This window comes from Roseobacter sp. CCS2 (assembly GCF_000169435.1).
In the GTDB taxonomy this organism is placed as follows: Bacteria; Pseudomonadota; Alphaproteobacteria; order Rhodobacterales; family Rhodobacteraceae; genus Yoonia.
Genome location: NZ_AAYB01000006.1, coordinates 1 through 56,704 on the forward strand (window position 1 = coordinate 1; position 56,704 = coordinate 56,704).

Sequence of the window (56,704 nt, forward strand, 5' to 3'; positions counted from 1 at the left end):
ACTAAAATATTCCGGCGGGTCATGCTGGCCCGCCTACCCCAAGGCATATCCCGCGCCGCGCACGGTGCGCACAGGATCGCTACCGCCATGTTGTGTCAGCACCTTGCGCAACCGGCCCACATGAACGTCAACGGTGCGCGTATCGACATAGATATCGCGCCCCCAAACCCGGTCCAACAGCATATCGCGCGACCAGACGCGGCCGGGCTTTTCCATGAACGTAGACAGCAGGCGAAATTCGGTTGGTCCCAGTTTTAACGGGTTATCGTCGCGCGTCACACGGTAGGTTTCGGCATCCAGCACAATATCTTCATAGGTCAGCACCTGCCCCACAGTCGCCGGACGGACACGTCGCAATTGTGTGCGCACGCGTGCCATCAGCTCTGACACGGAATAGGGTTTGACGACATAATCGTCCGCCCCGGTTTCCAGCCCGCGCACCTTGTCCACCTCCTCGGATCGGGCGGACAGCATGATAATCGGAATGCTGCGCGTCTCTGGCTTGATCTTAAGGCGGCGACAGACCTCGATGCCTGACAGGTTTGGCATCATCCAATCTAAGACGATGACATCGGGGGCGTTTTCTTCAACACAAAGAAGCCCCTCGTCACCGTTTTCGGCACGGGTAACCCGGAACCCCTCGGCTTCCAGATTATAGGCCAACACTTCTCGTTGGGCTGCCTCATCTTCAACGATCAGAACGTGAGGTTGTTGTGCCATTACCCTAGCTCGGAGCTGTCACGAAAGCGGTCTTGTCACCCTTGGGGCGGGCGTCATCCGGCATCTCGCCTGTTACCTGATAGATCACCTGTTCGGCCATGTTTGTGGTCAGATCACCCATGCGTTCGATGTTCTTGGCCATGAAATGCAAATGCATACAGGCCGTGATATTGCGCGGGTCCTCCATCATGAAGGTCAGAAATTCGCGGAACAGCGCGTTATACATCTGATCGACCTCATGGTCGCGTTGACGCACGTCTTCGGCCAGTGCCGCATCGCCACGCACATAGGCATCCAACGTGTCCTTCAACATCCCCTCAACCTCGCGGGCCATGCGGCGCAAGGCGGCGTCAGATCCGTTGACCGGGGTCATTTCGACCAGCACACTTGTGCGTTTGGCAATATTCTTGGCGTAGTCGCCAATGCGTTCCAGCGATGCGGCCAAACGCAAGACCGACAGCACCGACCGCAAGTCTTTGGAAACGGGCGCGCGCAGGGCAATCGTGCGCGCCGCCTCTTCGTTGATCTGCATTTCGATGGCGTCGATGATTTTGTCGCCTTCGCGCACTTCTTCGGCCAATTCAACATCGCGGTCAGCCAGCGATTTGGCCGCTTTCAAAATCGCTTCTTCGACAAGACCACCCATCTTCATGATCAGTGTCGTGATCCCTTCAAGATCGCGATCGTAAGCTGATGAAATATGTTCGTTCATTCTGGCTGCTCCTTACCCGATCCGGCCGGAAATATAGCTTTCCGTGCGCGGGTCCTGCGGGTTGGTAAAAATCTTGTCGGTGTCGTCGTATTCCACAAGGTTGCCAAGGTGGAAGAACGCCGTCTTTTGACTAACGCGCGCCGCCTGCTGCATCGAGTGGGTGACGATCACAACAGAAAAGCTCTGGCGCAATTCATCAATCAATTCCTCGACCTGGGCGGTGGCGATGGGATCCAGCGCCGAACAGGGTTCGTCCATCAACAGCACTTCGGGGGCCGTCGCAATCGCGCGCGCGATGCACAGGCGCTGCTGTTGGCCACCTGACAGGCCGGTGCCGGGCGACGCCAACCGATCTTTGGCTTCGTTCCATAGGGCGGCCTTGCGCAGTGATTTTTCCACGATCTCATCCAGATCGGCCTTGTTGCGGGCCAATCCGTGGATTTTGGGGCCATAGGCAACATTGTCATAAATCGACTTTGGGAACGGATTTGGCTTTTGAAACACCATGCCGACCTTGGCCCGCAACTGCACCGGATCAACCTTGGGATCATAGATATCTTCGCCGTCAATACGGATATCACCGGTCACCCGTGCCACATCAATTGTGTCGTTCATCCGGTTGATACAGCGTAAGAAAGTTGACTTTCCACACCCGGATGGGCCGATAAAAGCGGTGACTGTCTTGTCATCAATTTCAACATTCACGTCTTTGATGGCGTGGTTGTCACCATAATGGACTTGCACGCCCTTTGCGGAAATCTTGATGTCTTGGGCGGTGCTCATAGCGCGATCCACATGTGTTAAATCTTCCATTTCTTCACTCCTCTACCAGCGCCGCTCGAACCGGCGACGCAGGTAAATCGCGACCGCATTCATAATAAGCAAAAACACCAGCAATGTAATGATCGCACCTGATGCACGTTCGACAAACGCCGGGTCAGAGCGTTGGGTCCAGTTATAGACCTGTACTGGCAGCGCAGTAGATGCTTCACCAAACAGCCCTGCTTCTGGCGTGTAAGCTGCCGGGTATTCGCGCACGAAGGCCACCATACCGATTAACAACAACGGCGCCGTTTCGCCCAAGGCCTGTGCCAAGCCGATAATCGTGCCGGTCAAGATGCCGGGTGCGGCCAGTGGCAAGACATGGTGAAACACCGACTGCATTTTCGACGCCCCAACACCCAATGCCGCATCGCGGATCGACGGCGGCACGGATTTAAGCGCTGCACGGGTCGAGATGATGATCGTAGGCAAGGTCATCAAGGTCAGCACCAAGCCACCGACCAAGGGCGAGGATTGGTTGAATTCCATGAAGTTGATGAAAATCGCAAGGCCCAAGATACCGTAAACAATCGACGGGACAGCGGCGAGGTTCGATATATTGACCTCAATAATATCCGTGATCCGGTTCTTGGGCGCAAATTCTTCCAGATAAATGGATGAGGCGACGCCGATGGGCAGTGCCAGAAACAATACCACCAGCATCATGTAAAGCGAACCAAGGATTGCCACACCAAGGCCCGCGGCCTCTGGGCGCTGTACGGATGCATCAGGTGCGGTAAAGAAGTTCCAGTTGAACTTGGTCTCGATCACGCCCGCATCGGCCAATGCCTGCGCGACCATCAATGCCTCTGGCGATGTGTTGCCATCCAATGCCGCCGTTTCCAGCGTCACACGGCCTTTGAAATAGCCGTCAATACGGCCAGCGGCCAACAGATCGAACGTGATCGTTTCGCCGACCAGATCAGGGTTGGCCAACACTCGGTTGCGGACCGTCGCTGCCGCCTCTTTTGAGATCATGTCGCCCAGATCTTTGTCTGACAGTTCCGTCGTTAAACCTTGGCGTTCAACCTCTGCAACAATCGCGGCACGCAACAGCGGCGCATATCCGATGGTTGTGGTTCTTGCCATCTCAGCCGGGTCACGGTTGCCTTGTTTGTCAACACGTTCCTCTGCCAGCTCAATGGGCAGCGAAATAAAAGTCTGCTGAAATGAACTCAGGCCGTTTGTCAAAACAGAGGTCAGCAAAATCGCCAAGGCCAACATGGCCACCACAATGGCCGACAGACCGTAGGCCTTGAACCGCGCCTCTGCTGCGTTGCGTTTCTTGGTGCGTGCGTCGCTCGCCAGAAGGGAGGTTTTCATTCGTACTGCTCCCGATATTTGCGCACGATGTAGAGGGCAAAGACATTTAGACCAAGGGTGATGACAAAGAGCGTCAGACCAAGCGCAAAGGCCACGAGCGTTTCAGGGCTGGCAAAGTCTGTATCACCGGTCAACTGGCTGACGATTTTCACAGTTACGGTTGTCATCGCCTCAAACGGGTTCAGCGACAATCGGGCGGCGGCCCCTGCCCCCAACACCACGATCATCGTCTCACCAATCGCGCGGGATGCAGCAAGCAACACGGCCCCCACAATGCCCGGCAATGCGGCGGGGATCACGACCTGACGGATGGTTTCAGATGGTGTCGCACCAAGGCCCAGTGATCCGTCGCGCATGGCTTGAGGGACGGCGTTGATGATGTCGTCAGAGAGCGAGCTTACAAAGGGGATCAGCATGATGCCCATGACCAGACCAGCGGTCATCACCGATGACGCACTTTGCCCGAACCCCATTGGTTCTGCAAAGTAATCCCGCAACAGCGGACCGACGGTGATCAGGGCGAACAGGCCATAAACGATTGTCGGGATGCCGGCCAAAACCTCGATCGCGGGCTTGGCCACCGACCGCAGACGTGGGCCTGCGTATTCGGATAAGTAGATCGCGGCGAACAAACCAATCGGTACTGCAAAAAGCAGGGCGATGAAACTGACGTAAAGCGTGCCCCACAGCAGCGGGATAATCCCAAGATCAGAATCGCCACGGAAATTCGGTGACCACGTCAGTGAAAAGAAAAAATCACGCCAGTCGTATTGGCCGAAAAAGTTGAATGTTTCGAACAGCATCGAAAACACAATGCCAACGGTCGTCATAATCGCGATGCTGGAGGCAAAGATCAGTAGACCCAATATCCAGCGCTCTGCATAAGTGCGGGCACGCGTTTCTGTTTTGATACCGATCAGCGACAGCGCACAACCGGTCACGCCAAGCCCCAGAATGACCAATGAAAACAGCCAGTTCGGTTCTCCTTCCGACAATCGGGCGTAAAGCGCGAACAAAAGAACGGCAGCAGCGGGTGGCACAGCAGTCGAAAGTGCCGTGTTCAACGCATGCTGATTGGGAAGGGACACAAGCGCACGCACGTCGCCGCCTGCCACTTTAAGGGCCCGGGACTTTGCCAGGAAATAGCCAATGACGGCCAGCGCAAAGATCAAAAGAAGCGGTGTCGTCAGCGATTGCATGGGGTGTTTTCCATAACATGTGGTGTTTCGGGGGCATCCTGCGACGCCCCCGAAAGATGCGTTTAGTTTACGAGCCGGAACCGATAACGGTTTCGTTCATGACAGTTTCCTGAACCTCTGACAGCTCTGGATCGGACACGAGGCCGTATTCAGCCAATGGGCCATCTGGACCGGCGATATCGTCAGAAACGAAGAATTCCGCGAATTCTTTTACACCAGGGATGACACCGATGTGCCCTGCCTTGATGTAGAAGTAGAGCGGACGCGACACAGGATATTCGGCCGCTGCGATGCTTTCGGTTGTTGGCACAACACCGTTCATTGTCGCCACTTGCAGCTTGTCAGTGTTGTTTTCATAGAATGACAGACCAAAGACGCCGATACCGTTTGTGTCAGCTTCGATACGTGCAAGCGTTTCGGTGTAATCGCCATCAATATCGACGGAACGGCCGTCTGTGCGGATCGCCATACATTTGCCTTCGGCAGTGTCTTCATCAACACCCGCATCCAGCATGGCCTGAAAAAAACCACCGTCTTCACAACCAGCAAGGATGACTTTTTCTTCAAACACTTCGCGTGTGCCGTGTTTGGTGCCAGGAATGAAGGCCTGAATGGGTTGTGCCGGGAAATCAGGGTTGACCTGGTCCCATGTCTCAAACGTGTTGGCAACAAGTGCGCCGTCGATGAAATGCTCGTTTGCCAGCGCCTTGTACCAATCCTCTGGCGTGAATTCGAACGAGTTCCCGTTGATGTCGGATGCAAACACAATGCCGTCATAACCGATGCGCACTTCGATAATATCTGTCACGCCATTTTCGGCGCAAACTTCGATCTCGGCGGGGCGGATCGCGCGGGATGCGTTGGCGATGTCCAATGTGTTGGCGCCAATGCCTTCACAGAACCGCTTGAGACCGGCGGAAGATCCGCCTGATTCGACAACCGGTGTCGGGAAATCAAAGTTCTCGCCGAAAATCTCGGCGACGATGGCTGCATATGGCAGCACCGTGGAAGACCCGGCAACCTGTACGTTGTCGCGTGCAAAAGATGTTGTGGCAGTAAGGGCAATGGCCGCTGTTGTCGCGGTCAGCTTCATGAAAGACATCCGTTTACTCCTGTCAGTCAGACATCGGCAGAGCGCGAGCCGCCCCACCATCGCGATCCGTTTAGGCCCCGCGCCCGAACCTTTTGTGACAGGAATGTAAAAGTTTCATGACAGTGGGCCGGTAGGCAGAAAAACAGAGACCTGCGTGCCCTGCCCTTCGTCACTTTCGATCAGCAACCGACCACGGTGCCGGTTGATAATGTGCTTCACAATGGCAAGCCCCAGACCGGTGCCGCCTACTTCGCGGGACCGGTGATTATCGACGCGGTAAAAGCGTTCCGTCAGCCGCGCGATGTGATGCGCCGGGATGCCGTCACCTTTGTCGCTGACGCTGATCTGAACAGCATCACACCGCAATCGTTGGTTCATCGCACGCGGAAGCAGCCGAACGGTGACGACCTGACCAGAGGCACCGTATTTGATCGCGTTCTCAACAAGATTGGTAAACACCTGCACCAACTGCCCTGCATCGCCCGGCACCATTTCATCAGTGGTGACCAGATTAAGCGTCACGGTCACACCAGCCGCATTGGCCTGTGGTTCCAACCCTTTGATCACTGACGACAACAGCGCGCCCAAATCCACGTGTTCGCGCGGGCGCACCCGTTCGTCCTCTTCCACCCGGCTCAGCGACATCAGATCATCCACCAGCCGGGTCATGCGGTTTGCTTCGTTTGCCATGATGCCAAGAAAACGGTCCCGCGCCACGGGATCATCTTTCGCCGCCCCGTTCAACGTCTCGATAAATCCCAACAACGCGGTCAGCGGTGTGCGCAATTCGTGGCTGACATTCGCAACAAAGTCGCGGCGCATCTGACTGGCATCTTCGGCAGCTGTCTGGTCTTCGAATGTCAGCAGGATATCATCGTCTGTTGCGGCAATATTGATCTGATAAACCGTATTCTTGGGCCCATTGCGCCCGGTATAGCGGACCACACAGGCCTCACGCTTGGCGATGGCATCAGCAATAGCCGCGATCAATGCCGGTTGGCGCAAAGCAGTGATGTAATGCATGCCCACAAGACCAGCACCCAGAATCGCATCAACCAACCCATTTGTCGCCCGAACACGTTCATCCGGGCCGATCAGCAACACAGGCAGCGAAAGTGCGTCAATAACGGAGGCAATACGTTCAGAGGTCATTCTGCTTTCTTACGGTTTTTCAATACCATGTGAAGAGCTGAGACAAAATGTCTCGCACAACAAAGCAAATTTTGCGGATGATATGGTTGCTTATACCTTTACGACCCTTAGGTGATATCCCACGGTTGAGAGTGAGGTAGATTGAGTAGACTGGATAGCGAGTATGGACAAAGCAACTAAACGGCGCGGGACCCAGTTGAGGGCGCAAGCCGATGCGGATTTTGACGAAAAAACCTTGGTGATAGGTAACCTTGCGCGTTGGAATGCCGAAGGTCGTCAAACTGCGTCTTCTGCACATATCCAGTTTAGTGAACTGCGCGCTTTGACGAAAACGACCCTTGATGATCTATCGCCATCGGTCATTCTATCCCCGCTTATGGGTGATGATTTTGACGTGCTGGACGTTGCGATGCGTCTGGTGACTTTCGGTTACGACGGACGTTACCGCGCCATCACCGAAAACCTGCCTGACGCCGAAATGATCCGCAAAGAAGTGCGCGCGCATGCGCCGGACCTGGATTTTGATATTCTTGTCATGCCGCCCGTTGCGAACGACAACCGGATTATAACGGACTAAGGTCGCGTGCAAAGCGGGCTGCGTTTTCCTGATAATTCAGTGCGGACAGGCGCAAACCGTTTATGGCCGCCTCATCCAGGTCCCGCACCACCTTGCCGGGTGCACCCATCACCAAAGACCCGTCTGGAATAACTTTGCCTTCGGTGATTAACGCGCCTGCGCCAATCAAGCAGTTCTTTCCGATCACAGCGCCATTCAGCACAGTCGCCCCCATGCCAATCAGTGAATTGTCGCCAATCACGCAGCCATGCAGCATCGCTTTATGCCCAATCGTACAGCCCGCACCGATGGTCAGCGGACATCCCATGTCTGTGTGCAACACAGCATTTTCCTGCACATTGGTGCCTGCCCCGACCGTGATCCGCTCATTATCCCCGCGCAGTGTGCATCCAAACCAGACTGATGACTTGTCGTCCAGAACGACATCACCCACCACATAACACCCCGGCGCGACCCAAGCGTTTTGCGCCACAACAGGTTTTACATCACCAAGGGCATAAAGGCTCATGTCCGTTCTCCGAATTGCGATTGCAAGCTGCGCACGTGGTCGACCAACTGTGGTTGCTGCGATCTGCGCAAACGTTCTGCACTGATGATGGTTTTCAACTGCATTTCCGTGGCGTCCAGATCATCATTCACAAGAACATAATCATAGCCATCCCAATGGCTGATTTCATCCCAGCTTTTCTGCATGCGCCCTTCGATGATATCCGGCGCATCCTGTCCCCGGCTGACCAACCGGCGATGCAATTCCGTGATTGAGGGCGGCAAGATAAAGATCGACAGCACATGTTCCTGCAAGGCCGAGTTGCTGATTTGCTGCGCCCCCTGCCAGTCGATATCAAAAAGCACATCTCGTCCGCTTTCGATGGCGGTCTGAACCGGTGCTTTGGGTGATCCGTAATAGTTGCCAAAGACGCGCGCGTGCTCAAGCATGCCTGCTTGTGCGACCTGATCCTGAAACTCCGGGACCGACACAAAGAAATAATCCGTCCCGTCCACCTCGCCTGCGCGGGGGGCGCGGGTGGTGGCGGAAACAGAAAATTGCAGCGTTTCATCCCATGTGCGCAACCGACCTGCCAAGGTAGATTTGCCAGCCCCTGAAGGTGACGACAGGATGATCAAAAGGCCGCGTCGGGTCATCAGTTACTCCACATTCTGAATTTGCTCGCGCATTTGGTCGATGACCGCCTTGAGGTCAAGGCCGATGGCCGTCAGCGCGGGCGCTTGTGCTTTGGCGCACAGCGTATTCGCTTCGCGGTTAAATTCCTGTGCAAGAAAATCAAGTTTGCGGCCCGCGGGTTTATTTTGCGCCAACAGATCGCGGGCGGCCGCAACATGGGCCTTCAACCGGTCAATCTCTTCGGTGACGTCCGATTTGACGGCCAGCAGCGCAAGTTCTTGCGCGACCCGGGCTTCTTCAATCTCTGCGACATCATCCATCACCCGGCGCAGGGCTGCTGTCAGGTTTTCCTTGACCTGCGGTGCCCGTGCTTGCGCCGCTTTTTCTGATTGCGCGACTAATTCGGCAATCTGATCCAATTGATCGGCAATCACGGTTTTAAGGGCCGAACCCTCGGCCTGACGCATCGCCACAAAGTCGGCGACCAAAGGGCCGATATCAGCAATCAATGCCGCGGCCAGTGCGCTGGTTTCATCGTCGGTTTTGCCTGCAACAAGCACCCCGCGCTGCGCCAAGACGTCCGCCGCTGTTGGCTGGCCCAACGTTACACCCATTGCAAAGGCGCGCTCCTGCACCTGATCCAAGGCTTTCAGCACCTCGTCCAAATAGGTCTCATCAACGGCCAATGCCCCGCCCGTTTCTTCCCGGTGCAGCCGCAGGTTCACCGTGACGTTGCCGCGCGCCAACGCTTTGGTCAGCGCGCCGCGCAGCGCAGGCTCCAACCCTTCGATGCCATCGGGTGTCCGCAAACGCAGATCCAGACCGCGTGCATTCACACCCCGCATTTCCCAGCTCCATGATGCGGCCCCAAGGGTGCCGGTACGGCTTGCAAATGCTGTCATGGAATAGGTCATCGGGTCTGGCCGCCTGTCATTTATTGCCCCCGCACCTAAAGCCAATCTGAGGGGCGGAGCAAGAGGGTGCGACCTCTGCGCCGTTAACCACTTAACACTTTGTTAAATGGTTAACGCGAAAGAGTTTGTTAAAAACTTATTAAAGCACAACCAGTCTACCCCCGATCGGGGCAAGGAACGAGGACACGAGTATGGATATCAGTGATCAATTAAAAGAGCGCCGCCAAGCCCTGAAGCCGGGACAGAACGCACCTGTTTTGCAAAGCCTTGAGCAGTATTGGCAAACATTGCGCCACGCCCAGCAACTGCCAGCCCGCACCGAAATTGCACCCAGCAAGATCGACCGCGCCCTGCCCCACGCCTTTATCCTGCAACGGGTGGCCCCCGGCACGGCACGGTTCCGGGTCGCCGGGCAGCGGTTGCATGATCTGTTGAAGATGGACGCGCGCGGCATGCCGTTGACCACACTTTTTCAGGCAGAGGCCCGTGATCAGGTGCAAAACCTTCTTGAGGCGGCGTTTACCGGCCCGGCGATCGTCAGTATTCCGCTTGCGTCACCGGGCACAATGCTGCGCCCGCCACTGACCGGAACGATGCTGCTTTTGCCGCTGCGCGACCGCGAAAACAACGCGACGCGCATGTTGGGCGCCTTGGTGACAGATCAGGACGGTGGCACCCGGCCCCGGCGGTTTATAATCCCCCAAGGTGCGCGCATTCGGCATGAACCGATTGGCGTACAACTTGCCACTACCCAACTGATCCCGCGCGTCCATGCAAAAGGGCCAGACGCTGCACGCCCGGCCCTGAAACTTGTGGTCAATAACGGTTGATCAGCCTGCTTTGGCCTGCGCGATTGTATCGCGACGGGCCGAAAGCTCTTCCGCGACAAGAAACGCAAGTTCCAGTGATTGCGATGCATTCAGGCGCGGATCGCAGGCTGTGTGGTAGCGGCTGGACAGATCTTCATCCGTCACAGCACGCACGCCGCCGGTGCATTCGGTCACGTCCTTGCCTGTCATTTCAAAGTGCACACCGCCCGGCACAGTGCCTTCCGCGTTATGGATTGCGAAGAATTCCTTCACCTCGCGCAGCACGCTTTCGAACGGGCGGGTCTTATAGCCAGAGGAAGATTTGATCGTATTGCCGTGCATCGCGTCACAGGTCCAAACAACATTGGCACCTTCTTCTTCCACAGCTTTGATCAGGCGGGGCAAATGTTCACCCACAGACCCGGCCCCAAAGCGTGCGATCAATGTCAGACGCCCTGCTTCGTTTTCAGGGTTCAACGATGCCATTAGCGCCTTGAGGTGGCCACTGGTCATCGACGGGCCGCATTTCAGACCGATGGGGTTCTGCACACCTTTGCAGAATTCCAAATGCGCGCCATCAGGCTGGCGTGTGCGATCGCCGATCCAGATCATGTGACCGGACCCGGCCAGCCATTTGCCGGATGTCGAATCCAGACGGCACAGCGCCTCTTCATACTCCAGCAACAAAGCCTCGTGGCTGGTGTAGAAATCGACGGTTTGCAGTTCGTGGTTGGTATCCGTCGTCAGACCCGCCGCTTCCATAAAGTCCAGCGTGTCGCTGATGCGTCCCGCCATATCGCTATATTTTTGCACTTCATTGCTGTCGGTAAAACCAAGGGTCCACTTGTGCACTTCATGTACATTGGCAAAACCACCGGTCGAAAAAGCACGCAGCAAGTTCAGCGTCGCGGCGGCCTGCATATAGGCTTGGCTCATCCGCTCTGGATCAGGAATGCGACTTTCAGGGGTGAAATCAAACCCGTTGATGATGTCACCACGGTAGCTGGGCAATTCCACACCATCCATCGTTTCGGTTGGGGCCGAACGTGGTTTGGCCATCTGTCCCGCCATGCGGCCCACTTTCACCACTGGCACTTTCGCGCCATAGGTCAGAACCATCGCCATTTGCAGCATGACCTTGAAGGTATCGCGAATGCTGTCTGCACCAAACTCGGCAAAGCTTTCGGCGCAATCACCGCCTTGCAGCAAGAATGCCTCGCCGCGGCTGACAGCACCCAATTCGGCTTTCAGTTTTCGGGCCTCACCGGCAAAAACCAAGGGCGGATAGCTGGCAAGACGACCTTCAACAGCGCTTAGCGCTGCTACGTCAGTATACTCAGGCATCTGGACCCGGGGCTTTTTGCGCCAGTCAGATTTTTGCCAGTCAGTCATCATCTTGCTCCATATCGAGGTCGGTTAGCGTTATCAGGCTTTGCGTATAGCGCGCAGCGGGCGGCGCGCCAATGGGAAAATAGCGTGCAACAACAGGGCAGACAAAGCACAGCATGCGTGACTTTTTCCTTGTCGCCAGCTTGCAAACCTGATGAGGTCTTTTTCGGAATACGCGACCACGGAATACGGCGATGTCAATGGAACCCCAAATTGTGGAAGTTGATCACGAAGGCAAGCCTCGGCGGTTTGTTTTTGTGCTGATGGAAAACTTCACAATGCTATGCTTTGCCGCCGCGGTTGAAAGCCTGCGCATCGCCAACCGCACCGCTGGCAAGCCGCTTTATAGCTGGACCATCATGAGCGAAAATGGCGTTGAAGCGTCGTGTTCAAACGGCTGTGTGTTCCGGGTTGATAGCGACCTGAGCGAGTTGGACCGTGACGATACGATCATGCTGTGCGGCGGTGTTGATGTGCAACAAGCCACGACAAAACGCATTCTGAACTGGGTCAGACGCGAATCGCGCCGTGGTGTGACCATCGCAGGGCTTTGCACAGCGGGCTATACGATGGCCCGTGCAGGGCTGCTGGACGGCAAGAAAGCGACGATCCACTGGGAAAACCAGGATAGTTTTTCCGAAGAATTTGAAGAGGTCGAGCTGACAAAGTCTGTCTTTGTCGTTGATGGCAATCGGATCACAACCGCTGGCGGCACCGCATCCATTGATTTGATGATCAAGCTGATCGCAGATGATCATGGTGAGGACCTTGCCAATGCTGTCGCCGACATCCTGATTTATTCGTCCATCCGCACCGATCAGGATACACAGCGCCTGTCGATCCCGACCCGTATCGGGGTGCGTCACCCCAAGTTGAGCCGTGTGATTCAAATGATGGAGCAAAACATCGAAGATCCCATCAGCCCAGCGGTCCTTGCCAAAGAGGTTGGTATGTCGACACGGCAGCTTGAACGGCTTTTTCGGCGGTATCTGTCACGCAGTCCCAAGCGGTATTACATGGAATTACGGCTGCAAAAGGCCCGCAATCTGTTGATGCAAACGGATATGACCGTGATCAACGTGGCCTTGGCCTGTGGCTTTGCGTCACCATCGCATTTTTCCAAATGCTACCGGTCGCATTACGACACCACGCCTTACCGCGAACGCGGCAGCCATGCCGCACGGCTTTCGGTCTGATCGGGCGCGATGGTCTTTCGCTTTTTCAAAGTACTCGTCTGGATCGGGGCCATTTTCACGATTGGTCTGGCAATCCATGCCGAGACGACGCAAGACGGTGACTTGCGGCTGACGGCCCTGAGCCTGCTGTCTATCGTTGTGGCTGCTGCTTTTGCGCTGGGAATGTTTCGGGGGGCACCAAAAGGGGCGCAGTCCACCCCCAAACCCCTTGGGCGGCCGACCTATACACCAAAACCGGCACAGCCGGCTGAAAAGGCCAAACCTGAACCCAGACCTGAACTGGAGGAAGACCACGAAGAGATTAAAGACGATGAGCTTTACATCGTCTTTTCGCGTCTGGCGGGCTATAAAACCGGTGAAGCGTTTCGCGATAATGTTGACAAGATCGTCGCTGCAAATCGTCTGGCCCCCTTACCGCCCGAAGATATCGAAAGGCTCGCCAAAGAGATTGATCGCCGTGATCTGCGCGGCAAAACCTTTGTGCGCACACCTGGCGTCGCACTTGTACGTCTGCAACGCTTTGATCTGGATGTGGAATTTGGCGGAACAAGCTGGCTTGGCGGTCTTCCCATCTTGGGCGACACGCCTTGGCCACGTGACGAGTTGGGCCGCGCAATGCATCATCTGGCGCAAATTGATCTTGGCACCGTGCCCAATCCGCTTTTGCCCGAAGGCATGCCAACAACGGGTGCCATGGCATTTTTCATGACAACTGCAACCGACGGGCCGCGCAACGGCAAAGTGATCTACCTGCCAACAATCGGGAATACGGCAACGGAACCGCCGCGCGATCTGGTTCCAATCTATGACGGGCCGAACTGGGGCTACTATGTCAAGGGTCATGCACGCGAAAACGCCCCCGACACCTTTCCGCGCTGGCCTGTTGAGTTTGTGCTTCTGCCACTGACGGACCAGAAGAAAGACGATGATGCGCATGAACTGATAGCCGATCTTCTGCCGCATCAATCCTCAGAAGACCTTTCGCCAACAAACTATCGCAAGTCCCTGCCCGAATTTGCGCGGCCTTGGTTTTGGGACACAGCGCATCGGTTTACCATGTCAATTCGATTGGCACGCGACGACATTGTCAAAACCATTGCCCAAAACGAACGACGGGTCACGGATTATGGCGCGACTTACGAGCCAGCGCTTTATACGCTGCTGAACAAGCAAGATGAATTTTCGGCCTTCGTGGATGAGGTCAGTATATGGGCAGTGTCGCACGAGCCATGGGACCGTATGCTGCCAGACGATGTTGCCACGCTGGAAAGATACTTTGCACAGGTGCGCGACATCGGCGGGCAACCGGCCCCCTTCAAGCCCTTTTATCAGTTCACCCAAGGCGAATTGCTCAGCGGGCAAGAGGCCACAACCGCCACTTTGGTTGCCGCCGCCAATGCCAGCCCCGACGTCTTTGCGGAATTACCCTTTATTGTGCGCGATGACATCGACACAAAGTATCGGATTGCGTCCAAAGGGCGCTGGCACCAGATGTTCGGTCTGGGCTCTGAAATCCAGACAGCCGTTTCGGACCACACCCATCACCACCTGCTGTTGCAGTTGCATTCAGACCAGTTGGTAAATTGGATGTGGGGCGACAAAGGTGTCGTGCAGTTCTGGATCACCGAAGAAGATATGATTGCCCAAAACTGGGACGCGGTCGAGATGACACTGGAAAGCAACTAGCCGCAATTCAGGCCAAAGTCGTGGGTCGCAGTCCAATCGCCTGCCGCAGCCTATCCTAAAGGAAGAATGACCTATGGTTCCGACTTTCCTTTTGGAAACGGCCTGCTAGATTGGCGCGCAGGATAAAAAATCCAACTTGGGAGAACGATATGAGAAACCTACTTTTGGCGACATCTGCTGTCGCTATGATGGCTGGCGGTGCCTATGCTGACGGGCACACCGAAGAAGTCAAAATCGGTGTGATCCTTGGCTTTACCGGCCCGCTTGAATCCATCACACCCGCCATGGGTGCCGGCGCAGAACTGGCCATGGCAGAAGTCACAGAATCCGGCGCACTTCTAGGCGGTGCGACCGTCACATCCGTCCGCGGTGACAGCACATGTATCGACGCAGGTGCAGCAACGGCTGCGGCCGAACGTCTGGTCACTTCAGACAACGTTGATGCCATCATGGGCGCTGACTGTTCCGGTGTCACAGGTGCCATTCTGCAAAACGTGGCCCGCCCCAACGGTGTTGCGATGATTTCGCCATCCGCCACATCGCCCGGCCTGTCCAGTGCAGACGACGACGGTCTGTTTTTCCGCACAGCACCGTCCGATGCCCGCCAAGGAGTGATCATCACCGAGATCCTGCAGGATCGTGGCGTGAACGAAGTGGCTTTGACATATACAAACAACGACTATGGCAAGGGTCTTGCCGATGCGTTCCAGGCTGAATTCGAAGCTGCGGGTGGCACCGTCACAATCTCTGCGGCACATGAAGACGGCAAAGCCGATTATTCTGCGGAAGTTGGCGCATTGGCATCTGCCGGTGGCGAAGTGCTGGTTGTTGCAGGCTACGTTGATCAAGGTGGGTCCGGCATCATCCGTTCGTCACTCGACAGCGGCGCGTTTGACACATTCTACCTGCCAGACGGCATGGTTGGTGCGGTTCTGAACGACAACTTCGGCGCAGAACTGAACGGGTCTTACGGTGCATACCCCGGCACAGATAACGCAGGCGCTGGTATATTCGTTGAACTGGCCGAAGCTGCTGGTTTTGACGGCACAGGCGCGTTTTCGCCAGAAAGCTATGACGCGGCAGCGTTGATCATGCTGGCCATGCAAGCGGCAGAATCCAAAGATTCCGCCGACTACAAAGACCACGTCTTTGATGTGGCCAACGCACCGGGCATCCAGATCATGCCAGGCCAGTTGGCCGAAGGCCTGACACTGGTCGCCGCTGGCTATGACATCGACTATGTTGGTGCATCGGCGGTGGAACTAATCGGACCCGGCGAAAGCGCTGGCAACTATCAGGAAATCGAATTCGCTGATGGTGTCTATTCCACAATCAACTACCGTTAATCGGTTGATCTGACAAAAAACGGCGCGGGTTCTTCCCGCGCCGTTTTGCAAAACAAGACGGGTCCAAAGGCCCGCGCGCGAGGGGATAAGACATGATTGTCGTGGAAGATGTGGTCAAAACCTTTGGTGGTTTCCGCGCCGTAGATGGCGCGACAATGACCATTGAGGAAGGCACAATCACCGGTTTGATCGGCCCTAATGGCGCTGGAAAAACGACCCTTTTCAATGTGATCGCAGGTGTTCTTAAGCCAACATCAGGGCGCGTCACCATGAAGGGTGAAGATATCACCGGCCTGCCCCCACATGAGCTGTTTCACAAAGGATTGCTGCGGACCTTTCAAATCGCACATGAGTTTTCATCCATGACAGTGCGCGAAAACCTGATGATGGTCCCCGGCGGGCAATCAGGTGAGGCGCTTTGGAATACATGGTTCGGCCGCCGCCGCATCGCCGAGGAAGAACGCGCATTACAAGCCAAGGCCGATGAGGTCATCGAATTTCTGACGATTGATCACCTGAAAGAAGAAAAAGCAGGCAACCTGTCAGGTGGGCAGAAAAAGCTTCTGGAACTGGGGCGGACCATGATGGTGGACGCCAAAATCGTGTTTCTGGATGAGGTCGGCGCAGGCGTGAACCGCACCCTGCTGAACACCATCGGCGATGCAATCATCCGTTTGAACAAAGAACGCAACTACACATTCGTCGTGATCGAACACGACATGGATTTCATTGGCCGCCTGTGTGACCCGGTGATTTGCATGGCAGAAGGCCACGTCTTGGCCGAAGGCACCTTGGCCGAAATCAAAGCCAATGAGCAGGTGATCGAAGCCTACCTTGGCACTGGTTTGAAGAACAAGGAAATGGTATCATGATGCGCGCATTGCTTGTCACAGCCGCAGTTTCGCTACCAACGCTGATCCATGCGCAGAACGTCTTGGGGCGTTCCATGGTTGAAGGACGCGGCATTGTAATTTTTGCTGACGGCACATGGGACTATGACGACACCGGCACCACGGAATGCGCGCTTATTTCTCGTGGTGTTGAATTCTGTGGTCAGGCATCACGATGGCAACCCATCCCACCACAAACGCCCGAAATTACGGCATCTTATCGGTTCGATGATCGCCACTATGGCCAGATGATAATCGAAGGTTTGGGCGAAGAAGATGGTTTGACGTTTAAAGCAATGCGCCAAATCGTAATCCAGAACGCAGCTTCGGTGACTGGCATGTCTGTCGCGGATATCCCGGTGCTTGATGTTTTTCCCTCCGAGGTATCCGGACAGAAAATTCAAACAATCGTCTACCTGGTCGACTTTGAAGGTATGGACGTAGTGTTTGCCAACGGCGTCAGCACATCGCCACGCGAAACCATGCAGCTGATGACCTACGCAATCGGCGCAGAATTCACCGATCAGCACCGGGAATTACACGAAGAATTCCTGTCCAACATCAAAGTGCAGGATTAAACTTTGCCAATTTCACCACACGAACCGCATCACGATAAGGGAACGATAACATGAAATTTCTCCTGACTGTCCTTCTGGGGGCGATCCTCGGCTCTGCTGCGACCTTCTATTATATCTATGTCAATCACGCGGATGTGGGCGAACAAGCTTTGATGCGCGATACGCTGCTGACCTATGCGCCCTTCCTGGAAGAGTATATTACCCCGTGACCAAGAGCCCCTATCAAGATGACCGGGGCAATAAGGACCGGTCAATCACCAACACGGGTGGCGGCACGCTGACGGCAGCCAAAAATGCCGCCCGCGATAGCGTCGCCCAGACGGGTGAGCCGTTTTTGATCGGTGACGCCATGACCGGTGGTTACGGCAAGGGTCCTGACATTCTGCATGCCTGTACCATTGCCGCCGAAAAAGGCGAAATTGCTGTCATTGTCGGGCCCAATGGCGCGGGTAAATCAACAGCCATGAAAGCCGTTTTTGGCATGCTGAACGTCAACGAAGGTGCTGTGCGGCTGGATGGTGAAGACATCACCCATCTGTCACCACAACAGCGTGTGGTAAAAGGTATGGGTTTTGTGCCCCAGACCTCGAATATCTTTACGTCGATGACGGTTGAGGAAAACCTGGAAATGGGCGCGTTCATCCGGCGCGATGATTTCAAGGATACGATGACACAGGTCTACGACCTGTTTCCCATCCTGAAAGACAAGCGCAACCAGCCTGCGGGTGAACTCTCAGGCGGTCAGCGCCAACAGGTCGCCGTCGGGCGCGCGCTGATGACCCAACCCAAGGTGCTGATGCTGGATGAACCGACAGCGGGTGTATCGCCCATCGTGATGGACGAACTTTTCGACCGAATTATCGAAGTGGCCCGTACGGGTATTCCAATCCTGATGGTGGAACAGAACGCCCGGCAAGCGCTTGAAATTGCAGATAAAGCCTATGTTCTGGTGCAGGGGCGTAACGCACACACCGGTACGGGCAAAGAACTGCTGGCCGACGAACAAGTCCGGCGGAGTTTCTTGGGCGGATGAGGATGCCAGCGCTTCTATGTGCCACAATGGCAAGTCCGATGATGGCCGAGGTTGTGTCTTGCGATCTATCCGGCGTGCCGGTCCGGTTTGAGATCGACCGCACACAGTTTGCACCTGCCATCAATCAAAACGAACCGACGCAACGCTGCGCGACGACCGTGCAAATGGGTAACGCCGCCTTTCCCGCCGAACCGATTATCATGGGTGACGTGCGTGGGTTCTGGGCCGAAGGCATGGGCGGATCGGACGTAATGATGGTGATGCAAAGCGATGGGTCAGCGGTTTACGCTGACACGCGCGCGGGCGAACGTCTGACAGGCACCTGCGAGGTGCTGCAATGAATAAAGTAATGATTTTCAAGGGTAATCTATAACAATGGACTTCCTTAACGCGATTGTCGCCTTTGCGAATTTTGTCTTCGTGCCTGGCCTTGCTTACGGTGCGCAGCTTGCCATTGGTGCGCTGGGTGTCACGATGATCTATGGCATCCTGCGGTTTTCGAACTTTGCCCATGGCGACACGATGGCCTTTGGCACTGCGATGACTATCTGGATCACTTGGGGCTTTCTTGCTTTGGGGATTTCCTTTGGTCCGTTACCAACCGCCCTGCTGGCCCTGCCCTTTGGGATCATCGCGACCATCCTGCTGCTACTGGGCACGGATTGGGCGGTTTACCGGTTCTACCGCGAACAAAAGGCGTCCCCGGTTATCCTTGTCATCGTGTCAATGGGTGTGATGTTTGTGATGAATGGCGTCGTGCGGTTTATCATTGGTGTGCGCGATATTCGGTTCGCTGATGGTGAGCGTTTCATCATCACCGCGCGGGAATTCAGGGATATGACCGGCCTGAACGAAGGTTTGGCGATCAAGACAACCCAAGCGATCACCGTCGTTGTCGCACTGATCGCTATGGCGCTACTGTTCTGGTTCCTGAACAAAACGCGGACCGGCAAATCGATGCGCGCGTTTTCGGATAACGAAGACCTCGCCTTGCTTTCCGGCATCAATCCGGATTGGGTTGTCAAGGTTACATGGATGATTGTTGCCGCACTCGCCACCACGGCTGGCGTGCTTTACGGGCTTGATAAATCTTTCAAGGCGTTCACCTATTTCCAGCTGCTGTTGCCGATCTTTGCTGCGGCTATCGTTGGCGGCCTTGGTAATCCCTTGGGCGCTATCGCAGGTGGTTTTGTCATTGCATTCAGCGAGGTCACGATCACCTATGCGTGGAAAAAGGTGCTGGTCTATCTGATGCCCGAAAGCCTTGAGCCGGATGGCCTGGTCCAACTTCTGTCCACCGATTACAAATTCGCCGTCAGCTTTGCGATCCTGATCATCGTGCTGCTGTTCAAACCTACGGGCCTGTTCAAAGGACAATCGGTATGAGTACCAACGTCAGAGATACCGCCCTTTTCGGGCTTGTCGCCGTTCTGCTGATTGGGACGGGGATGATCCAAGGTTGGAATTCGGCCTTGTTGATCCTGAACATGGGTCTGATTTCGGCCATTATGGCGCTAGGTGTGAACCTGCAATGGGGTTTTGCGGGACTGTTTAACATCGGTGTCATGGGCTTTGTTGCCTTGGGTGGATTGGCCGCCGTGCTGGTCTCAACCGATCCTGTGCCAGAAGCGTGGCAAGCCGGTGGTCTGCGCATCTTTGCCGGTCTGGCACTGGGTGCGCTGACGGTTGTTGCTGCCGTCCAAGCCCAAAAGCGGCTGGAAGGCCGAACCAAAACGATTGCGACGCTGGTGATCCTTGTCGGTGGTTTCTTTCTTTATCGCGCCGTGTTCGATCCCGGCAAAGTTGCCGTTGAAGCGGTGAACCCGGCCGTCAGCGGCAATCTTGGCGGTCTGAACCTGCCGATCCTGCTTAGCTGGCCTGTGGGCGGTTTGCTGGCCGCCGGTGCGGCTTGGGTCATTGGCAAAACGGCTCTTGGTTTGCGATCCGATTATCTGGCGATTGCCACGCTGGGCATCGCCGAGATCATCATCGCTGTTCTCAAGAACGAAGACTGGCTGGCGCGGGGCGTCAAGAATGTCATCGGTCTGGACCGGCCTGTGCCTTACGAAATTGACTTGCAACAGGACCCCGGTTTTGTGGAACGCGCCGCCAGCCTTGGGTTGGACCCAGTGACAGCGTCGACCCTCTATACCAAAATTGGCTATGCGATCCTGTTCACGATCGTTCTGCTGATCATCCTTTGGCTGGCCCAAAAGGCGTTGAACAGCCCATGGGGCCGGATGATGCGCGCGATCCGTGACAACGAAACCGCAGCCGAGGCGATGGGCAAAGACGTCAAAGGCCGCCATTTGCAGATCTTCATCCTCGGCTCTGCTGTGTGCGGCGTGGCGGGTGCGATGATGACGACGCTTGATGGGCAGTTGACACCCGGTACCTATCAACCGCTGCGTTTTACCTTCCTTGTCTGGGTCATGGTGATCGTCGGCGGGTCAGGTAACAATTTTGGCGCAGTCCTTGGTGGTATGCTGATCTGGTGGCTTTGGGTGCAGGTCGAACCGCTGGGCCTAGGCATGATGAACATCCTCAGCAGCGGGCTCGAAGATGGCAGCGCATTGAAAGAACGGATGATCGATTCCGCTGCGCACATGCGCCTGCTGACCATGGGTGTTGTTCTGCTACTGGTCCTGCGGTTCAGCCCGCGTGGCCTGATCCCGGAACGCTAGCTTGTCCTTGCTGTCTGCGCTGCTAAAACAAGGCAGACCTAACACCCCGAGGATCCAATGGCGCTGATCTTTCGCTGGCTTGTCCGGCTTGCCTCTGCCCTGATTGTACTGTGCGTCGCTGCGATTGCGCTGGTCTATTATTTTGCGTCACGATCGCTGCCCGATTATGACGCCAACAGTGATGTTGCCGGCATCGCAGCCCCGGTCGAGATTGTGCGCGACAACGCCAATGTGCCGCATATCTTTGCGCAGACCGATGAGGACGTCTATTTCGCCTTGGGTTACGCCCATGCGCAGGACCGGCTGTGGCAGATGACAATGCTGCGGCGCACGGCACAAGGGCGACTGTCAGAGCTGTTTGGCGAACGCACCGTTGGCATTGATGAGGTGCTGCGCCGCTTTGACCTTTACACCCTGTCTGTGTCATCGGTGGATGCGCAAACGGATGAAGCAAACGCCTATCTTGAGGCTTATTCCAGCGGCGTAAACGCGTGGCTGAACGAGGTCAACAATGGCGCGCTTGGGCGCGGTGCGCCGGAAATGTGGTTGTTCAACCATGCGATTGCACCATGGCAACCGGCAGATTCCATCGCCTTGCTCAAACTCATGGCGCTTGATCTGACCTCAAGTCTGGAAGACGAGGTCTTGCGCGCCCGTACCTCACTTTTGCTCGACAATGACCGGCTGCGTGACATTCTGCCCGACGATCCAACCGGCGGTATTGCGGCATTGCCCGAATACGCCAGCCTTGTTCCGGGTGTGGCGCCTTACACGCCAAATATGCGCTTGGCCTATGATCCGCTATCACCAATCAAACCGGGCCCTTTGCGGGGGGCATCGAATGCTTGGGCTGCCAGTGCGTCGCGCGCCACGACAGGGTCTACCTTGCTGGCCAACGACCCTCATCTGGGGCTGACCGCACCATCGATCTGGTATCTGGCACGGTTGGAACTTGAAACCGGTGGTGTGATCGGCGGCACGATCCCCGGTATGCCGCTGATCCTAAGCGGGCGCAGCGACCAGTTGGGGTGGGGTGTGACAACAGCAAAAGTTGATGACGTCGACATCGTGGTGGAAGAGGTCAACCCAGATAACCCCGAAGAATACCGCAGCCCCAATGGCTGGGTCCCGTTTCGTACGCGCGACAGCATCATTAACGTCAAAGACAGCTCTGCCGTGACCCTGCGCTTGCGCTGGACGGCCAATGGGCCGGTGATGCCCCGCGACACATATAATCTGGGCACCATCACCCCGCCGGGGCATGTGACTGCGATTTCATGGACCGCATTGTCAGACCGTGACACGACCATGTCAGCTGCCTTTGCACTGAACCATGCCCGCACGGTGGAAGAGGCGATAACGGCTGGTGATGCCTTTATCGCACCCGCGCAGAACCTGACGTTGGCAGACCGCAACCGGATCGCCATGAAAACGGTTGGCGCGATCCCTGCCCGCGACGCCAACCATCAAAGTCAGGGTCGCCTGCCCGCTTTCGGCTATCTGGCCGAGAACCGCTGGCAAGGGCGTTTCCCTTACAGCGAAAACCCCGAATTCCTTGATCCACCGGGTGGCATCTTGGGCAATACCAACAACAAGACAGTTGACCGCCCCTTTCCCCGCCATGTCACCCATAAATGGGGCGACACCCAGCGGATCAATCGCTGGCGGCGTCTGATGCAAGCGCGCGAGGTGCACACGCGCGACAGCTTTATCGAAGCGCAGCTTGATACGGTCAGCTTCACGGCGCGCACCCTTTCAACCCTGATGGGGGCTGATCTGTGGTTCACCGGCAATGCGGCCCCCGATGGCACACCCGAACGCCAGCGCCAGATCGCGCTGAACCTGCTGTCGGCATGGAACGGCGAAATGAATGAACACCTGCCAGAGCCGCTGATCTATTCGGCTTGGGTGCGCGCTTTTCAACAGCGTCTGATCCGGGATGAATTGGGGCCATTGGCCGAGGAGTTCACCCATATTGAGCCTGTCTTCATCGAACGCGTCTTCCGCGATATCGACGGCGCGAGTGCCTGGTGTGACGTCATCCAATCCGCCCCGATTGAAACCTGCACAGACATCGCGCGGCAGGCATTGGATGATGCGCTGTTATGGATTGCCGAAAACCACGGTGACGCAGTCGAAGCCGTGCGCTGGGGGGATGCGCATGTGGCCACACATGACCACCCGGTGCTGGGCAATACGCCGATCCTTGAATGGGTTGTGAACATCCGGCAATCGACCAGCGGCGGGGACCACACGCTGCAACGGGCCAAAACATCTGGCGTCGATCCTCATCCGTTTCACAACGTTCATTCGGGGGCCTATCGGGGCGTTTATGATTTCGCTGACCCGGACAGTTCGGTCTTTATCACATCCACCGGACAATCCGGGCACCCACTTTCGCGGCACTATGACAACCTGGGCGAGCTGTGGCGGCGCGGCGAGTATATTCCAATGTCACTTGATCCCGATCTGGCAAGAGCGGCAGCGGTTGGGGTGACAGTGTTGACGCCCGCTGAATGACTGGTTTGAGCCTTTTAACCTATATTCTGCATCGTAGCTAAAGTCCGGTTTCAGAAAACGGACAAAAAACTGGCTCGAAAATCACGGCCCATAGCGCACTCCAACTAGGCCTAACTTCGCTGCTTTGCAGCTTTCTAAGCTGCCGTATAAGTATCCTGTAGCCTTGTATCGAATTTCGGCTTGATTTGATGTTGTCGGTACAGTTTAAGAACTTAAAATACCAAAAGTTAGACAGCAAAAATCATGGAGTCGCTCACTAGATTCTTCAAAAACACAGCGAGCCGGTTCCTGCGCGAGCACCGAGCGAAACCTGTTTCTAGCTATCAGCTTTGGCTCGAAGAGCTCGGAAATCAACCAAGGGCGGTTATCGATTTCCTTATAGAGGACATCTTCTTTGCCGGCGACATTGAGAAGCCGGAAGATATTCCCGAGTTGCCGTGGATAGCTATTGAACTGCCTGCTGGAAGCGATACGTTTAGTCTTATTTGTATCTTAGCGAATGATCTTGAAAAGCTTGGCGCCGTAGTGTCGGTTAGGGAAGCCTAGGCAAATATTGATAGATACAAAGGCCTGCTTAGCAACAATTCTTGACGGCTTCGCGCCTGCAGCGAAGGTCCGCAAACCTCCCTTGATGGTTTCATCGCAGGTGCGGATTTGAAAAGCGGACATTGGCAACAGAGGCGGCAAAGTTAACTTCGTCCCGCATAGCAGAAACTGAAATCTACAACCGCACAAACCGCTCTTTCTGCAACTGCGTCCAAAAGACAGTCAGGTCATAACCTGTCTCTGTCTGTACTTCGTCCGTCACGACACCTGCTTCAAACAGCCACGCGCGTTTCTTGCCGTCAGCAAACGGCAATGACAGATGTTCTTCGCTGCGCGGGTCCTTCAGTTTATCGGGGATCGCGGCCAACAGTGGGTCCATCCCCTCGCCCGTAATCGCGGAAACTGCAAACAGATCATCCGTGCGGGCGGCTTGGGTCAGCACCGCATCACGCGCATCCCCTTCCAGCAGGTCTGTTTTGTTCCAAACCTCGATGATCGGCGCTTCTTCGGCCACACCAAGGCTTTGCAGAATGGCATGCACATCTTCGGCTTGCTCTTCGGTTTGCGGATGGCTGATGTCACGCACGTGTACGATCAGGTCTGCATCCAGCACCTCTTCCAAGGTCGCGCGGAAGGCTGCGACCAATTCGGTTGGCAGATCGCTGATGAAACCCACGGTGTCCGACATGATAACCTCGTCCCCCGTCGGCAGGACAATTTTGCGCATTGTCGGGTCAAGCGTGGCAAACAGCATGTCTTTGGCAAAGACCTGCGCGCCGGTCAGCCGGTTGAACAGCGTTGACTTGCCTGCGTTGGTGTAACCCACCAAAGCCACAATCGGAAATGGCACTTTAGCGCGGGACGCGCGGTGCAGTTCGCGGGTTTTAACGACCTTTGCCAATTGCTTGCGCAACCGGTTCAGCTGTTCATCAATGGCGCGCCGATCCGCTTCGATCTGGGTTTCACCGGGGCCACCAACAAAACCCAAACCGCCGCGTTGGCGTTCAAGGTGTGTCCAGGCGCGGACCAGCCTTGTGCGCTGATAGGACAATGCAGCCATTTCAACCTGCAAAACACCCTCTGACGTGCGCGCGCGATCGCTGAAGATTTCCAAGATCAGACCAGTGCGGTCCAGCAGCTTTACACCCCACTCTTTTTCAAGGTTGCGCTGCTGAACCGGCGTGACCGGGCCGTCGATCAACACCAGTTCAACCTCGGCATCGTGGAACACCTGTTTCAGCTCTGCGATCTTGCCTTTGCCAAACAGCTTGCCGGGGTGAATACGCGGTAGGCGCACGATGTCTGCACCGACGACATCCAAATCGGGCAAAGCGGCGGCCAAAGACACGCCTTCTTCCAACGCGGGTTCAGCCGCGCGGCGCGTGTGGTCTGTTTTGAGATCGGGATGCAGCACCCAAGCCCGTGTGACCGGGCGGTCATGTTCGAGCAATGCTACTCTTCACCTTCATACAGGCTGATCGGCTGTGCCGGCATGATGGTTGAAATCGCGCTTTTATAAACAAGCTGCGATTGACCATCGCGGCGCAAAAGCACGCAAAAGCTGTCAAACCATGTGATCACGCCTTGCAACTTTACGCCATTGACCAGAAAGATCGTCACAGGAACCTTGACCTTGCGGACATGGTTCAGAAATGCATCTTGCAGATTTGCTTTATCGGCAGCCATCGCGACACCCTTTTTCTTATTTTTTTGGCCGCGCAACGGCCCCCCAGAGTAATTATTCACAGTATGTCGCGGCTTTCAGGGACTTTCCACCCCCAAAATGCAATTCAAAAGAAGCGCTTAGCGCTGCCAGATTTCAGGATTGAAGAGCGCGATAATCGCCAGCGTTTCCAACCGCCCCAGCACCATCGCAAAGGCCAAGATCACTTTGGCCGCGTCCGGAATGCCGGAATAGGCGATGGGTGTTTCTGCAGCAACCGACGCCAGCGGACCCGTCGTAGACAACGCGGAAACGGCCAATACCATGGCGGTTTCAAATTGCACGCCCGTCAGTGACAGCATCAACATGACGGCCGCGATGCTAAGCGCGAAAAGCATAAAGAAAACCCAAGAGATATAGGCCCCCTGCTTGCGAATACGCCGCGCATCCCGTCCGCCGCCACCCACCGACGACGGATGCAGCAACCTGTCCTGCTCGCGTTCGCCATGTCGGTAAAGCGCATAGATCCGCAAAAGTTTCACCCCGCCTGCCGTCGTCGCCACACCGCCGCCGATCAACGCCATACCGATCAAGAACAGCCCCGGCGTGCTAAGCCCGGACCATGCAGTGGCCCCGTCCCAATAGTGCGATTCAAACCCGGTTGTCGTCAGGAACGAGGTGACGGTAAAAAGCGCACCCCAAAACGCCGACGCGATTTCTTGCGCGCTGGCAGGTTCGGCCTGATCTGCCGCCCCGATAAAATGCCGCAGGAACAGCAACATCGTGACCGTGCCGATCAGGATCAGCGCGGTAATAAACTCCGGGTCGCGCCTGAGCCCCTGATCACGTTCGCCGATCAATCCACGGCTAAAACTTAGTCGTGACAGGGCAAAGATGAAGAAGCAAAAGATCAGCAACTCGCCCCAGAACCTTGACGCTGCGAAATACAGCCCCCCGATGGCCGAAATACCCGAGGTCGACAGCGTCGACATGGCATGCATCAAGGCGATATAGGGAAATTCGCCCGCGATAACGAGGCCAATCCATAACCCACCGGTCAGCGCCACATAGATCGGTGTCAAGGTCAGGGTGTAGCGCACCAAACGCTCGGACGGGTCAGCGATCTGGGCGATCTGGGAAAATGCGCCGCTGGCCCCTTTGCCTGCATTCCCGGCGGCGCGCACTTCGAACCCCCCAAGGTTCATGGGTGCAAAGATTGACACCGCAGTGACCCAAACAAGCAAACCACCCATCCAGCCGACCAGCCCACGCCACAGGTGTTGCGATGGACTTAACCGCCCTGCTGTGTCATAAACCGTGGCCCCGGTTGTCGTGAAGCTCGAAACCATCTCGAACCAGGCATTGAGGTAGGTTGTGTTGCCCACCGCCTCGTAAAATGGCACCGCAAACATGATCGGTAGCACGCTAAAGGCGGCAAGCAGCCCCACCAGCTGACTGCGTGCAACGCTGCGGGGCGCATAGCCTGCGGTTGCCAGCGCGATCATCAGGGTCAGTACAGAAAATAGGATAAACCCGTAAAAGAACACCCGCATGGTGTTAAAGTCTTCCATGACGGCGCCATGCGCCGCTGGCACGATCATCGCAATCGCGCCCAACCCCATCAGGATCACAAAAAACGGTAGGCGGACAATCCAACCCATCAGAAAAAGTCTATTGAGACCTGCAACAGGCGTTCCACTTCGGGGACATCATCCGACATCGCAAAAATCGCAATAACGTTGCCTTCTTCGATCCGTGTTTCGCCTGTGGGGCGCACGACCTTGCCTTGCTGCATAACGGCGCCGATCAACGTGCCTTCTGGGAAATCAATATCCTTTACCCGTTGGCCTGCGATGGGTGACGTACTCAGCACCTGTGCTTCAATGACCTCCGCCTCTGCATCACCAATCGAATAGACACCCCGCACACGGCCATGGCGGATGTGACGCAGGATTGAGCTGACCGTGGTTGCACGCGGGTTGATGTAGGCGTCGATATCCAGCGGCCCCATAAGCGGGATCAGCGTGGGGTCATTGACCAGTGAAATCGCCATGGCGCAGCCCATTTCCTTGGCGCGCACTGCGGCCAAGAGGTTTGTTTTATCATCGTCCGTAACGGCCAAAACCGCATCCGCTGTGGCGATATTTGCTTCTTCCAGCAGGGCACTGTCCAGGCCATCGCCGTTCAAAACGATCGTGCGGTCCAACGCATCGGCCGCCTTTTCTGCACATTCACGGCGGCTTTCAATCATCTTGACGCGCACACGCTCCGTCCGCGCCTCTAGCGCTTGTGCCACACCCAGACCAACATTTCCCCCGCCAATAATGACAATACGCTCTTGTTTTGATTGCGTTTTTCCGAAAATCTCTAACGTCCGCGTCATATCTTCGGTATCAGTGAAAACGTAACATTCATCATGCGGGAAAATCTGATCGCCAGAGGATGGCACAAACAACGCCCCCTCGCGGCGGATGCCCACCACCACGGCGCGAAGCGTCGAAAACAGATCGGTCAACTGGCGCAGCGGCGTGTTGATGACAGGGCAATCTTCATCAATCGTGATACCCAAAAGCTGCGCGCGACCTTCAAGAAAGCTTTCGGTGTCAAAGGCTGCGGGGGCCGCAAGTCGCTGCAATGCCGCCTCTGCCACCTCTTTTTCGGGCGAGATAACAACGTCAATCGGCAGGTGATTGCGCCGATACAGATCTGCATAGGCCGGATCAAGATAGTTTTGCGCACGCAGACGCGCAATCTTGCGCTGTACCGAAAACACCGAATGCGCCACCTGACAGGTGACCATGTTTACCTCATCCGAATAGGTCGCAGCGATCACCATATCGGCGTCAGAGGCACCTGCCCGGTCCAAAACATCAGGATAGCTGGCATTGCCTGCGATCCCTTGAACATCAAGCGTATCTGTGGCCCGGCGCACCAGTTCGGGATTGTTGTCAACGACAGTGACATCGTTGTTTTCACCCGACAAATGCCGGGCGATCTGCCAACCAACCTGCCCCGCGCCGCAGATGATCACTTTCATACGTCGTCACCTTCGACATAGGCCACCCGGCCCCCGGCCTTGTTGGTTGTGACAACGCCCAGCGATTTGAGTTTGCGGTGCAACGCTGATCGTTCCATGCCCACAAAAGCTGCCGTGCGGCTGATGTTGCCGCCAAACCGGTTAATCTGGGTCAGCAGATATTCGCGTTCAAACAACTCGCGCGCCTCACGCAATGGCAAGGTGGCCAGCCCACCAGCCAGAACGATACGGCCTTCTTCGCCGCCACCTTCTTCACTGTTCGGCAGTTCCTTGGCGCTAATGTCACCGGTGTTTTCGCCAAGGATAAGAACGCGTTCGACGACGTTCTTCAACTGGCGCACGTTTCCAGGCCACAGCATGGTTTGCAGCAGCGCGCGCGCGTCTTCGGCCAGTTTGCGCAAAGGCAACCCCTGCGCCTTGTTGCAGGTTTCAATGAAATGTTCGGCCAGCAGTGGAATATCCTCGCGACGTTCCTCCAGCGATGGCACCGCGATTGGGACAACATTCAAACGATGGTACAGTTCTTCCCGAAATGTTCCCGTTTCAATAGCTATGTTCAGATCGCGGTTGGTGCTGGAAATCACCCGCAGATCAACCTGCACCTTGTCGCTGCCTCCAACGCGCTGAAAGCGCTGTTCCACCAAAACACGCAGGATTTTGGATTGAGTCCCAAGCGGCATATCTGCGATTTCGTCAAAATAGACTACACCGCCGTTTGCTTCTTCCAGCAGGCCCTGCTCAACACCGCGTCCGCTGTCCTCGCGACCAAACAGCACCTCTTCCATGCGTTCAGGTTCAATCGAGGCAGAGTTGACGACAACAAATGGCGCAGAGGCACGGTTTGAATTGGCGTGGATGTAGCGCGCTGCAATTTCTTTCCCGGCACCGGCAGGGCCGGTCAGCATGACCCGGCCATTGGATTTCGTCACCTTATCAAGTTGCGATTTCAGCGTGCGGAATGCGGCGCTGTCGCCCAGCATTTCGGCGGTGTGGCTTTCACCGCGTTTCAGTTCCACGTTCTCGCGGCGAAGGCGCGATGTTTCCATGGCACGGCGAATGACCACCAATAACTGGTCAATATTAAAGGGTTTTTCGATAAAATCGTAAGCGCCTTGTTTGATCGCCGCGACTGCAATCTCGATATTGCCATGACCCGAAATAATGACAATCGGCACATCCGGATGGTCGCGCTTGACGGATTTGAGAATATCAATCCCGTCCATATTGCTGTCTTTGAGCCAGATATCGAGGATCATAAGCGCAGGCTGTTCAGCCGCGATCTGGGCCATACATTCGTCAGATGTTCCGGCAAGCCGGGTGGTGTATCCTTCATCAATCAGGATTTCCGAGATCAGTTCACGGATATCACGTTCATCGTCTGTAATTAAAATATCGCCCATGGGTTTACCTCATGCTGGAATTTTTGGGGCCCGCGCAGATTGCGCAGCGGCGGGTAGTTGAATGATGGCGCAGGCCCCGGCGTGGTCGTGGCCTGCAAAAGGGTCGGCATCGGTCAGGGTCAGTGTGCCACCGTGTTCTTCGATGATCTTCTTGACGATAGGCAGGCCAAGGCCCGTCCCCTCGCCCCGTGTCGTCACATAGGGTTCAAACAGGCGCGCACGGTCTTGCGGCAGGCCGATCCCGTTGTCCGCGATTTTGATGGTGACGTTGTTGTTGTCGTAAGACATGCGCAACTGGATCTCGGGGCGATAACTGTCGGGCGCGTGACGCTGAACATAGGTCTCGGTCGCCTCGCCTGCGTTTTTCAGCAGGTTGGTCAGCGCCTGCCCGATCATTGTATCATCCATATCCACCAGCACGGCCTCTTCTGGAATGCTGGCTGCAAAATGCACATCCGGTTGTCCCGCCATCTGGAGCGATAGCGCGTCATGTACAAGTTGGGTCATGTCGTTCAGGTGCAGTTCAGGTTCTGGCATCCGCGCAAATTTTGAAAATTCATCGACAATGCGCCGTAGATCGTTGGTTTGCCGGACAATCACATCGGTCATCTGTTCCAGCTTATCGGCATCAAGACCCACTTGTTTATGAAACTTGCGATTGATCCGTTCAGCCGAAAGTTGGATCGGTGTCAGCGGGTTCTTGATCTCGTGCGCGATCCGGCGGGCCACGTCGCCCCACGCGGCCAGACGCTGCGCGCTGACAAGATCGGTCACATCATCAAAGGCCACAACGTAGCCTTCAAGCGTGCCATCATTATTACGGCGTTGGGCCATGCGCACCAGCAGGCTTTCTTGCTGTCCTTTGCGGATCAGGTTGATCTGTTCCTGAACACTTTCCGTTTCGGTTTCGCAGACCTGCGCGAACAGATCAGCAAACTCCGGGATCGCGACCGCGATTGCGGTTTCTTGGGGGTCATCACTGACGGTCAGCAGACGCCGGGCCGAGGGGTTCACGAATGTGACGCGCCCCAGTGGATCCAACCCCACCACGCCGGATGTGACCGAACTGAGCACACTATCAAACAATCGCCCGCGCCGTTCGGTCCGTTGGTTGGTTTCAATCAGTTGGTCGCGTTGCCCCTTCAGGCGGCTGGTCATTTGGTTAAAGTAGTGACCCAGTTGCGAAATCTCGTCATCGCCATCATCCTCGATCACGCGCACATCAAGATCACCCGACCCGACGCGCTGGGACGCAGACACCAACCGCCCCACAGGGCGCGACAGACGCTCTGCAAACCACAGCCCACCCCAGATCGCACCAAGGATCAGGACCACCGCAAACCCCATGTAAAGCAGACCAAACTGAAACAAGAGCTGGCCACGTTCGTTTTGTAATTCCTCGTATTGCGCGACGGTTTCGGTTGTGTCGTCCAGCAGCGACAGCACATTGCCATCGACAGGACGGGTCACATAAAGATAGCGATCACGAAAAGCAGTCAGCGGGATCAGCGCCCGGAATTCGTTGTTTGCAAAATCTTGGATAATTGCAAGGCCGGCCTCGTCCGCGCGGACGAAATCCTGCGCAGACGGGCGCTCATAGCCAAATTCATAGGACCGCGCCCCGCGTGCGGTAATCGTACCAAGCCCATCAATAACAAAAGCCTCGGTCAACCCGCGCTCTACCTGCGCCTGCACATCACCCAAGGCGCGGCGGACTTCGCCATCGTCCATGAAAAGGTTCGCCTGCCGTTCCCGGTTCAGATAGGCGGCCAGTCCACGCCCATCGCGGGTCAACTCTTGGCGGTGTTCTTCCTCGTAGGCCTGCGCGGTGGTCAATGACGTGCGCAAGACATTGCCGACCGGTTCGGAAAACAAGCCGTCTAATGCGATGGAAATCAATGTCACAGAAAAGACGGCCACCAAAACGATAGGCACAAGTGCGGATAAAGCGAAAACACCGGTCAGCCGCAAACTAAGCTGCGATCCCGCCGACTTGGCCCGGCGTGCCGACACCATCCGCGCGACCTGCCGCATCACAAGGGCCGCGACAATCAAGACGTAGATAAGATCAAGCAACAAAACCGCGCGTAATGAATTCGAAGACGCGCCGCGGTCCAGCGGGCCGACGATGATATAGGTCAGCAAGGCAAGGACAGGTGCGGCGACAACCAACCCCATCGTAAACGCGCTTTGCACATGCCGCTGGCGGAACCAGCGGTTTAGTCGCGTCATATTCAAGCCCAGAAGGGTACGCCTCACGCGCAAAGCCCTGTCATTGAGGTGAGGTCGCCCCCACGGTACCGCCAAATGCTGTGGTCTTTCTGATACGCTGACGTAACAGTGCCACGGTTCTGTTGCGGTTTTACATCAACTTGCGGCGCCGTGTCACGCGGATATCGAGGTCAGTGATCTTCTTGCGCAATGTATTGCGGTTTATTCCAAGTAAATCAGCGCATTTTGCCTGATTTCCCCCGGTCGCATCCAGCGCAATCTCGATCAAAGGGGCCTCAACCTCCTTGAGGATTCGGTTGTAAAGGCCCGGCGGCGGCAAAACACCCCCGTGCAAATCAAAATAGCGGCGCAGATGTTTGCCCACACTCGCGCTCAATTTGTCGCCCTCACCACCCGAGCGCAGCGGTTCGATGGCAGGCTGGTTGCCCAGCACCATCTCAACCTCGGCGCGGGTGATTTCTTCGGCAGCAGCCGTAAAGACCAAACGGCGGACGGCATTTTCCAACTGACGCACATTTCCCGGCCAGCTATAGGCGCGTACCAGATCAATCGCGGCATCGCCAAAGCGCCGCAAAGGCGCGCCATCACGTTCGGCGCGCGCAAGAAAGTGTTCGGCCAACAGCGGGATGTCGTCCACACGTTCACGCAACGACGGCACGTCAACCGTAACACCACCAAGGCGATAAAACAGGTCTTCGCGGAATTGCCCGTCTTCCATCCGTGCCATCAGGTCTGATTGTGATGTTGCCATGATCCGGGGGGCATTGTCGCCCAAACTGTCCAGCATCCGCACAATGCGCGCCTGCGCTTGTTCCGATAAATCGCTGACCTCATCAAACAGGATGGATCCACCCTTGGCCCGGCTTAGCACGGTTGAAGGGCCATCCATACCTTCCAAATCGGATGCAGAAACGACGACAAATGGCAGACTGCGTCTGTCAGAGAAATCATGCACAGCACGCGCAATCAGGGATTTTCCCGTCCCGCTTTCACCCGTGATCAACACAGGCAGTTGCGTATTCATGACCCGTGCCACAAGGCGGTACAGGTTCTGCATCACGGGTGTACGGCCTACCAAGGGCAGATCACCCCCCTGCTCTGTCGCTGTCACATCAGGTGTGCGTGTTACCGGCGCGCGGCGTTTGACCTCAAGCGCGCGGGCGGCGCGTTTCATCAGGTCAGGCAGATCAAACGGTTTGGGCAGGTAATCATAGGCGTCCGCTTCCGCGGCCTGAATGGCCGTCATGATGGTGTTCTGCGCCGAAATCACGATCACAGGCATGCCCGGGCGTGCCTCTGCAATCTTGGGCAGCTGATCAAGCCCATTCCCGTCTGGCATCACCACATCGGAAATCACCAGATCGCCTTTGCCTTCATCAACCCAACGCATCAGGGTCACAATGGACGACGTCGCATGCACCTTGCAGCCCGCGCGGGTCAGCGCCTGGGTCAACACCGTGCGAATTGTCCGGTCGTCATCAGCGACAAGTACTGTCCCGTCCATCAGTCTTCTCCTGTTTCATAGTCTTTTGGCACGACCGGCAATGAAAGCCGGAACACCGTGCGCCCCGGCACGCTGTCCACCGATATCCAGCCGCCAGCGTCGCCAATCAATTTCGATACCAAGGCCAGGCCAAGGCCGGTGCCATTTTCCTTGCCAGAGACGAAGGGTTCAAAAATATCGTCTGCAATTTCGCGCGGCAAACCGGGGCCGTCGTCGATAATTTCGACCTGCAAAGGCAGGCGGGCTTGTGTGCCGTCGGACCGGTGCACGCGCAGGGCTGTATCATAAAACGTGCGCAGCCGGATTGAGCCTGCCTCTTCGCTGGCCTCTGATGCATTCTTCAACAAATTCAGAAAGACCTGCAAAAGCTGATCACCATCCGCCAGCGTTTGTGGCAAAGAGGGATCATATTCTTCTACAAACAGCATATGCGCGCCAAAGCCAACGGCGGCGGATTGTCGGGCCCGATCCAGCACATCGTGGATGTTCACAGGTTTGAGAATAGGTTTGCGCAGGTTGCCAAACTGTTCGACCTGTTCAAGCAGTTTTACAATGCGGCGGCTTTCCTCGACGATCAGATCGGTCATTTCCTGATCTTCAGGGGTCAGGCCCATCGACAGCAGTTGCGCCGCCCCCGTGATCCCCGCCAGCGGGTTCTTGATCTCATGGGCGAGCATTTCAGCCATGCCAATCGCTGACTTGGCCGCCTTGCCGGATGAATGGTTCTGATTGATCCGACTGGCAATTTCGCGCGGACTGATCATGACAATCATTGTGTCACCGCTGCCTTGTAACGGTGCGAATTGCAGGTTGCACAGCATTGGCGCGCGTTCACCGCTGCCCACATCGACGTCATTGACAAAAAGCGAGGTGCGGTTTTCGCGAGCCCGCGTAAAGGGGGCCTCCAGCGGTGCGTCGATCATGACCTTTTCCCACAGCTTTTCGCCAACCAAGGATTTGGCCGACATATTGAGAAAACTCTCAGCGGCGGGGTTGCTCATCGTAATCATGTCGTCGCCGTCCAGCATCAAGGATGGCACCGGCAGAGACGACCATAGCGCTTGTCCCAAAATCATGCAGCCACCTGCATGTTCAAAGCTTCGGGCAAATCATGCAGCACGTCGGCTGGGTTCGCGTGGGTCAAGATCGCTTTGCGCAATGCGGGCGCAGTGCCAGCATCATCCATGTACCACCCCAGATGCTTGCGCGAAACTTTGCGCCCCAATGCATCACCGTAGAAAGACAACATTGCCTCGTAGTGCTTGCAAACCACCTCAATCAACGCGTGCCCTTGTGGGATTTGCGGTTGCGGCGTGCCATGCAGTGCGGCAGCGACCTGCGCCAATACCCAAGGTCGCCCTTGCGCACCACGCCCGATCATCACACCATCCGCACCTGAAAGGCGCAGCGCGTTGCGTGCGGTGCCCGCATCCACGATATCGCCATTGGCGATGACCGGGATCGATACAGCCTCTTTGATCTTATGAATGGCGGCCCAATCGGCGGCACCTTTGTAAAACTGACACCGCGTGCGCCCGTGGATGGTGACCAGTCTGATCCCCGCATCTTCGGCCCGTTTTGCCACATTGGCTGCGTTCAGACTATCGTCATCCCAGCCCAGCCGTGTTTTCAGCGTCACGGGGACATCAACCGCGTTCACCACCGCCTCCATCAGACGAAGCGCATGATCCGGCGTGCGCAGCAACGCAGAACCGGAATAGCCGTTGGTCACCTTTTTGGCGGGGCATCCCATGTTGATATCAATGATTGCCGCGCCGTTGCCTGCGGCCATCCGTGCGGCCTCGGCCATCCAATACGTTTCGCGCCCTGCAATCTGCACGGCGGTGCCCGCTTGATCATAGCCCAACTCTGCACGTTCACGCACGCCCGGTTTGGCTTGCACCATTTCCTGACTGGCCACCATTTCACTGACCACCCAGCCTGCGCCAAAAGACGCAACCAACTGCCGAAACGGCAGGTCGGTGATACCCGCCAACGGCGCAAGTGCGACCGGCGGGGTCAGCGTCACGGTATCAAGAACCAGAGATTCGGTCGGTGCCAAAGGAATAATCATTCGCTTATCTGTTGCGCGTTGCGCTTGGTTTATGGCTAATCCTGTGTTTTCTCAACGAAATGTAGGGGCGTTATTCCCGATTAATTGGCAACTGCCTATTTATTGTGCATTTCGCCCGGAAAACTGACGAATTGCATCGCGCAGGTCGGCACCCTAAACCTGTGCTGAACAATGATGGAATAGAGATGACAGTCGCGGCGATTATTGTCGCTGCCGGGCGTGGCACACGCGCAGGCGGCGACCAACCAAAGCAATGGCAAACTCTGGGCGATCAGCCTGTGGCGGGTTATGCGATGGCCCGGTTTGCAGCACATCCCGCGGTATCGCAGCTGGTTTTAGTTGTGCACCCTGACGACATCGACAGCGATTTGTGGCCGCGAGATCCCGCAGCGACGATTGCAACTGGTGGCGCGACGCGGGCCGCTTCCGTGCTGGCGGGCCTTAATGCCGTTGACGGTAACATCGACAAAGTCCTAATCCATGATGCCGCACGCCCCTTGGTCAGTGATGCGCTGATTGAACGTGTCCTGAACACGCTTGACGATCATGTCGGCGCTGCCCCCGCTGTCGCAGTCACAGATACACTTTGGCATGGCGATGGCGGTGCTGTGCAAGGCGTGCAAGACCGCAACGGGCTTTACCGCGCGCAGACGCCACAAGGGTTTCGCCTTACCCCCCTCCTTGCAGCCTATGCCACAAGCACAGGGCAGGAAACTGATGATGTGGCTGTGGCCCGCGCCGCGGGGCTGGACGTTGCCATCGTGCCGGGTGATGAAGACAATATCAAAATCACCACGCCCGCCGATTTCGCGCGGGCCGCCAAACTGATGGGGTTGGACATGGATATACGCGTTGGCAATGGCTATGATGTGCACCGCTTTGAAGCGGGCGATCATGTGTGGCTATGCGGTGTGCAAGTGCCGCACACACGCAGCCTGCAAGGCCATTCTGACGCCGATGTGGGCATGCATGCTGTCACTGACGCGATTTACGGCGCGCTGGGCAAAGGTGACATCGGGCAACACTTCCCCCCTTCCGATCCGCAATGGAAAGGGGCCGAAAGCCATATCTTTCTGAAACATGCAGTGGCGCTTGCCCGTTCCGAAGGCTTTACCATCAGCAATGTCGATTGCACGCTGGTGTGCGAACTGCCCAAGATCGGACCGCATCAGGATGCAATGAAAGCCGTGATGGGCGCCTATATGGGGCTTGAAAGCGACCGGATCAGCGTCAAGGCAACGACGTCTGAAAAGCTGGGCTTTACGGGTCGTGAAGAAGGGATCGCCGCGATCGCGACGGTTACGTTGGTCAAAGCATGAGCCACCTGATCGCGACATTCTTTTACGTGGGCCACCTGCGCCCTGCCCCCGGTACGTGGGGATCGCTGGCGGCCTTGCCTGCGGCGTGGGTGATTTATGTTCTCTTCGGTCCTTGGGGCCTTCTTGCCAGCGTTGTGCTGTCCTATGCGCTGGGCGTCTGGGCAACCGGGGTCGAGACCAAAGGCAAAGACAACCACGACCCATCCGAAATCGTGATTGACGAGATTTGTGGCCAATGGATCGCCCTACTCCCGCTTGCTTTTGGTGCGGCACGACAAGACGTCAGCATTCTGGCACTCTGGCCCGGTTGGATCGCTGCCTTTGCCCTGTTTCGTCTGTTCGATATTACCAAATGGGGTCCGGTCGGTTGGGCTGACCGTATGCATGGGCCAACGGGCGTCATGCTGGATGATGTCATCGCCGGTATCTTTGCGGCAATCGGCGTCGGTTTGCTGGCCGCACTTTATCACATCGTTCTGATATGAACGCGGCGGACCTTCTGACAGCCGCCAAAGCAAAAGGCGTGATGCTCGCCACCGCAGAAAGCTGCACAGGTGGCATGTTAAGCGCCGCCATCACCGATATCCCCGGCAGTTCGGCCATTTTCGACCGCGCCTTTGTGACCTATACCAATGCCGCCAAAATGCAGATGTTGGACGTTAAACAGGCGACGCTTGATGCCTATGGCGCCGTTTCGGAAGAGGTCGCGGCGCAAATGGCAAAGGGTGTTCTGGCGCATTCCAACGCTGACATCGCCGTGGCCATCACCGGGATCGCCGGCCCCGGCGGATCAGAGCATAAACCAGAAGGGCGCGTATGTTTCGCAGTGGCGGGCCCCGCTGGTGTCGTCACCGAAACGGTCGAATTTGGCGCGCTGGGCCGCGATAAGGTACGCGCAGCCGCACGTGATCACGGGCTGGCACTGTTTTGCCAAGCCATCACGATGCTGCATGCGGAGGATAAGAGGTCGTGACCTCACCATTCGTTGTAAACACGCTTCTCTAGCGATCAAAACGCAGCGAAAGCCATTGTCGTCTTGTCATAAAACTACCGTTGAAATCACCTGCTTGGGTTGCAAGCCTAGGTGTATAATGTCCTTGCGCGTCGTTCAAACGAACGCACGACACGCTGCATTGCTTCGTTAAAAAACATCCCAGCGGCACCTTGCAGCAGGCGACTTTTGAATTCAAAGTCCACCGCAAAGGACACTTCGCAGCCGCCTTCCACATCCTTGAACGCCCACTGGCTTTCCAGATGCCGGATCGGGCCGTCCAGATATTCGGTGTCTATCTTCATCTGTTCTGGCCACAAAAGCACTCGGCTGCCAAACTTTTCACGGAAGACTTTGAACGAGATCACCAAATCAGCCAGCATTTCCTGATGATCGCCTTTGTCAGTAACACTGCGCACCCGTGCAGCCGCGGTCCAAGGCAGGAATTCCGGGTAATTGTCGACATCTGCCACAAGGTCATACATCTGCTGTGCTGTATACGGCAGAAACTTGGTTTCAGAATGACTTGGCATAAGGGGTCTTTCACGGGTGACTTCGGCACAGGATGTCGTAAACTTAGCCACGAAAATCAACCCATTTCCCGGAACTGAGTCCCCTATGCCGCACCCAAACTACGTGATCGACGAAATGATCAGCGCCAAATCCATCGCCGCACGTATCGAGGAGTTAGCAAAAGCGATCAGAACCGAGTTCGCTGACACCGACAAACTGGTTGTCGTCGGCCTGCTGCGCGGGTCGTTTGTGTTCATCGCTGATCTGGTGCGTGAATTGGACTTGCCGGTTGAGGTCGATTTCCTAGAGGCGTCGTCTTATGGCGACGGTATGGAAAGCACGCGCGAAGTACGTATTCTCAAGGACTTACGCGGCCAAATTGAACGGCGCGATGTGCTGGTTGTGGAAGATATCGTTGATACAGGGCACACGCTGGCGCATGTCACCAAATTTCTGCTCAACCGTAAACCTGCGCGGCTGAAAACCATTGCCTTGCTCGATAAACCAGCCCGCCGCGAGGTGGACCTGAAGGCGGATTGGACCGGTTTTGAAATCCCCGATGAATTTGTCGTGGGCTACGGCATCGACTTTGCGCAACGCAATCGCAACCTTGGTTTTATTGGCAAGGTCCGCTTTGTCGAAGACGCATGAACCAACGCTGGCTTCTCAAATTCAAGCGCTGGGCGCAGAACCCGCCCTCGCCTGCGAAGATCAAATTTGTGGCGGGGATACTGCTGGTTTGTTTTGTGATGTTTGCGATTGAACGCATTTGGGGCTGGCCTGCATGGCTCACCCCAAATGATATGCGGCGGCGTTAAGCCAACCCCAGCTTCTTTTGCCGCGCGGCCCGCAGTTGTGCAAAATCATCGCCAGCATGATAGGATGATCGGGTCAGTGGCGTGGCAGAAACCATCAAGAAGCCTTTGTTATATGCCGCCTGTTCATAGGTCTTGAATTCCTCGGGTGTTACAAACCGGTCAACCTTATGGTGCTTTGGCGTCGGCTGCAGGTACTGACCGATGGTCAAAAAGTCGATGTCGGCGGCGCGCATATCTTCCATGACTTGGGAGACGGATTGCTTGTCTTCACCAAGGCCCACCATGATACCCGATTTGGTAAACATCGTCGGGTCCAGCTCTTTCACCCGCTGCAACAGGCGCAGTGAATGGAAATAGCGCGCGCCGGGACGGACCTCTGGATAAAGGCCGGGGACCGTTTCAAGGTTATGGTTAAAGACGTCAGGGCGCGCTGCGACGACAATTTCCAAAACGGATGGATCGCAGCGAATAAAATCCGGGGTCAGGATTTCAATTGTCGTATCAGGCGACTGGCGGCGCACAGCACGGATTGTCTGGGCAAAATGTTCGGCACCGCCGTCTTCGACATCATCGCGGTCAACAGATGTGATGACCACATGATTAAGACCTAGTTTCTTGACCGCGTCAGCGACGCGCCCCGGTTCAAACACATCCAGCGCCTCCGGCGGTTTGCCGGTTGCGATGTTGCAGAAGGTACAGGCCCGCGTGCAAACCTCGCCCATAATCATCATGGTGGCGTGACCTTGTGACCAGCATTCGCCGACATTGGGGCACCCTGCTTCTTCGCAGACCGTGACCAGCTTGTTGTCGCGCATGATATCGCGGGTTTTCTTATAGCCTTCCGACACCGGCGCCTTGACCCTGATCCAATCAGGTTTTTTCGGCTGCGGCGCATCTGGGCGGCGCTGCTTTTCAGGGTGGCGCTGTGCTGGAATTTTCAGGTCGCGTGTGGGCATATCAGGCTCCGGTCTTGTTGCCAGTTACCTAACGTTGTCACTGCCATATGTCCAATGTTCACGCTGTCGCGCATGACGGGCCTGCACCGCATGCATGACGTGCGCTTCACCCAATCATCGGTCCATAGCGCCCTTGCGTTTCTTCATAATGCCGTTTGAGCCGCTGTAGCGCGATACGCAAAACGATTTTGCCAGAGCGCGCAGACCAGCCCATTTTCTTTTCAGTCTGCTCCAGCCCTTCCAGAAAACAGCAGCAGCGCAACACCACATCACCAAGCCCCGGCCCCAATTCCGCAAGCGCATCTTTAATCCGGCCATGTGCGGCAACAGCACCTTTGGGTCCCTCTGTGACGTCTGCCGGGGTTTCGCCGTTCATGAAACCTTCCCAGCTTTCGGTGCCGCCCATGCCAACTTCGACCAATTCGTAGTCTTCGCGCAGGCGCTCCCCCACTGCGACCAGGTCGCGCGGCAAAAATGGTTTGCCATCCCGGTCCTTGCGGCGGGACAAGCCGACCAAGGGGCTTTCATTTGGATAACCACGAAAGGACGGGCGGTTGCCCCCTTCGATGGCCGCAATATCCCATCCGGCATCCCCTTGGGGGGCGGTGGATTTTTCGGCGAAACCACTGGCGCGGTTTTCATCCTCTGCGGTCAAGCGGCGCAACGCCGCGCGGCCAGTGTTGGTAATAAAATAGCGTGCGATCCGCCCGTCAGGTTCAGGGCATGTGATCCAGTCTTTCAGCGCCATCGCCTGTGCGATCTCGCGCTCCACGACGCCGGTGCGCACCTGTTCCCCTTCAGGGGTGACGCGGACAACAACGGCCGTTTCCATTTCACGCGCGACGGCCAAGACGGCCCCTTGTTCGCACAGGCGGCGCAAAATACGTTTCGCCTCTTGATCAATTCGCGTTTGTGTCAATCCAACTGGCTGATGTGCCTCACTCTTCAAACACTGCATATTCATGGTCTTCGTTTTCCCCTTTTTTAAGATGTCGCGCGCAGAAACCTGCGACGAGAGCGCCCGCAATGCCGCATCAATCAGCGGATCATCACGGCGCCCCTCAAACCGGCGTACCTGCCGAAGAACTGTTGACGGGTGACAGTCACTGGCCCGTGCGAGCGCACGGATCGAAAGGCCAGTTTCTGTGTGAACAAGGTAATGGCGGGCCGCATCCGGAACCCAACGTGGTAAATGGGGCGAGGCAGTCTGCCCTTCTGATGCTGTCATGGTCACTCATCCTTTTGCCGAAATTACCGACGCAACAGACGACCGCCACATTCATAGGCACATGACGGCATACTACCTGAGCGTGCATGGTTACCCATTTGTTAACGGTCCAATTTGCCCGTCAACCATTCTTTCTAAAAGATAAACAATCCTAACGGCAGCGTTCTTATCTCATGGTGATTCCGCAACACCCGCTATGGTTGTGTCATGTTGGGCGAACGACCACTTCTGTAATTGGATACTGACACATGCTTGATCTACACACGCGTATCGCCACGCTACAGCGCCCAACCTTGTTGGCCCGCGCCGCCCGGTTTGGGGTCGATGATTATCGCCGCCACGTTCATTTGCGCCGTATTTTGCACAGTGATGCACTGCCGCGGCATGGCAAAGCCATCATGCAATTACTGGATATTGAAGCTGAAATGAATGGCCTGCGCCTAGACGATGCCGCACACTATCGCCCGGCCCGTCATGTCGAGGTTCTGATTGCGATTCTCGGAGAGGCACAATTGATGCGCGCCACCGCCCCGCAATTGGTTTAGCCGAACGCGTCTGGCATGCTTGCTTTTTTCTCGGCCACATAGGCGCGCAGCTTTGCCTCAACCTCTGGGTCAAGTTTGGGCTGTTGGTAGGTGTCCAGCAGCTTGGCCACCCGTGCGGTCGCCAGCGTCTGTGTATCGCGCGCGCCTTCCTCGTCCCATGTCTCGAACGGTTTGTAATCGAATAGATCAGACCGCCAGAACGCTGTTTTGAAATTCGCCTGAGTGTGTTCGCACCCGAGGTAATGGCCACCCGGTCCCACCTCTTCAATCGCACCCATGGCCTGCCCGTTTTCAGACATATCCACGCCTTGCGCAAAGTGATGCAGCGTGCCCAGCATATCGGCGTCCATGACAAACTTTTCAAAGGACGCCACCAGCCCGCCTTCCAACCAGCCACAGCTGTGCAGCATAAAATTCACACCGGCCAGCAAACCCATATTCAGGCTGTTCGCGGTCTCATACGCCGCCTGCGCATCGGGCAATTTCGATCCACAAAACGACCCGGCGGAACGGTACGGCAGCCCCAAACGACGGGCCAACTGCCCTGCCCCATAGGTAATATGGCTTGCCTCTGGTGTGCCAAACGTTGGCGCGCCGGAATTCATGTCGATAGATGTCACGAATGTGCCCATGACCACGGGTGCACCGGGGCGGATGATCTGGCTATAGGCGACGCCTGCCAGCACCTCGGCCAAGACCTGCGTCAGCGTTCCTGCAATCGACACCGGCGCCATCGCACCGCCAACAATGAATGGGCTGATGATCGACGCTTGGTTATTCTTGGCGAATATTTCCAACGCACCCATCATGACACTGTCAAACGTCAGCGGCGAGTTGATATTGATCAGGGACGTCATCACCGTGTGATCCTGCACGAACTCTTTGCCAAACAGGATCTCGCACATCTCGATGCTATCTTGTGCGCGGCTTGGTTCGGTAACGGACCCCATAAAGGGCTTGTCGCTGTAAACCATATGGGTCAGCAACATATCAAGGTGGCGTTTGTTCACCGCCACATCGGTGGGTTCGCACACCGTCCCGCCAGAATGATGCAACCACTTGGACATATAGCCCAGTTTTACGAATTTTTCGAAGTCGGCCATCGTTGCATAGCGGCGGCCACCTTCGGCGTCGCGCACAAATGGCGGGCCATAAACGGGTGCAAGCACAAGGTTTTTGCCGCCGACAACAACGTTCCGATCAGGATTGCGGGCATGTTGTGTGTACTCAGACGGGGCTGTCGCGCACAGCTTGCGCGCCAGACCACGCGGAATACGCACGCGTTCGCCGTCTACAGACGCACCTGCCGCTTTCCAACGTTCCAACGCTTCGGGGTTGTCGACGAAATTAACGCCAATCTCGGCCAGCACCGTTTCGGCATTCGCCTCAATCACGTCGAGCGTATCTTCGGTCAGAACCTCGTAGTTGGGGACGTTGCGTTCAATATACTTGGCAGTTTCAACACTCACCGCTGTCCGCTCGGCCCGCCGCGCGGCCCCGCCGCCACCGCGCCCTCTGCGTCCTGCTTTGGCTGGTGCTGCTGCGTCCGACATGATCCGTCCCCCATAGGTTCGCTGGCTGGTTGACGCTTGATACAACCCCAGTCAGCGCGGCCTTGCCCAAATAGCGGCCCCTGAGACGCGAAAACGACATGTGTCGTTAGTAAACCTTGAAACTGGCCACAAATGGCAGGTGATCGGATACTTCATCCCTGAAACGCTCGCGCCCCATATCCATCGTCCAATGCATTGGGAACAATCGCAAAGATCCGCGCACATAGTCTGTGGCAAAAGTACGTGACACAGCAAACCCATCCAGCAGATTGGCACGCCCCTTATCAAGGATATGGCTGAACCGATCCTGCAAATCCCAGCTTGAGACGAAATCCATCAGGTCATCGCCACCCAGATGATGAAAATTGCTGACATCCTGTCCGGGGATCATGTTGAAATCACCCATCAACAACAACGTCTTACGCTTGAAACCTGGCGTATTGCGCAGGTTGGTCAGGTAATTCCCAATCGCGATGCACTGTGTATCGCGCAATTTCTGTTCCGGCTTATCGCGGCCCGATTTCAGATGAACACCCAGTACATGGGCGGAAAACTTGCCCATCTTCACGTCAACCGACACAGCCCGCCGGCCATTCAGATAGGCACCTTCGGACCCCGGCACCAACGTCACATTCTTCACCTCCACACCTTTTTTGTGCAAAAACCCGATGTGCAGACCACCCGGTTGAGGCAGGATCGTCGTGTCGTAATGCAACCCGTAAGTTCCGATCTCAGCGGCCAGCGCATCAATATAGCTGACCGGATTGACCTCGACCAAAGTCACCAGTTCTGCATCCAGCAAGGCCAGTCCTTCGGCCTGTCGTTTCATCCGGTCAAAATCAATCCCGCCAAAGCCTGCAAGGTTCCAGACGGCGACGCGCGCCAGTGTGTGTTCAAAAATCTGCATCTCAAAATTCCTTTCAACAATAGTTCTATCTTAGCACAAATTTGCCCGCGCGAATATCGCCGCCCCCTCTTGCACAAATGCGGCCCGGCCATTACCGAAGCGCCATGGAAAACAGCACCCACGAACGCCTTCTTATCATTGATTTCGGCAGCCAGGTGACGCAACTGATCGCGCGGCGCTTGCGTGAACTTAGCGTCTATTGTGAAATTCATCCCTATCAGAACGTCACAGATGCTTTTTTAGCGGATTTTGCGCCCAAAGCGGTGATCCTTTCAGGGGGGCCTGACAGCGTGACGCGCGATGGATCACCCCGCGCGCCGCAAGCCTTGTTCGACATGGGCATCCCGGTGCTTGGCATCTGCTATGGCCAGCAAACCATGATGGAACAATTGGGCGGTAAAGTGGTCAGCGGCGAAGGCACAGCCGAGTTTGGGCGCGCCTATGTGACCCCCGAAGGCAAGCTGTCCCTGCTGGACGGCTGGTTCATGACCGACAAAGAACAAGTCTGGATGAGCCATGGCGACCATGTCTCTGAAATTGCTCCGGGTTTTGCGGTTTATGGTACGTCCCCAAGCGCCCCATATGCGATCACCGCTGATGTGGCGCGTAACTTCTATGCAGTGCAATTCCATCCCGAAGTGCACCACACACCAAACGGCGCGAAACTTTATGAAAACTTCGTGCGTATCGCTGGGTTTAGTGGCGGTTGGACCATGGGTGCCTACCGCGAACAAGCGATTGACGCGATCAAAGAACAGGTGGGCGATGCGCATGTGATTTGCGCACTGTCTGGCGGTGTGGATTCTTCCGTTGCCGCCGCGTTGCTGCACGAAGCCATCGGCGACCAGTTAACGTGCGTTTTCGTCGACCATGGTCTGTTGCGCCTGAACGAAGCCGAAGAGGTTGTGGGCATGTTCCGCGACAACATGAACCTCAAGGTTATTCACGCAGATGAAAGCGATCTGTTTCTGGGCGAACTGGAAGGCCAATCCGACCCCGAAACCAAGCGCAAGATCATCGGCAAACTGTTCATCGACGTGTTCCAGAAATACGCTGATCAGATCGAAGATGCCGCTTTCCTTGCGCAGGGCACGCTTTACCCCGATGTCATTGAAAGCGTCAGCTTTTCTGGCGGTCCATCGGTTACAATCAAATCGCATCACAACGTCGGTGGCCTGCCCGAAAAGATGGGGCTGAAATTGGTTGAACCACTGCGCGAGTTGTTCAAAGACGAAGTGCGCGCCTTGGGTGTTGAACTTGGCTTGCCGAAATCCTTTATCGGACGCCACCCGTTTCCCGGCCCCGGCCTTGCCATTCGCTGCCCTGGCGAGATCACCCGCGAAAAGCTGGAAATCTTGCGCAAGGCTGATGCGGTTTACATTGATCAAATCCGCAAACACGGGCTGTATGATTATATCTGGCAGGCATTCGTCGCGATCTTACCTGTACGCACCGTTGGCGTGATGGGCGACGGGCGGACCTATGATTTTGCCTGTGCGCTGCGCGCTGTCACGTCGGTTGATGGTATGACCGCTGACTACTATCCTTTCAGCCATGAATTTTTGGGTGAAACCGCCACGCGGATCATTAATGAAGTACAGGGAATTAACCGCGTGACCTATGATATCACCAGCAAACCGCCGGGTACGATTGAATGGGAATGATCAATCGTTCGGTCTTTGTTAATCGCTTAACCATCTATTAACACTTGTGAAGGAAAGTTGCACAACCAGTAGTTGAAGAGTAATCCACGTGCAAACAACCTTGACAAACACACCGTCCCGCCCTTTCCGTGAAGGCCTTGCTGCCAGCCGATTGCTGCGATCCATTGCCTTGCCATTGCTGCGTCGCATTGATCGCCCCGTCACGATAAAGAACCCGTTTTCCGGGCTGCCGTTTCATCTGCTCAGCTATACGCACAAAGGATACTGGTTTTACGGGAAACATCGCGAAAGCTTGACCATGCGGCGGCTTTCGCAACTGACCCGGCGCGGTGACAAAGTGTTCGAAGTGGGCGGGCATATCGGCTATCTGACACAGTTTTTCGCCCATAAGGTAGGGCACACCGGGCAGGTTCATGTGTTTGAACCGGGACAACAAAACCAGCAGTTTTTGCGCAAAAACATCGCCCGTTGCATGCAATGCGTACATATCAACGCCGCTGTCAGCGATCAGACCGGCAAGGCCATGTTCTATGAAGAAAACCTTGGCGGTTTTATGAATTCACTTGAGGCCGATTTTGCCACATCCAGCGATATCGCCAGCGCACAGCGCAGCACGCTGAAGGTGCGGGCACGAAAGGTGAATACCATCACACTTGATGCCTATGCTGTCGCACATAATGTCTGGCCTGCTGTCCTGAAAATTGACGTCGAAGGGGCTGAGCTGGCCGTGCTTCGTGGCGCAACAAAGGTATTACAGAACGTGCGCAGCCTGATGATCGAAGTGTCGCGCAACCATCACAAGGTTTTTGACATTCTGGACAATCTGGGATTCACCCTGACCCATCCGGACGGCACATTGGTCAGCGACCCCATGCAAATGAACGGCAATGTTTTTGCAACGCGCGCGACCTAAGGGTTCAATGCATCCATCAGCAAATCAGACGTAAATTCGCCCGGCGCGCAGGCGGCAAGATCACCTTGCTGCCCGATAGCAAACCACTCTGCCCGCGCGGCCAGTCCAATCGATACCTTGGGCCCGATATGCAAAGGATCGCGGCCCCAATGGCTGCCGGTGAACGGCTCATCCGTGAACAAATCGGTCAGGTCTGTGTGCGGCAGCCCGGCCCGCGACATGATAAAGCCTGCAATACACTCTACTTGCCGGGTCACAAGACCACGCAACATGGCTTCCTCAGCGCGCCGGCGCCTAATCTGCCCAAGGGCAAAATCAGCCACGCCATGTCGCACCTGCACCGCGTGGCCGAAAGCATGGGCCAGCATATAAAGGGTCTGCGGGTCATCTACAGCCGGGCCAGTCAGGAATATCTGGTTGCGCGTGGTGCAATAGGCAACCGTCTGGTTCACGGTTTCATCAGCACCGCATTGCCCCGATATCTGATCGACAAGGCGCACTTGCGGCAGCCCATCAAAGGCAGATTGCGCCGCCAGCGTCACCTGATCTACCGGATCAGCACTTACTATTTGCCCGGCAAACACACAGGCCATAACCCATTTCAGCATATGGCACCTCATTTCGATACGCATCAGCCAAACACATCTTGGCGGGGGTTGCAAAATCCGGCACCGCAATGACAACTGCGCTTTATGAATACGCTTGTCACAGCTGCCGCCTGGATGATCGGGGCGATCACGTCCTTTACGCTGATGGCAATCGCCGGTCGTGCGGTCAGTGCAGAGCTTGATACCTTTGAGATCATGCTGTTTCGCAGTCTGACCGGCATCGCCATCGTTGTCAGCGTTGCCATGGCCAGCGGCACATTTCGCCAAATCAATCTGGGCCGCTTTGGGCTTCATGCCACACGCAACATCTTTCACTTCACCGGACAGAACCTGTGGTTTTATGCCATCACCATGATCCCGCTCGCTCAGGTGTTTGCTTTGGAATTCACCACACCGATCTGGGTGATCCTGCTGTCGCCCCTGATCTTGAAAGAGCGGATCACCGCAATTGGCCTCCTTAGCGCAGCCATTGGTTTTGTCGGCATCCTGATTGTCGCGCGCCCGGACCCCGCCAATATCAGCGTGGGGCTGATGGCCGCCGCCGGTTGCGCCGTCTTCTTCGCGTTTACCGCGATCTTTACGCGCAAGCTGACACAAACCGAAACAATCACGACGATCCTGTTTTACCTGACGGTGATGCAGGCTGTCTTTGGGCTGATCTGTGCAGGTTATGACGGGGATATCGCCGTGCCGTCTGTTGTTGCACTGCCTTGGGTGATCCTGATCGGCTGTGCGGGGCTGCTGGCGCATTTCTGTCTGACGAAGGCACTGAGCATCGCACCCGCCAGCATTGTGATGCCGATCGACTTTGTCCGCCTGCCCACAATCGCCATCGTGGGTGTGCTGCTTTACCAAGAACCTTTGGAAATATGGGTTTTCGTTGGGGCAATTTTGATTTTCGGGGCCAATTATCTTAACATCACCTATGCGATGCAGACGCCCCGAAGTTAATTAAACTGCAAGACGACATAAAATATTGTAATTTTGTGACGCAGCGGAGTGGTCTTGCAAATGACGCGGCGTCAATAATTGACGTAAAGCTTAGGCACTCCATAGGGTGGTCGGCACATAATTTGTTCATGACAGGGATGAGGACATGAAAAACGTAATGACAGCAGGGGCAGCCTTGCTGCTCACAACCAGCATGGCACAGGCGGTTGGACTTGACCGTTCTGGGCAACCGGTTGGGATTATCTTTGAAGAAGGCAATTACGCCGAGTTTAGCTTTGGCTATGTCATGCCTGAAGTAACGGGCGATGCGATTGAACTGGGTGCACTTGGTCAACCAAGTGGCAGCATTGGTGATGTAGCAGAGGACTACACCCAATTTGGCTTGGGCTATAAGGCAGACCTTAATGAACAATGGTCATTCGCAATCATCGTCGATGAACCCTACGGCGCAGATATTGACTACCCTTCCGACACCCCCGGACTACTGCAACCAACCGCAGCAGAATTGAACGCGATCGCACTGACTGGCTTGGCACGCTACAAGATCGACGATACCTTTAGTGTACACGGTGGCATCCGTGCACAGCGCATTGACGCTGATATTACGCTACCGTCCACTGCGACGACAGTAGAGCTGGAAGATAGTTTGGCATTTGGCTATGCAATCGGCGGAGCTTATGAGCGCCCAGATATCGCATTGCGCGTCGCTCTAACCTATTTCTCCGAAATTGAACACGAGTTTGACGCGACAGTTAGCGGTGTTGTGGAAAGCGAAACGAAGGTGACAACACCGCAAGCTGTCAACCTTGATTTCCAAACGGGTATCGCAGCAGACACCCTCTTGTTTGGCTCAGTCCGTTGGGCGGAATACAGCGTTGTGAAGGTCCAACCTACTCCGCTTCCGGTCTCCATTACCGACATTGAGGACGGGTATACATATACGCTCGGTGTTGGACGTCGCTTTAGCGATGTGTTCTCAGCATCTGTAAGTGCCACCTACGATACTGAGGGTGAGGATGATCTGGTATCACCATTGGCCCCTAAAAATGGCAGCTACTCCATCGGTTTGGGTGGTCAGTACAAAGTTGATGATAACATCACAGTGTCCGGCGGCATTCGCTATGTTGTTATTGGTGATGCTCGACCAGAGCTAGACACGCCACTGGGCATAGATACCGCCATTGCTGAGATGGAAGACAACACCGCAATCGCCATTGGTTTTAAGGTTGGGTACAGCTTCTAAAGCCCAATCTTTACTTTTAGACAAGAAAGCCCCGCCCTACCCGGCGGAGCTTTTTCTTTGCTCTCTCGCATGATCCGGGTTGCGTAGCGCAACTCAAACCGATCATGTCGTCCCCATGGCACCAATCCAAAAAACCATATCCCCCCGTGCGTGGGGCGAACTGATGATGCTCTCGCTGATATGGGGCGCGTCTTTTCTGTCGATCCGTATTGCGTTGGATGAAATTGGGCCTTTAACCGCGGTCGCCCATCGTACCGGCTGGGCGATGCTGATCCTTTGGGCCTACGTGTTGATACGCCGCTTGGCCGTGCCAACAGACCTGCGGGTTTGGGGTGCGTTTCTTGTGATGGGCCTGCTCAACAACGTCATCCCGTTCAGCCTGATGGCATGGGGGCAACTGCATATCGAGACAGGGCTGACATCAATCCTGAATGCCGCGACTGCCATCTTTGGCGTGATCGCGGCGGCGGTGTTCTTTGCGGATGAACGATTGACCACACGCAAGACGATTGGCGTCACACTGGGGTTTCTGGGGGTTTCAACCGCGATTGGCCTGGCAGCCTTCAAAGATTTCGACATCCGCTCGCTTGGGCAACTTGCCGTCATTGGTGGCACGATCAGCTATGCGCTGGCAGGTGTCTGGGCGCGCAAAATGCTTGGCCATCTGACGCCGCAAATGGCTGCCGCTGGCATGCTGACCGGGGCCAGTGTTATGACGATCCCTGCCGCGTGGTTGGTAGAGGGGCCGATCACCCTTGCCCTTGCCCCCCAAACCTGGGCCGCCATCGCATATTACGCGGTTGTCGCAACCGCGATCGCCTATATGCTGTATTACCGGGTGCTGGCCATGGCGGGCAGTGGCAACCTGATGCTGTGCACCTTGCTGGTGGCACCTGTTGCCATCATCCTTGGGGCCGTCGTTTTGGGAGAGGACCTGCCCCTGCGCGCCTACATTGGTTTTGCGATTCTTGCGCTTGGATTAGTGATCCTTGATGGCCGCGTCTTCAAGGCGCTGCAACACCGCGCGCGCCGCGCGTAGGCCCGGTGCCTCACCGCCCTGCCCCAGCCGATCCATTGTGACAGCCATCGCCTGAAGCTGCGCCTCTGGTTCCGCCAGCACCTTTCGCACTGCGTCAGCGATGGGACCCGGCGCGCAATCCGCACCGATAAATTCAGGCACAACGCGCGTTTCGCTGACCAAATTCACCAGCGTCACCGTATCTACCATCAGCATACGGCTGATGATGATCCGGCTCAGCCATGCCATATCATAGGCGATAACCATCGGTGTTCCACTGGCCGCCAGTTCCAGCGACACCGTGCCAGAGGCGGCCAAGGCCACATCCGCCCGCTTGAACCAAGCGGCCTTGTCAGATAATCCGGGCGGCAACACAGTAACGGGTACCTGCCAGCCCGCGACCTGCGTCTGCACCAGATCATGCACGCCGCGTGTTGTTGGGATGACGAACTGAGCATCCGGTACGGCCGCCGCGATTTCTGACGCCGCTTCACCAAAACGGTCGGCCAAGCGCGACACTTCGCCTTTGCGGCTGCCGGGCAGCACCAGCACGACCGTACCGTCTCCCAAGGCCGCGGCCTCAGCATCGCTGGCAACGGGTTCCGCGACCACTGGATGCCCCACAAAATCACACTCCATGCCTGCGGCCTGCATCAAAGGCGGCTCAAACGGGAACAGGGCCAGCACATGATCAATATGATGCGCCATCTTCGCGGCCCGTTTCGGGCGCCACGCCCAAACAGTTGGGGCAACGTAATGGACGGTACGAATATTACTATCTGCTTTGACCAGACGGGCAACACGCAAGCAGAAATCGGGGCTGTCGATGGTGATCAACACATCTGGCGGATCAGCAAGGATCACATCTGCCATCTGCCGGATACGTGCCTTGAGCGCGCGATACTTTGGCAAGATTTCAGCCAATCCCATCACACTCAGTTCTTCCATGGGAAAGCGGCTTTCCAGCCCTTCGGCCTGCATCAGCGGCCCGCCGACACCATCAAATGTCACATCTGGTCGCAGCGTTTTTAGCCCCGCCATCAACGCCGCGCCCAGTTTATCACCCGACGCCTCGCCCGCGATCACAAAGACCTTCACGCCCCACCTCTGGGCCGCACCCACAGGAACAGGCCCGCGCGATCAAGGATAGACAGCACAGCGTCCAGCTCCAAAACCATGACGCCATCAGCTTCGATCACCACACCTGCAAACCCGGCGGCCACAACGCCTTGGGCTGTTTGCGGCCCGATCACAGGCAAATCGGCGCGACGGTCCTGTCCCGGCTTGGGCGCTTTGAAAAGGATCGCACCGCGCGCATCCGTTGGTTCACCCTCTGCGCCGCTTAACCATTCAGCAGCACCGCCAAGGACAGCGCCCAGCCCATCGACAGCCCCCCACAGCGGATCGTCACTTGGTGCGAACCGTGCCAACATCGCGTCCGTGCCCGCCTGCCCTTCGCGGGCCAGTACGCGGCCATTTCGCACGATACAGGCCTGCCCCACGTCTGCCCGGCCCATCTCAGCGATGGTGTGTTCGGCGGTCACGGCATCTTGTCGGTTGTCGATCGTCACAGGTTTACGGCTGAGGACGCCCGTCTGTGGCAGCAAATCAGGGGCGATCTGATGGGCGGGTTTGACCGAAAGCCCGGCCTCTTCGAAAATTGCAATGATCGCCCGCAAGGCACCGTCATCGCCCTGCCCGATTGCGTCCATGATGCGTGTAACAAGCGGTTGGGTCGCCGCATCAATCGCGGTTGGATCAATGGGTGGCCGGGTCACCGCACCTGCCATGCAAACGTCGGTCACGCCGCGCGTTTTTAGATCAGCCAGAAAACTGCCCAACTGCTCGATCCGAAAGGTCACATCGGGTGTCAACGCTGGCCGAAAGCCATCCATCGCGCAGATCAATGGGCGCGTGGGCAACCGCGCGACCAACGCAGGCGGCAGATCACCGGTACCCGCAATCAGCGCCAGCATCAGCCCGGCGTCAGGAAATTGCGGTCGGTATCGCCCAAAATAAAGGCGACCATTTGCTGGACGTAAGCACTTTCGCTTTCATCGGCCAGCCGATGCGCACGGTCCTGAAACGTGCCTTCACCGTCTTTAAGCATCTGAAACGCCGCGCGCATAGCCGTGATATCTGCACGAGCCACACCCTTGCGCTTGAGCCCCACAAGGTTAAGACCATCCAACGCGCCACGCGGCGCCTGCACAAGACCATGAGGCACCACATCTTTAGTGACCATCGTCACAGCCCCGATAATCGCACCCTGCCCGATCCGCACGAATTGGTGCACGCCACACAGACCACCGATGATGACATCGTCTTCAATAACGCAATGCCCGGCCACGGCAGAGGAATTAACGACAATCACCCGGTCGCCAATCTGCGCGTCATGCGCGATATGACAGCCTGCCATGAACAGCCCATCATCACCGACGCGTGTTTCGCCCCCACCGGCGATCGTGCCGGTGTTCATTGTCACGTGTTCACGGATACGGTTGCGCGCACCAATGCGCAGACGGGATTTTTCACCGCCAAATTTTAGATCCTGTGGGATTTCACCAATCACCGCGAATGAGAAGATAACGGTGTCATCGCCAACCTGTGTATCACCGTCGATCACCACGTGACTTTTAAGGTGTACACGGTCGCCCAGCACCACATCCGCGCCAATGACGCAGAACGGGCCAATGATGCAATCTGCGCCAATCTGCGCGCCCTCGGCGATCACGGCAGATGGGTGAATATCGGCCATCAGCCCTGCATATCCATCATTGCGGTAAACTCGGCCTCAGCGGCCATTTCACCATCCACCGTGGCAACGCCCTTAAAGCGCCAAACCTTGCCGCCCGGTTTGCCGCGCGTTGTTTCAACATGCATTTCCAACACGTCACCGGGCACGACCTTGCGGCGGAATTTGCAGCCATCAATCGCCATGAAATAGACCAGTAAGTTACCATCCGTCAGACCAAGTGAAGCACCAACCATCACGGCAGTCGTCTGCGCCATCGCCTCAACAATCGTCACACCCGGCATGATCGGGTTACCGGGAAAGTGTCCCTGAAAATGCGGCTCGTTCATCGTGACGTTTTTGATGCCCACAGCGGATGTGGTACCATTGATGCTGTGCACCTTGTCGACCAGCAGGAATGGGTAGCGGTGCGGCAGAATTTTCTGGATCAGCTGGATATCGGCAGTGGTCACGGGTTCGGTCATGGCGGGCGGCTCCTTGTTGTTGATATTGGCGCGCCGGGGCCGCCGTGAGACATGACTAACAAGCCCCGCCAAAAGCGGCAAGCATGCGCTAACGTGTGCCGTCACCTAGTTCAGCATCAATGCGCACGATGGCGTCGTCAGTGATGTTGGCCGCGCGGATCGAAAGCACCACATTACGCTGCTCTAAAACCAGCGCTGCATTACGTTCCAACATGATATTGGCAACAATCCCTTGCACTTGTTGTTCAAACTGCGAACGGGCTTCTGCGCTGGCCACCTGCAGTTCTACATTCTTGGCATCACGAACGCGGCGGACCTCTTGCACCTTTCTATCAAAGGCATCCGCCTCTTCGCGGAACGCATCCAGCGCCATATCGGGACGGCGCACTGTCAGGCTGCGTTCTTCTAGCGTCAGGGATTCAACGATGCGGTCATTTTCGGCCTGTAATTCAGCAGCTTGCTGTGCAAGCTCTGACGCCAAGCGCTGCCCATAGAGTGTTTCGACAAAAAGCCGTTCACTATCAATGATCAGAACCGGCGGCGACGTTTGTTGGGCTGACGCCGGCAGCGCCAGAATCAACCAAACAAGGATCGCATGCAAGAACGCCATCAGAAGCTCGTTGAGATTGTCACATCAAAACTGCGCGTTTCATCACGATCCTGCACGTCAAGCGGTTCGGTAAAGTTGAACCGCAGCGGACCGATGGGTGTTGTCCAGAAAATCGACAGACCCGCGACAGAACGCGCGGTAAAATCATTCAGGATCACGTCCTGACCAAAGGTTTCGCCCACGTCCCAGACAGAACCGACATCAATGAATGCACCGCCAGAGATACCGTATTCGCTGGGCAGGCCCAAGGGGAACTCGGTCTCAAGCCGCAGTACCGAAAACGCATTGCCGCCAAGAGCGTCGTCCGTGGCGTTATCGCGCGGGCCAATCCCGCCCGCCTCAAACCCGCGCATCAGGCGACTGCCAAGAAAGAAGCGATCCGTCACGCGGCTGTTGCCATCCTGATAGCTGAGCAAACCCGCCTCCAAGGTGGCGCGCAAAGTCACTTCCTCGTTAAGGATACTGGTTTCTGCGCCAGCTAGGGCTGTTGTCTTGATGAACTGCGTATCGCCAAATCCAAATTCTTGGCCGAAACGCAACACGATCCCGACATCGGGGTTCAACCCGGTGCGGCGGTTGTCGTAGCTATAGGTATAGCCAAGGGCATTGGTCCAAACGCCGCCCGCCTCGGCCTCTTGCCGGATCACCTCGCTGGCGGATGAGGAAACATCGGACAAGTCGTTGTATTCCAATGCGTAAAACAATGAAAGTCGCCCCAACTCACTCACCGGAAAGCTCATCGCGGGGCTGATCCGCAAGGTTTCGGTGTCGTAGAGCGCATTTTCATTGTCAGTTGTGCTATACGCCAAGTTAATCGAACCGCGCAGATCACGGCCCAGCAACTGCGGTTCTGTGAAACGAAAGCTAAAGCGCCGGTTTGATTCCGCGGTTGAAATGTCAAAGTCCAATGCCTGACCACGGCCCTGAAAATTGCTTTGCTGATAAGCCGCCACCAAGCTTACGCCGGTATCGGTGTTGAAATTCGCACCAAAAGTCAAAGTACCGGTCGGACCTTCGACCACGTCCACATCAACAATACGTTGGTTAGCTGTTGTTCCAGGGCGTGTGCCGACATTCACATCTTGGAAAAACCCAAGCGCACGAATGCGGCGGGAACTTTCCCTGATCTCGCGGGGGTTAAGCGGATCACCTTCCACAGACCGGAACTGGTTGCGGATCACACGGTCAAGGGTGGTGCCGTTGCCTTCGATATCAATACGCTCGATAAAGACCCGCTCGCCCGGGACGAGCACGTAATTCACGTTCAGGCTTAGATCGCGGGGGTTGCGCGTAATCCGTGCTTCTGCCTCGACGAAACGGATACCGCGCTGTGCAGCCAAACGTTCGATCCGGGTGACATCATTATCGACGGATACGGGCGAATATGTTGCCCCCGTTCGCAGGCGCACGGCCTCTTCAAATTGGG

Annotated in this window: 58 protein-coding genes (1 of these 58 cut by a window edge); 25 read left to right on the plus strand and 33 right to left on the minus strand. The window is 56.2% G+C overall.

The window, feature by feature from the left end; genetic code table 11:
* Window positions 1-33 precede the first annotated feature (33 nt).
* The 7 genes from phoB to RCCS2_RS15145 all read right to left on the minus strand — a co-directional run bounded on the left by phoB (window position 34) and on the right by RCCS2_RS15145 (window position 7,021).
* Complete coding sequence (gene phoB / locus RCCS2_RS15115) at window positions 34-720, minus strand: phosphate regulon transcriptional regulator PhoB (RefSeq protein WP_008235785.1); 687 nt, start codon at window positions 718-720, stop codon at window positions 34-36.
* Window positions 721-724: 4 nt separating this feature from the next.
* The gene (gene phoU / locus RCCS2_RS15120; RefSeq protein WP_008235786.1) at window positions 725-1,432 is read right to left on the minus strand and encodes a phosphate signaling complex protein PhoU; all 708 of its coding nucleotides are present in this window, start codon (window positions 1,430-1,432) and stop codon (window positions 725-727) included.
* Window positions 1,433-1,444: 12 nt separating this feature from the next.
* Window positions 1,445-2,245, minus strand: a complete 801-nt coding sequence (pstB, locus tag RCCS2_RS15125) for a phosphate ABC transporter ATP-binding protein PstB (RefSeq protein ID WP_008235787.1) — start codon at window positions 2,243-2,245, stop codon at window positions 1,445-1,447.
* A 12-nt stretch (window positions 2,246-2,257) separates the two neighbouring features.
* Window positions 2,258-3,577, minus strand: coding sequence for a phosphate ABC transporter permease PstA (pstA, locus tag RCCS2_RS15130; RefSeq protein WP_008235788.1), 1,320 nt, complete (start codon window positions 3,575-3,577; stop codon window positions 2,258-2,260).
* Window positions 3,574-4,776 carry a phosphate ABC transporter permease subunit PstC gene (pstC, locus tag RCCS2_RS15135; protein WP_008235789.1) on the minus strand — a complete coding sequence of 401 codons (1,203 nt, stop codon included), beginning with the start codon at window positions 4,774-4,776 and terminating at the stop codon, window positions 3,574-3,576. Before pstC ends, pstA begins: the two co-directional genes overlap by 4 nt.
* Window positions 4,777-4,843: 67 nt before the next feature.
* A complete protein-coding gene (locus RCCS2_RS15140) occupies window positions 4,844-5,878 on the minus strand; it encodes a substrate-binding domain-containing protein (protein WP_008235790.1) in 1,035 nt (344 codons plus the stop codon).
* A gap of 105 nt (window positions 5,879-5,983) precedes the next feature.
* Complete coding sequence (locus tag RCCS2_RS15145) at window positions 5,984-7,021, minus strand: sensor histidine kinase (protein WP_008235794.1); 1,038 nt, start codon at window positions 7,019-7,021, stop codon at window positions 5,984-5,986.
* A gap of 163 nt (window positions 7,022-7,184) precedes the next feature.
* Between RCCS2_RS15145 and RCCS2_RS15150 the strand changes: the two genes are divergently transcribed.
* Window positions 7,185-7,598, plus strand: a complete 414-nt coding sequence (locus RCCS2_RS15150) for a hypothetical protein (RefSeq protein WP_008235809.1) — start codon at window positions 7,185-7,187, stop codon at window positions 7,596-7,598.
* Here the strand turns inward: RCCS2_RS15150 and RCCS2_RS15155 are convergent.
* From RCCS2_RS15155 to RCCS2_RS18470, 3 genes are read right to left on the minus strand one after another with little or no spacing between them, the layout of a single operon-like run.
* Complete coding sequence (locus RCCS2_RS15155; RefSeq protein WP_008235818.1) at window positions 7,585-8,106, minus strand: gamma carbonic anhydrase family protein; 522 nt, start codon at window positions 8,104-8,106, stop codon at window positions 7,585-7,587. The two genes, RCCS2_RS15150 and RCCS2_RS15155, sit on opposite strands and share 14 nt — an antisense overlap.
* Window positions 8,103-8,741 (minus strand): guanylate kinase, encoded by a 639-nt coding sequence (gene gmk, locus RCCS2_RS18465; protein WP_008235820.1) that lies wholly within the window; start codon window positions 8,739-8,741, stop codon window positions 8,103-8,105. The genes RCCS2_RS15155 and gmk overlap by 4 nt, the downstream gene beginning before the upstream one ends.
* A gap of 3 nt (window positions 8,742-8,744) precedes the next feature.
* Window positions 8,745-9,623 (minus strand): YicC/YloC family endoribonuclease, encoded by an 879-nt coding sequence (locus tag RCCS2_RS18470; protein WP_232204288.1) that lies wholly within the window; start codon window positions 9,621-9,623, stop codon window positions 8,745-8,747.
* A gap of 203 nt (window positions 9,624-9,826) precedes the next feature.
* Between RCCS2_RS18470 and RCCS2_RS15170 the strand changes: the two genes are divergently transcribed.
* The gene (locus tag RCCS2_RS15170; protein WP_008235825.1) at window positions 9,827-10,465 is read left to right on the plus strand and encodes a PAS domain-containing protein; all 639 of its coding nucleotides are present in this window, start codon (window positions 9,827-9,829) and stop codon (window positions 10,463-10,465) included.
* On the opposite strand, the gene RCCS2_RS15175 is transcribed toward RCCS2_RS15170, so the two are convergent.
* On the minus strand, window positions 10,466-11,836 hold the full coding sequence (locus RCCS2_RS15175) for a class II 3-deoxy-7-phosphoheptulonate synthase (protein ID WP_037294346.1): 1,371 nt from the start codon (window positions 11,834-11,836) through the stop codon (window positions 10,466-10,468).
* Window positions 11,829-11,951: a hypothetical protein gene (locus RCCS2_RS18800; RefSeq protein ID WP_008235828.1), complete on the minus strand. Its 123-nt coding sequence runs from the start codon at window positions 11,949-11,951 to the stop codon at window positions 11,829-11,831. Before RCCS2_RS18800 ends, RCCS2_RS15175 begins: the two co-directional genes overlap by 8 nt.
* 76 nt (window positions 11,952-12,027) lie before the next feature.
* Here RCCS2_RS18800 and RCCS2_RS15180 point away from each other — a divergent pair, with 76 nt between their 5' ends.
* From RCCS2_RS15180 to RCCS2_RS15230, 12 genes are all read left to right on the plus strand, one after another.
* Window positions 12,028-13,029, plus strand: a complete 1,002-nt coding sequence (locus RCCS2_RS15180) for a GlxA family transcriptional regulator (RefSeq protein ID WP_037294317.1) — start codon at window positions 12,028-12,030, stop codon at window positions 13,027-13,029.
* Between the two features lie 9 nt (window positions 13,030-13,038).
* Window positions 13,039-14,715 (plus strand): DUF1963 domain-containing protein, encoded by a 1,677-nt coding sequence (locus RCCS2_RS15185; protein ID WP_008235832.1) that lies wholly within the window; start codon window positions 13,039-13,041, stop codon window positions 14,713-14,715.
* 149 nt (window positions 14,716-14,864) lie between these two features.
* Window positions 14,865-16,061, plus strand: a complete 1,197-nt coding sequence (locus RCCS2_RS15190; RefSeq protein WP_037294318.1) for an ABC transporter substrate-binding protein — start codon at window positions 14,865-14,867, stop codon at window positions 16,059-16,061.
* Window positions 16,062-16,153: 92 nt separating this feature from the next.
* Window positions 16,154-16,933, plus strand: a complete 780-nt coding sequence (locus RCCS2_RS15195) for an ABC transporter ATP-binding protein (RefSeq protein ID WP_008235836.1) — start codon at window positions 16,154-16,156, stop codon at window positions 16,931-16,933.
* Window positions 16,930-17,529: a hypothetical protein gene (locus tag RCCS2_RS15200; protein ID WP_008235837.1), complete on the plus strand. Its 600-nt coding sequence runs from the start codon at window positions 16,930-16,932 to the stop codon at window positions 17,527-17,529. Before RCCS2_RS15195 ends, RCCS2_RS15200 begins: the two co-directional genes overlap by 4 nt.
* Window positions 17,530-17,579: 50 nt before the next feature.
* Window positions 17,580-17,738: a hypothetical protein gene (locus RCCS2_RS18610; RefSeq protein WP_008235839.1), complete on the plus strand. Its 159-nt coding sequence runs from the start codon at window positions 17,580-17,582 to the stop codon at window positions 17,736-17,738.
* The gene (locus tag RCCS2_RS15205; RefSeq protein ID WP_008235842.1) at window positions 17,735-18,562 is read left to right on the plus strand and encodes an ABC transporter ATP-binding protein; all 828 of its coding nucleotides are present in this window, start codon (window positions 17,735-17,737) and stop codon (window positions 18,560-18,562) included. The genes RCCS2_RS18610 and RCCS2_RS15205 overlap by 4 nt, the downstream gene beginning before the upstream one ends.
* A gap of 2 nt (window positions 18,563-18,564) precedes the next feature.
* The gene (locus tag RCCS2_RS15210; RefSeq protein ID WP_156788578.1) at window positions 18,565-18,903 is read left to right on the plus strand and encodes a hypothetical protein; all 339 of its coding nucleotides are present in this window, start codon (window positions 18,565-18,567) and stop codon (window positions 18,901-18,903) included.
* Between the two features lie 34 nt (window positions 18,904-18,937).
* The gene (locus RCCS2_RS15215; RefSeq protein WP_008235845.1) at window positions 18,938-19,948 is read left to right on the plus strand and encodes a branched-chain amino acid ABC transporter permease; all 1,011 of its coding nucleotides are present in this window, start codon (window positions 18,938-18,940) and stop codon (window positions 19,946-19,948) included.
* Window positions 19,945-21,246, plus strand: coding sequence for a branched-chain amino acid ABC transporter permease (locus tag RCCS2_RS15220; protein ID WP_008235847.1), 1,302 nt, complete (start codon window positions 19,945-19,947; stop codon window positions 21,244-21,246). The genes RCCS2_RS15215 and RCCS2_RS15220 overlap by 4 nt, the downstream gene beginning before the upstream one ends.
* Window positions 21,247-21,303: 57 nt before the next feature.
* Window positions 21,304-23,766: a penicillin acylase family protein gene (locus RCCS2_RS15225; protein ID WP_008235853.1), complete on the plus strand. Its 2,463-nt coding sequence runs from the start codon at window positions 21,304-21,306 to the stop codon at window positions 23,764-23,766.
* A 243-nt stretch (window positions 23,767-24,009) separates the two neighbouring features.
* Window positions 24,010-24,312, plus strand: coding sequence for a hypothetical protein (locus RCCS2_RS15230; protein ID WP_008235854.1), 303 nt, complete (start codon window positions 24,010-24,012; stop codon window positions 24,310-24,312).
* A 175-nt stretch (window positions 24,313-24,487) separates the two neighbouring features.
* Here the strand turns inward: RCCS2_RS15230 and hflX are convergent, their stop codons facing one another.
* The 9 genes from hflX to dusB form a co-directional block, all read right to left on the minus strand.
* The gene (gene hflX / locus RCCS2_RS15235; protein ID WP_037294320.1) at window positions 24,488-25,762 is read right to left on the minus strand and encodes a GTPase HflX; all 1,275 of its coding nucleotides are present in this window, start codon (window positions 25,760-25,762) and stop codon (window positions 24,488-24,490) included.
* 2 nt (window positions 25,763-25,764) lie between these two features.
* Window positions 25,765-25,998, minus strand: a complete 234-nt coding sequence (gene hfq / locus RCCS2_RS15240) for an RNA chaperone Hfq (RefSeq protein ID WP_008235856.1) — start codon at window positions 25,996-25,998, stop codon at window positions 25,765-25,767.
* 117 nt (window positions 25,999-26,115) lie between these two features.
* Entirely contained in the window at window positions 26,116-27,636 is a 1,521-nt protein-coding gene (locus RCCS2_RS15245) for a TrkH family potassium uptake protein (RefSeq protein WP_008235857.1), read from the minus strand.
* Window positions 27,636-29,012 (minus strand): Trk system potassium transporter TrkA, encoded by a 1,377-nt coding sequence (gene trkA / locus RCCS2_RS15250; RefSeq protein WP_008235858.1) that lies wholly within the window; start codon window positions 29,010-29,012, stop codon window positions 27,636-27,638. The genes RCCS2_RS15245 and trkA overlap by 1 nt, the downstream gene beginning before the upstream one ends.
* On the minus strand, window positions 29,009-30,412 hold the full coding sequence (ntrX, locus tag RCCS2_RS15255) for a nitrogen assimilation response regulator NtrX (RefSeq protein WP_008235859.1): 1,404 nt from the start codon (window positions 30,410-30,412) through the stop codon (window positions 29,009-29,011). The genes trkA and ntrX overlap by 4 nt, the downstream gene beginning before the upstream one ends.
* A 9-nt stretch (window positions 30,413-30,421) precedes the next feature.
* The gene (locus RCCS2_RS15260) at window positions 30,422-32,644 is read right to left on the minus strand and encodes a sensor histidine kinase (protein ID WP_008235860.1); all 2,223 of its coding nucleotides are present in this window, start codon (window positions 32,642-32,644) and stop codon (window positions 30,422-30,424) included.
* A 130-nt stretch (window positions 32,645-32,774) separates the two neighbouring features.
* Window positions 32,775-34,148, minus strand: coding sequence for a response regulator (locus RCCS2_RS15265; protein WP_008235861.1), 1,374 nt, complete (start codon window positions 34,146-34,148; stop codon window positions 32,775-32,777).
* A complete protein-coding gene (locus tag RCCS2_RS15270) occupies window positions 34,148-35,224 on the minus strand; it encodes a two-component system sensor histidine kinase NtrB (protein ID WP_008235862.1) in 1,077 nt (358 codons plus the stop codon). Before RCCS2_RS15270 ends, RCCS2_RS15265 begins: the two co-directional genes overlap by 1 nt.
* The gene (dusB, locus tag RCCS2_RS15275) at window positions 35,221-36,222 is read right to left on the minus strand and encodes a tRNA dihydrouridine synthase DusB (RefSeq protein ID WP_008235863.1); all 1,002 of its coding nucleotides are present in this window, start codon (window positions 36,220-36,222) and stop codon (window positions 35,221-35,223) included. Before dusB ends, RCCS2_RS15270 begins: the two co-directional genes overlap by 4 nt.
* 185 nt (window positions 36,223-36,407) lie before the next feature.
* On the opposite strand from dusB, the gene RCCS2_RS15280 reads away from it, so the two are divergent.
* Genes RCCS2_RS15280 through RCCS2_RS15290 form a run of 3 tightly spaced genes read left to right on the plus strand, consistent with a single transcriptional unit; the run spans window position 36,408 to window position 38,514 of the window.
* Entirely contained in the window at window positions 36,408-37,541 is a 1,134-nt protein-coding gene (locus RCCS2_RS15280) for a bifunctional 2-C-methyl-D-erythritol 4-phosphate cytidylyltransferase/2-C-methyl-D-erythritol 2,4-cyclodiphosphate synthase (RefSeq protein WP_008235864.1), read from the plus strand.
* Window positions 37,538-38,026: a phosphatidylglycerophosphatase A family protein gene (locus RCCS2_RS15285; protein ID WP_008235865.1), complete on the plus strand. Its 489-nt coding sequence runs from the start codon at window positions 37,538-37,540 to the stop codon at window positions 38,024-38,026. Before RCCS2_RS15280 ends, RCCS2_RS15285 begins: the two co-directional genes overlap by 4 nt.
* Window positions 38,023-38,514, plus strand: a complete 492-nt coding sequence (locus RCCS2_RS15290) for a CinA family protein (protein WP_008235866.1) — start codon at window positions 38,023-38,025, stop codon at window positions 38,512-38,514. Before RCCS2_RS15285 ends, RCCS2_RS15290 begins: the two co-directional genes overlap by 4 nt.
* A 107-nt stretch (window positions 38,515-38,621) precedes the next feature.
* Here RCCS2_RS15290 and RCCS2_RS15295 read toward each other — a convergent pair whose 3' ends face one another.
* Window positions 38,622-39,065 carry a type II toxin-antitoxin system RatA family toxin gene (locus RCCS2_RS15295; protein ID WP_037294321.1) on the minus strand — a complete coding sequence of 148 codons (444 nt, stop codon included), beginning with the start codon at window positions 39,063-39,065 and terminating at the stop codon, window positions 38,622-38,624.
* A gap of 85 nt (window positions 39,066-39,150) precedes the next feature.
* Between RCCS2_RS15295 and hpt the strand changes: the two genes are divergently transcribed.
* Entirely contained in the window at window positions 39,151-39,696 is a 546-nt protein-coding gene (gene hpt, locus RCCS2_RS15300) for a hypoxanthine phosphoribosyltransferase (RefSeq protein WP_008235870.1), read from the plus strand.
* Entirely contained in the window at window positions 39,693-39,863 is a 171-nt protein-coding gene (locus tag RCCS2_RS18725; protein ID WP_008235871.1) for a hypothetical protein, read from the plus strand. Before hpt ends, RCCS2_RS18725 begins: the two co-directional genes overlap by 4 nt.
* Here the strand turns inward: RCCS2_RS18725 and lipA are convergent.
* Both lipA and RCCS2_RS15310 read right to left on the minus strand, forming a co-directional pair.
* Entirely contained in the window at window positions 39,860-40,819 is a 960-nt protein-coding gene (lipA, locus tag RCCS2_RS15305; protein WP_008235873.1) for a lipoyl synthase, read from the minus strand. The two genes, RCCS2_RS18725 and lipA, sit on opposite strands and share 4 nt — an antisense overlap.
* A 106-nt stretch (window positions 40,820-40,925) precedes the next feature.
* Window positions 40,926-42,047 (minus strand): DUF6456 domain-containing protein, encoded by a 1,122-nt coding sequence (locus tag RCCS2_RS15310; RefSeq protein ID WP_008235875.1) that lies wholly within the window; start codon window positions 42,045-42,047, stop codon window positions 40,926-40,928.
* Window positions 42,048-42,295: 248 nt separating this feature from the next.
* Between RCCS2_RS15310 and RCCS2_RS15315 the strand changes: the two genes are divergently transcribed.
* Window positions 42,296-42,592, plus strand: a complete 297-nt coding sequence (locus RCCS2_RS15315; protein ID WP_008235878.1) for a DUF6477 family protein — start codon at window positions 42,296-42,298, stop codon at window positions 42,590-42,592.
* Here the strand turns inward: RCCS2_RS15315 and RCCS2_RS15320 are convergent.
* Window positions 42,589-44,145, minus strand: coding sequence for a trimethylamine methyltransferase family protein (locus tag RCCS2_RS15320; protein WP_037294323.1), 1,557 nt, complete (start codon window positions 44,143-44,145; stop codon window positions 42,589-42,591). The genes RCCS2_RS15315 and RCCS2_RS15320 overlap by 4 nt on opposite strands.
* A 106-nt stretch (window positions 44,146-44,251) precedes the next feature.
* Window positions 44,252-45,052 (minus strand): GMP synthase, encoded by an 801-nt coding sequence (locus RCCS2_RS15325; RefSeq protein WP_008235882.1) that lies wholly within the window; start codon window positions 45,050-45,052, stop codon window positions 44,252-44,254.
* 104 nt (window positions 45,053-45,156) lie between these two features.
* Here RCCS2_RS15325 and guaA point away from each other — a divergent pair, with 104 nt between their 5' ends.
* Both guaA and RCCS2_RS15335 read left to right on the plus strand, forming a co-directional pair.
* A complete protein-coding gene (guaA, locus tag RCCS2_RS15330) occupies window positions 45,157-46,716 on the plus strand; it encodes a glutamine-hydrolyzing GMP synthase (protein WP_008235884.1) in 1,560 nt (519 codons plus the stop codon).
* Window positions 46,717-46,804: 88 nt separating this feature from the next.
* Complete coding sequence (locus RCCS2_RS15335; protein WP_008235885.1) at window positions 46,805-47,629, plus strand: FkbM family methyltransferase; 825 nt, start codon at window positions 46,805-46,807, stop codon at window positions 47,627-47,629.
* Here RCCS2_RS15335 and RCCS2_RS15340 read toward each other — a convergent pair.
* Entirely contained in the window at window positions 47,626-48,261 is a 636-nt protein-coding gene (locus tag RCCS2_RS15340; protein ID WP_156788580.1) for a hypothetical protein, read from the minus strand. The genes RCCS2_RS15335 and RCCS2_RS15340 overlap by 4 nt on opposite strands.
* 60 nt (window positions 48,262-48,321) lie before the next feature.
* Here RCCS2_RS15340 and RCCS2_RS15345 point away from each other — a divergent pair, with 60 nt between their 5' ends.
* From RCCS2_RS15345 to RCCS2_RS15355, 3 genes are all read left to right on the plus strand, one after another.
* Window positions 48,322-49,188, plus strand: a complete 867-nt coding sequence (locus tag RCCS2_RS15345; protein ID WP_008235889.1) for a DMT family transporter — start codon at window positions 48,322-48,324, stop codon at window positions 49,186-49,188.
* Window positions 49,189-49,333: 145 nt separating this feature from the next.
* Window positions 49,334-50,431, plus strand: a complete 1,098-nt coding sequence (locus RCCS2_RS15350; RefSeq protein ID WP_008235890.1) for an OmpP1/FadL family transporter — start codon at window positions 49,334-49,336, stop codon at window positions 50,429-50,431.
* Window positions 50,432-50,546: 115 nt separating this feature from the next.
* Window positions 50,547-51,470, plus strand: a complete 924-nt coding sequence (locus tag RCCS2_RS15355) for a DMT family transporter (protein ID WP_037294324.1) — start codon at window positions 50,547-50,549, stop codon at window positions 51,468-51,470.
* Here RCCS2_RS15355 and lpxB read toward each other — a convergent pair.
* The 6 genes from lpxB to bamA all read right to left on the minus strand — a co-directional run.
* Window positions 51,411-52,547, minus strand: a complete 1,137-nt coding sequence (lpxB, locus tag RCCS2_RS15360) for a lipid-A-disaccharide synthase (protein WP_008235894.1) — start codon at window positions 52,545-52,547, stop codon at window positions 51,411-51,413. The genes RCCS2_RS15355 and lpxB overlap by 60 nt on opposite strands.
* Window positions 52,544-53,425, minus strand: coding sequence for an LpxI family protein (locus tag RCCS2_RS15365; protein WP_008235895.1), 882 nt, complete (start codon window positions 53,423-53,425; stop codon window positions 52,544-52,546). Before RCCS2_RS15365 ends, lpxB begins: the two co-directional genes overlap by 4 nt.
* Window positions 53,425-54,207 (minus strand): acyl-ACP--UDP-N-acetylglucosamine O-acyltransferase, encoded by a 783-nt coding sequence (lpxA, locus tag RCCS2_RS15370; protein WP_008235896.1) that lies wholly within the window; start codon window positions 54,205-54,207, stop codon window positions 53,425-53,427. The genes RCCS2_RS15365 and lpxA overlap by 1 nt, the downstream gene beginning before the upstream one ends.
* The gene (fabZ, locus tag RCCS2_RS15375; RefSeq protein WP_037294325.1) at window positions 54,207-54,668 is read right to left on the minus strand and encodes a 3-hydroxyacyl-ACP dehydratase FabZ; all 462 of its coding nucleotides are present in this window, start codon (window positions 54,666-54,668) and stop codon (window positions 54,207-54,209) included. The genes lpxA and fabZ overlap by 1 nt, the downstream gene beginning before the upstream one ends.
* A gap of 88 nt (window positions 54,669-54,756) precedes the next feature.
* Window positions 54,757-55,278: an OmpH family outer membrane protein gene (locus tag RCCS2_RS15380; RefSeq protein WP_008235905.1), complete on the minus strand. Its 522-nt coding sequence runs from the start codon at window positions 55,276-55,278 to the stop codon at window positions 54,757-54,759.
* Window positions 55,278-56,704 carry the 3' portion of an outer membrane protein assembly factor BamA gene (gene bamA / locus RCCS2_RS15385; RefSeq protein WP_008235907.1) on the minus strand. The gene runs 880 nt beyond the window's last position, so only the last 1,427 of its 2,307 coding nucleotides appear in the window; its start codon lies beyond the right edge, outside the window — the gene reads right to left on this strand; its stop codon occupies window positions 55,278-55,280. Before bamA ends, RCCS2_RS15380 begins: the two co-directional genes overlap by 1 nt.

Coding starts and splice junctions, on each gene's coding strand:
- RCCS2_RS15185 (WP_008235832.1), top strand. CDS start 13,039: ATGGTCTTTCGCTTTTTCAAAGTACTCGTCTGGATCGGGGCCATTTTC.
- RCCS2_RS15260 (WP_008235860.1), bottom strand. CDS start 32,644: ATGACGCGACTAAACCGCTGGTTCCGCCAGCGGCATGTGCAAAGCGCG.
- dusB (WP_008235863.1), bottom strand. CDS start 36,222: ATGATTATTCCTTTGGCACCGACCGAATCTCTGGTTCTTGATACCGTG.
- RCCS2_RS15380 (WP_008235905.1), bottom strand. CDS start 55,278: ATGGCGTTCTTGCATGCGATCCTTGTTTGGTTGATTCTGGCGCTGCCG.
- guaA (WP_008235884.1), top strand. CDS start 45,157: ATGGAAAACAGCACCCACGAACGCCTTCTTATCATTGATTTCGGCAGC.
- RCCS2_RS18725 (WP_008235871.1), top strand. CDS start 39,693: ATGAACCAACGCTGGCTTCTCAAATTCAAGCGCTGGGCGCAGAACCCG.
- pstA (WP_008235788.1), bottom strand. CDS start 3,577: ATGAAAACCTCCCTTCTGGCGAGCGACGCACGCACCAAGAAACGCAAC.
- ntrX (WP_008235859.1), bottom strand. CDS start 30,412: ATGGGCGATATTTTAATTACAGACGATGAACGTGATATCCGTGAACTG.
- RCCS2_RS15215 (WP_008235845.1), top strand. CDS start 18,938: ATGGACTTCCTTAACGCGATTGTCGCCTTTGCGAATTTTGTCTTCGTG.
- pstB (WP_008235787.1), bottom strand. CDS start 2,245: ATGGAAGATTTAACACATGTGGATCGCGCTATGAGCACCGCCCAAGAC.
- RCCS2_RS15140 (WP_008235790.1), bottom strand. CDS start 5,878: ATGTCTTTCATGAAGCTGACCGCGACAACAGCGGCCATTGCCCTTACT.
- RCCS2_RS15340 (WP_156788580.1), bottom strand. CDS start 48,261: ATGCGTATCGAAATGAGGTGCCATATGCTGAAATGGGTTATGGCCTGT.
- fabZ (WP_037294325.1), bottom strand. CDS start 54,668: ATGACCGAACCCGTGACCACTGCCGATATCCAGCTGATCCAGAAAATT.
- RCCS2_RS15180 (WP_037294317.1), top strand. CDS start 12,028: ATGTCAATGGAACCCCAAATTGTGGAAGTTGATCACGAAGGCAAGCCT.
- RCCS2_RS18470 (WP_232204288.1), bottom strand. CDS start 9,623: ATGACAGCATTTGCAAGCCGTACCGGCACCCTTGGGGCCGCATCATGG.
- RCCS2_RS15200 (WP_008235837.1), top strand. CDS start 16,930: ATGATGCGCGCATTGCTTGTCACAGCCGCAGTTTCGCTACCAACGCTG.
- pstC (WP_008235789.1), bottom strand. CDS start 4,776: ATGCAATCGCTGACGACACCGCTTCTTTTGATCTTTGCGCTGGCCGTC.
- RCCS2_RS15350 (WP_008235890.1), top strand. CDS start 49,334: ATGAAAAACGTAATGACAGCAGGGGCAGCCTTGCTGCTCACAACCAGC.
- hfq (WP_008235856.1), bottom strand. CDS start 25,998: ATGGCTGCCGATAAAGCAAATCTGCAAGATGCATTTCTGAACCATGTC.
- RCCS2_RS15355 (WP_037294324.1), top strand. CDS start 50,547: ATGGCACCAATCCAAAAAACCATATCCCCCCGTGCGTGGGGCGAACTG.
- phoB (WP_008235785.1), bottom strand. CDS start 720: ATGGCACAACAACCTCACGTTCTGATCGTTGAAGATGAGGCAGCCCAA.
- RCCS2_RS15320 (WP_037294323.1), bottom strand. CDS start 44,145: ATGTCGGACGCAGCAGCACCAGCCAAAGCAGGACGCAGAGGGCGCGGT.
- RCCS2_RS15365 (WP_008235895.1), bottom strand. CDS start 53,425: ATGCTGGCGCTGATTGCGGGTACCGGTGATCTGCCGCCTGCGTTGGTC.
- RCCS2_RS15145 (WP_008235794.1), bottom strand. CDS start 7,021: ATGACCTCTGAACGTATTGCCTCCGTTATTGACGCACTTTCGCTGCCT.
- RCCS2_RS15220 (WP_008235847.1), top strand. CDS start 19,945: ATGAGTACCAACGTCAGAGATACCGCCCTTTTCGGGCTTGTCGCCGTT.
- RCCS2_RS15210 (WP_156788578.1), top strand. CDS start 18,565: ATGCCAGCGCTTCTATGTGCCACAATGGCAAGTCCGATGATGGCCGAG.
- RCCS2_RS15230 (WP_008235854.1), top strand. CDS start 24,010: ATGGAGTCGCTCACTAGATTCTTCAAAAACACAGCGAGCCGGTTCCTG.
- RCCS2_RS15265 (WP_008235861.1), bottom strand. CDS start 34,148: ATGGACGGGACAGTACTTGTCGCTGATGACGACCGGACAATTCGCACG.
- RCCS2_RS18610 (WP_008235839.1), top strand. CDS start 17,580: ATGAAATTTCTCCTGACTGTCCTTCTGGGGGCGATCCTCGGCTCTGCT.
- gmk (WP_008235820.1), bottom strand. CDS start 8,741: ATGACCCGACGCGGCCTTTTGATCATCCTGTCGTCACCTTCAGGGGCT.
- RCCS2_RS15245 (WP_008235857.1), bottom strand. CDS start 27,636: ATGGGTTGGATTGTCCGCCTACCGTTTTTTGTGATCCTGATGGGGTTG.
- RCCS2_RS15285 (WP_008235865.1), top strand. CDS start 37,538: ATGAGCCACCTGATCGCGACATTCTTTTACGTGGGCCACCTGCGCCCT.
- RCCS2_RS15325 (WP_008235882.1), bottom strand. CDS start 45,052: ATGCAGATTTTTGAACACACACTGGCGCGCGTCGCCGTCTGGAACCTT.
- RCCS2_RS15280 (WP_008235864.1), top strand. CDS start 36,408: ATGACAGTCGCGGCGATTATTGTCGCTGCCGGGCGTGGCACACGCGCA.
- RCCS2_RS15155 (WP_008235818.1), bottom strand. CDS start 8,106: ATGAGCCTTTATGCCCTTGGTGATGTAAAACCTGTTGTGGCGCAAAAC.
- trkA (WP_008235858.1), bottom strand. CDS start 29,012: ATGAAAGTGATCATCTGCGGCGCGGGGCAGGTTGGTTGGCAGATCGCC.
- RCCS2_RS15310 (WP_008235875.1), bottom strand. CDS start 42,047: ATGACAGCATCAGAAGGGCAGACTGCCTCGCCCCATTTACCACGTTGG.
- RCCS2_RS15295 (WP_037294321.1), bottom strand. CDS start 39,065: ATGCCAAGTCATTCTGAAACCAAGTTTCTGCCGTATACAGCACAGCAG.
- RCCS2_RS15195 (WP_008235836.1), top strand. CDS start 16,154: ATGATTGTCGTGGAAGATGTGGTCAAAACCTTTGGTGGTTTCCGCGCC.
- RCCS2_RS15225 (WP_008235853.1), top strand. CDS start 21,304: ATGGCGCTGATCTTTCGCTGGCTTGTCCGGCTTGCCTCTGCCCTGATT.
- RCCS2_RS15290 (WP_008235866.1), top strand. CDS start 38,023: ATGAACGCGGCGGACCTTCTGACAGCCGCCAAAGCAAAAGGCGTGATG.
- RCCS2_RS15150 (WP_008235809.1), top strand. CDS start 7,185: ATGGACAAAGCAACTAAACGGCGCGGGACCCAGTTGAGGGCGCAAGCC.
- phoU (WP_008235786.1), bottom strand. CDS start 1,432: ATGAACGAACATATTTCATCAGCTTACGATCGCGATCTTGAAGGGATC.
- lpxA (WP_008235896.1), bottom strand. CDS start 54,207: ATGGCCGATATTCACCCATCTGCCGTGATCGCCGAGGGCGCGCAGATT.
- RCCS2_RS15170 (WP_008235825.1), top strand. CDS start 9,827: ATGGATATCAGTGATCAATTAAAAGAGCGCCGCCAAGCCCTGAAGCCG.
- RCCS2_RS15190 (WP_037294318.1), top strand. CDS start 14,865: ATGAGAAACCTACTTTTGGCGACATCTGCTGTCGCTATGATGGCTGGC.
- RCCS2_RS15315 (WP_008235878.1), top strand. CDS start 42,296: ATGCTTGATCTACACACGCGTATCGCCACGCTACAGCGCCCAACCTTG.
- RCCS2_RS15270 (WP_008235862.1), bottom strand. CDS start 35,224: ATGATTTTGGGACAAGCGCTATGGTCGTCTCTGCCGGTGCCATCCTTG.
- RCCS2_RS15175 (WP_037294346.1), bottom strand. CDS start 11,836: ATGACTGACTGGCAAAAATCTGACTGGCGCAAAAAGCCCCGGGTCCAG.
- hpt (WP_008235870.1), top strand. CDS start 39,151: ATGCCGCACCCAAACTACGTGATCGACGAAATGATCAGCGCCAAATCC.
- RCCS2_RS15345 (WP_008235889.1), top strand. CDS start 48,322: ATGAATACGCTTGTCACAGCTGCCGCCTGGATGATCGGGGCGATCACG.
- lipA (WP_008235873.1), bottom strand. CDS start 40,819: ATGCCCACACGCGACCTGAAAATTCCAGCACAGCGCCACCCTGAAAAG.
- RCCS2_RS18800 (WP_008235828.1), bottom strand. CDS start 11,951: ATGCTGTGCTTTGTCTGCCCTGTTGTTGCACGCTATTTTCCCATTGGC.